Annotated in this window: 47 protein-coding genes and 1 CRISPR repeat array; of the genes, 19 read left to right on the top strand and 28 right to left on the bottom strand. The window is 64.3% G+C overall.

Annotated elements, in window-relative coordinates; translation table 11 throughout:
* The coding region (locus ACWD38_RS11045) for a hypothetical protein (protein ID WP_450123988.1) at positions 1-350 on the bottom strand (350 nt) is incomplete at its 3' end.
* A 524-nt stretch (positions 351-874) separates the two neighbouring features.
* On the opposite strand from ACWD38_RS11045, the gene ACWD38_RS11040 reads away from it, so the two are divergent.
* The 6 genes from ACWD38_RS11040 to ACWD38_RS11015 all read left to right on the top strand — a co-directional run bounded on the left by ACWD38_RS11040 (position 875) and on the right by ACWD38_RS11015 (position 6,168).
* Positions 875-1,714 (top strand): helix-turn-helix domain-containing protein, encoded by an 840-nt coding sequence (locus ACWD38_RS11040; protein WP_450123987.1) that lies wholly within the window; start codon positions 875-877, stop codon positions 1,712-1,714.
* Positions 1,711-1,965 carry a DUF397 domain-containing protein gene (locus ACWD38_RS11035; RefSeq protein WP_450123986.1) on the top strand — a complete coding sequence of 85 codons (255 nt, stop codon included), beginning with the start codon at positions 1,711-1,713 and terminating at the stop codon, positions 1,963-1,965. The genes ACWD38_RS11040 and ACWD38_RS11035 overlap by 4 nt, the downstream gene beginning before the upstream one ends.
* A gap of 89 nt (positions 1,966-2,054) precedes the next feature.
* Positions 2,055-2,903, top strand: a complete 849-nt coding sequence (locus ACWD38_RS11030; RefSeq protein WP_450123985.1) for a copper chaperone PCu(A)C — start codon at positions 2,055-2,057, stop codon at positions 2,901-2,903.
* Positions 2,904-3,213: 310 nt separating this feature from the next.
* Positions 3,214-4,266 (top strand): competence protein CoiA family protein, encoded by a 1,053-nt coding sequence (locus tag ACWD38_RS11025; RefSeq protein WP_450123984.1) that lies wholly within the window; start codon positions 3,214-3,216, stop codon positions 4,264-4,266.
* Between the two features lie 424 nt (positions 4,267-4,690).
* On the top strand, positions 4,691-5,065 hold the full coding sequence (locus ACWD38_RS11020; protein WP_450123983.1) for a DUF4267 domain-containing protein: 375 nt from the start codon (positions 4,691-4,693) through the stop codon (positions 5,063-5,065).
* Between the two features lie 425 nt (positions 5,066-5,490).
* Positions 5,491-6,168, top strand: a complete 678-nt coding sequence (locus tag ACWD38_RS11015) for an SDR family NAD(P)-dependent oxidoreductase (protein ID WP_450123982.1) — start codon at positions 5,491-5,493, stop codon at positions 6,166-6,168.
* Between the two features lie 34 nt (positions 6,169-6,202).
* Here the strand turns inward: ACWD38_RS11015 and ACWD38_RS11010 are convergent, their stop codons facing one another.
* A complete protein-coding gene (locus ACWD38_RS11010) occupies positions 6,203-7,453 on the bottom strand; it encodes an NAD(P)/FAD-dependent oxidoreductase (RefSeq protein WP_450123981.1) in 1,251 nt (416 codons plus the stop codon).
* 291 nt (positions 7,454-7,744) lie between these two features.
* On the opposite strand from ACWD38_RS11010, the gene ACWD38_RS11005 reads away from it, so the two are divergent.
* The 4 genes from ACWD38_RS11005 to ACWD38_RS10990 all read left to right on the top strand — a co-directional run bounded on the left by ACWD38_RS11005 (position 7,745) and on the right by ACWD38_RS10990 (position 10,412).
* Positions 7,745-8,395: a DUF4383 domain-containing protein gene (locus tag ACWD38_RS11005; protein ID WP_450123980.1), complete on the top strand. Its 651-nt coding sequence runs from the start codon at positions 7,745-7,747 to the stop codon at positions 8,393-8,395.
* A complete protein-coding gene (locus tag ACWD38_RS11000) occupies positions 8,392-9,480 on the top strand; it encodes a polyprenyl synthetase family protein (RefSeq protein WP_450123979.1) in 1,089 nt (362 codons plus the stop codon). The genes ACWD38_RS11005 and ACWD38_RS11000 overlap by 4 nt, the downstream gene beginning before the upstream one ends.
* Before the next feature lie 235 nt (positions 9,481-9,715).
* Positions 9,716-10,159 (top strand): SRPBCC family protein, encoded by a 444-nt coding sequence (locus ACWD38_RS10995; protein ID WP_450123978.1) that lies wholly within the window; start codon positions 9,716-9,718, stop codon positions 10,157-10,159.
* On the top strand, positions 10,113-10,412 hold the full coding sequence (locus ACWD38_RS10990) for a hypothetical protein (protein WP_450123977.1): 300 nt from the start codon (positions 10,113-10,115) through the stop codon (positions 10,410-10,412). The genes ACWD38_RS10995 and ACWD38_RS10990 overlap by 47 nt, the downstream gene beginning before the upstream one ends.
* 1,690 nt (positions 10,413-12,102) lie before the next feature.
* Here the strand turns inward: ACWD38_RS10990 and ACWD38_RS10985 are convergent.
* The 3 genes from ACWD38_RS10985 to ACWD38_RS10975 form a co-directional block, all read right to left on the bottom strand.
* Positions 12,103-12,822, bottom strand: coding sequence for an MBL fold metallo-hydrolase (locus ACWD38_RS10985; protein WP_450123976.1), 720 nt, complete (start codon positions 12,820-12,822; stop codon positions 12,103-12,105).
* Positions 12,823-13,060: 238 nt separating this feature from the next.
* Entirely contained in the window at positions 13,061-13,411 is a 351-nt protein-coding gene (locus ACWD38_RS10980; protein ID WP_450123975.1) for a hypothetical protein, read from the bottom strand.
* A 54-nt stretch (positions 13,412-13,465) separates the two neighbouring features.
* Complete coding sequence (locus ACWD38_RS10975; RefSeq protein WP_450123974.1) at positions 13,466-14,257, bottom strand: FAD-dependent monooxygenase; 792 nt, start codon at positions 14,255-14,257, stop codon at positions 13,466-13,468.
* Between the two features lie 59 nt (positions 14,258-14,316).
* On the opposite strand from ACWD38_RS10975, the gene ACWD38_RS10970 reads away from it, so the two are divergent.
* Positions 14,317-14,829 (top strand): MarR family winged helix-turn-helix transcriptional regulator, encoded by a 513-nt coding sequence (locus ACWD38_RS10970; RefSeq protein WP_450123973.1) that lies wholly within the window; start codon positions 14,317-14,319, stop codon positions 14,827-14,829.
* 810 nt (positions 14,830-15,639) lie between these two features.
* Here ACWD38_RS10970 and ACWD38_RS10965 read toward each other — a convergent pair.
* The 8 genes from ACWD38_RS10965 to ACWD38_RS10930 all read right to left on the bottom strand — a co-directional run bounded on the left by ACWD38_RS10965 (position 15,640) and on the right by ACWD38_RS10930 (position 24,575).
* Positions 15,640-16,020 carry a DUF2267 domain-containing protein gene (locus ACWD38_RS10965; protein WP_450123972.1) on the bottom strand — a complete coding sequence of 127 codons (381 nt, stop codon included), beginning with the start codon at positions 16,018-16,020 and terminating at the stop codon, positions 15,640-15,642.
* A 76-nt stretch (positions 16,021-16,096) separates the two neighbouring features.
* Positions 16,097-16,999 carry an ectoine hydroxylase gene (thpD, locus tag ACWD38_RS10960; protein WP_450123971.1) on the bottom strand — a complete coding sequence of 301 codons (903 nt, stop codon included), beginning with the start codon at positions 16,997-16,999 and terminating at the stop codon, positions 16,097-16,099.
* A gap of 753 nt (positions 17,000-17,752) precedes the next feature.
* Entirely contained in the window at positions 17,753-19,321 is a 1,569-nt protein-coding gene (locus ACWD38_RS10955) for a phospholipase D-like domain-containing protein (RefSeq protein ID WP_450123970.1), read from the bottom strand.
* Positions 19,322-19,449: 128 nt separating this feature from the next.
* Positions 19,450-19,914, bottom strand: a complete 465-nt coding sequence (locus ACWD38_RS10950) for a hypothetical protein (RefSeq protein ID WP_450123969.1) — start codon at positions 19,912-19,914, stop codon at positions 19,450-19,452.
* A 376-nt stretch (positions 19,915-20,290) separates the two neighbouring features.
* Entirely contained in the window at positions 20,291-21,427 is a 1,137-nt protein-coding gene (locus ACWD38_RS10945; RefSeq protein ID WP_450123968.1) for a 5,10-methylene-tetrahydrofolate dehydrogenase, read from the bottom strand.
* A 145-nt stretch (positions 21,428-21,572) separates the two neighbouring features.
* The gene (locus tag ACWD38_RS10940) at positions 21,573-22,319 is read right to left on the bottom strand and encodes a GAF and ANTAR domain-containing protein (protein WP_450123967.1); all 747 of its coding nucleotides are present in this window, start codon (positions 22,317-22,319) and stop codon (positions 21,573-21,575) included.
* A gap of 770 nt (positions 22,320-23,089) precedes the next feature.
* Complete coding sequence (locus ACWD38_RS10935; protein ID WP_450123966.1) at positions 23,090-23,548, bottom strand: SRPBCC family protein; 459 nt, start codon at positions 23,546-23,548, stop codon at positions 23,090-23,092.
* Positions 23,549-23,624: 76 nt separating this feature from the next.
* Positions 23,625-24,575: a manganese catalase family protein gene (locus ACWD38_RS10930; RefSeq protein WP_450123993.1), complete on the bottom strand. Its 951-nt coding sequence runs from the start codon at positions 24,573-24,575 to the stop codon at positions 23,625-23,627.
* Between the two features lie 538 nt (positions 24,576-25,113).
* Here ACWD38_RS10930 and ACWD38_RS10925 point away from each other — a divergent pair.
* A complete protein-coding gene (locus tag ACWD38_RS10925) occupies positions 25,114-25,584 on the top strand; it encodes an STAS domain-containing protein (protein ID WP_450123965.1) in 471 nt (156 codons plus the stop codon).
* A 1,157-nt stretch (positions 25,585-26,741) separates the two neighbouring features.
* Here the strand turns inward: ACWD38_RS10925 and ACWD38_RS10920 are convergent.
* Complete coding sequence (locus ACWD38_RS10920) at positions 26,742-28,220, bottom strand: SDR family oxidoreductase (protein WP_450123964.1); 1,479 nt, start codon at positions 28,218-28,220, stop codon at positions 26,742-26,744.
* 559 nt (positions 28,221-28,779) lie between these two features.
* Between ACWD38_RS10920 and ACWD38_RS10915 the strand changes: the two genes are divergently transcribed.
* Positions 28,780-29,280, top strand: coding sequence for a TspO/MBR family protein (locus ACWD38_RS10915; protein WP_450123963.1), 501 nt, complete (start codon positions 28,780-28,782; stop codon positions 29,278-29,280).
* 396 nt (positions 29,281-29,676) lie between these two features.
* On the opposite strand, the gene ACWD38_RS10910 is transcribed toward ACWD38_RS10915, so the two are convergent.
* From ACWD38_RS10910 to ACWD38_RS10860, 11 genes are all read right to left on the bottom strand, one after another.
* Positions 29,677-30,840, bottom strand: coding sequence for an FUSC family protein (locus tag ACWD38_RS10910; protein WP_450123962.1), 1,164 nt, complete (start codon positions 30,838-30,840; stop codon positions 29,677-29,679).
* Positions 30,841-31,159: 319 nt separating this feature from the next.
* A CRISPR array of direct repeats spans positions 31,160-31,493; the repeat unit is 28 nt; unit sequence GTCGGCCCCGCGCACGCGGGGATGCTTC.
* A 509-nt stretch (positions 31,494-32,002) separates the two neighbouring features.
* Positions 32,003-34,153, bottom strand: coding sequence for an NACHT domain-containing protein (locus ACWD38_RS10905; RefSeq protein ID WP_450123961.1), 2,151 nt, complete (start codon positions 34,151-34,153; stop codon positions 32,003-32,005).
* A 952-nt stretch (positions 34,154-35,105) separates the two neighbouring features.
* Positions 35,106-35,915 carry a DUF2637 domain-containing protein gene (locus ACWD38_RS10900; RefSeq protein ID WP_450123960.1) on the bottom strand — a complete coding sequence of 270 codons (810 nt, stop codon included), beginning with the start codon at positions 35,913-35,915 and terminating at the stop codon, positions 35,106-35,108.
* A 668-nt stretch (positions 35,916-36,583) separates the two neighbouring features.
* Positions 36,584-37,579, bottom strand: a complete 996-nt coding sequence (locus ACWD38_RS10895) for a tyrosine-type recombinase/integrase (RefSeq protein ID WP_450123992.1) — start codon at positions 37,577-37,579, stop codon at positions 36,584-36,586.
* A 65-nt stretch (positions 37,580-37,644) separates the two neighbouring features.
* Positions 37,645-38,184 (bottom strand): hypothetical protein, encoded by a 540-nt coding sequence (locus ACWD38_RS10890; RefSeq protein WP_450123959.1) that lies wholly within the window; start codon positions 38,182-38,184, stop codon positions 37,645-37,647.
* Positions 38,185-38,723: 539 nt separating this feature from the next.
* Positions 38,724-39,794, bottom strand: coding sequence for a hypothetical protein (locus tag ACWD38_RS10885; protein ID WP_450123958.1), 1,071 nt, complete (start codon positions 39,792-39,794; stop codon positions 38,724-38,726).
* Between the two features lie 312 nt (positions 39,795-40,106).
* A complete protein-coding gene (locus ACWD38_RS10880; RefSeq protein ID WP_450123957.1) occupies positions 40,107-40,703 on the bottom strand; it encodes a hypothetical protein in 597 nt (198 codons plus the stop codon).
* Positions 40,704-40,739: 36 nt separating this feature from the next.
* The gene (locus ACWD38_RS10875; protein ID WP_450123956.1) at positions 40,740-41,879 is read right to left on the bottom strand and encodes a WXG100 family type VII secretion target; all 1,140 of its coding nucleotides are present in this window, start codon (positions 41,877-41,879) and stop codon (positions 40,740-40,742) included.
* Between the two features lie 24 nt (positions 41,880-41,903).
* Positions 41,904-42,200: a hypothetical protein gene (locus ACWD38_RS10870; protein ID WP_450123955.1), complete on the bottom strand. Its 297-nt coding sequence runs from the start codon at positions 42,198-42,200 to the stop codon at positions 41,904-41,906.
* On the bottom strand, positions 42,197-42,550 hold the full coding sequence (locus ACWD38_RS10865; protein WP_184479584.1) for an SAV_915 family protein: 354 nt from the start codon (positions 42,548-42,550) through the stop codon (positions 42,197-42,199). The genes ACWD38_RS10870 and ACWD38_RS10865 overlap by 4 nt, the downstream gene beginning before the upstream one ends.
* A 184-nt stretch (positions 42,551-42,734) precedes the next feature.
* A complete protein-coding gene (locus ACWD38_RS10860; RefSeq protein ID WP_450123954.1) occupies positions 42,735-42,866 on the bottom strand; it encodes a hypothetical protein in 132 nt (43 codons plus the stop codon).
* A 986-nt stretch (positions 42,867-43,852) separates the two neighbouring features.
* Between ACWD38_RS10860 and ACWD38_RS10855 the strand changes: the two genes are divergently transcribed.
* A complete protein-coding gene (locus tag ACWD38_RS10855) occupies positions 43,853-45,616 on the top strand; it encodes a transcriptional regulator (protein ID WP_450123953.1) in 1,764 nt (587 codons plus the stop codon).
* Here ACWD38_RS10855 and ACWD38_RS10850 read toward each other — a convergent pair.
* The 3 genes from ACWD38_RS10850 to ACWD38_RS10840 all read right to left on the bottom strand — a co-directional run bounded on the left by ACWD38_RS10850 (position 45,591) and on the right by ACWD38_RS10840 (position 47,999).
* A complete protein-coding gene (locus ACWD38_RS10850; RefSeq protein ID WP_184479581.1) occupies positions 45,591-45,935 on the bottom strand; it encodes a signal peptidase I in 345 nt (114 codons plus the stop codon). The genes ACWD38_RS10855 and ACWD38_RS10850 overlap by 26 nt on opposite strands.
* Entirely contained in the window at positions 45,935-47,611 is a 1,677-nt protein-coding gene (locus tag ACWD38_RS10845; RefSeq protein WP_450123952.1) for a transcriptional regulator, read from the bottom strand. Before ACWD38_RS10845 ends, ACWD38_RS10850 begins: the two co-directional genes overlap by 1 nt.
* A gap of 139 nt (positions 47,612-47,750) precedes the next feature.
* Positions 47,751-47,999, bottom strand: a complete 249-nt coding sequence (locus ACWD38_RS10840; RefSeq protein WP_425503553.1) for a hypothetical protein — start codon at positions 47,997-47,999, stop codon at positions 47,751-47,753.
* 291 nt (positions 48,000-48,290) lie between these two features.
* On the opposite strand from ACWD38_RS10840, the gene ACWD38_RS10835 reads away from it, so the two are divergent.
* The 5 genes from ACWD38_RS10835 to ACWD38_RS10815 are packed head-to-tail and all read left to right on the top strand — an operon-like array spanning position 48,291 to position 51,991.
* Entirely contained in the window at positions 48,291-48,506 is a 216-nt protein-coding gene (locus tag ACWD38_RS10835) for a helix-turn-helix domain-containing protein (RefSeq protein ID WP_184479578.1), read from the top strand.
* Positions 48,503-48,844, top strand: a complete 342-nt coding sequence (locus tag ACWD38_RS10830; protein ID WP_184479577.1) for a WhiB family transcriptional regulator — start codon at positions 48,503-48,505, stop codon at positions 48,842-48,844. Before ACWD38_RS10835 ends, ACWD38_RS10830 begins: the two co-directional genes overlap by 4 nt.
* A gap of 2 nt (positions 48,845-48,846) precedes the next feature.
* Positions 48,847-49,173, top strand: a complete 327-nt coding sequence (locus tag ACWD38_RS10825) for a hypothetical protein (protein WP_450123951.1) — start codon at positions 48,847-48,849, stop codon at positions 49,171-49,173.
* On the top strand, positions 49,170-49,853 hold the full coding sequence (locus ACWD38_RS10820) for a hypothetical protein (protein ID WP_246456824.1): 684 nt from the start codon (positions 49,170-49,172) through the stop codon (positions 49,851-49,853). The genes ACWD38_RS10825 and ACWD38_RS10820 overlap by 4 nt, the downstream gene beginning before the upstream one ends.
* Positions 49,850-51,991, top strand: coding sequence for an FtsK/SpoIIIE domain-containing protein (locus tag ACWD38_RS10815; RefSeq protein ID WP_184479575.1), 2,142 nt, complete (start codon positions 49,850-49,852; stop codon positions 51,989-51,991). Before ACWD38_RS10820 ends, ACWD38_RS10815 begins: the two co-directional genes overlap by 4 nt.
* Positions 51,992-51,993: the final 2 nt, after the last annotated feature.

Here is a 51,993-nt window from a genome sequence, read left to right as displayed (position 1 = left end):
GGCGTGGACGTCCCCGGCAGGTTCCGACTGCCGGGGGCTTCCACGCCCACATTGCTGTGAGGCCAAGACGGACTCGTTCGAGCGTGCGCAGGCACCCGGGGAATCTCGCGGGTCGGCCCGTCGGCGCGATGCCGACCCGGCGCGACCGAGGCCCACGACCCCGCCACCACCGCCGCCGCACCCAAGTCCGCGAACTCCTCCGGCACCACAGGGATTTCGGTCGTGCGCTCGGCAGGCTGCTCCGGCACATAGGTCGCCGCCTGCTCGGCGATACCGGACACATAGGCGCAGTCGAGGCAGATCACATATCCGCCCGCACGCGGCGGACACACACCGGAAAATTCCGTCACCGCACCCGACCGCGGACCACACTCGCCCCCGCCCGGTGCCACTGCGAACCCCGTACCAACCGCACCCACACCGGCCCGGGAAGCGCAGCTAGCCGGACATCGTCAACGTCGGCGCCACGACCAACAGGAACATCACCAATGCCGACACGCCGCCACCTCTCCCTTCTCGCTGTCGCACATCAATGTGCGAAACCTGCTGATCTGGACTGGCGCCATCAACGGCTCCACGCATGCGTCATCGATTTCTCCCCTCCTTCACGGAACTCAACGCGATGTGGTGTCCGGGGCGGCGCCGTGTTCGGGGTCGCGACGCCGCCCCGGAGTTCGCGATGCCGAATAGCGGAGTGGCAGACTCCAAACCATCAGGCAACTATCCTGAATCATGCATGAAAGTTTCACGATCTTGTAGTACGCCGATCGGGTGGTAGTCGAGCTGATCATCGATGCGGTAGTGACAACGGCAGCCGAGTGACAAGGAGGAGAGCACGCTGATGGTCGTGCGAAAGACGGTCCACAGTAGGCAGTTGGGCAAGTCGATCCGCAGGTTGCGGACGGACGCGCAACTCAGTCAAGAAGCACTGCTGGCGCGTTTCAACGACGAGATGCCGAATGAACGTCGTATGTCGGCCAGCCACCTGTCTCGACTGGAAAGTGGTTCTGCTCGGATGACGCCGGATCACCTCGGTCGACTGGCCACTGTTCTTGATGCCGAGAACCGACTGGCCGAACTTGAAGATCTACGTCGCCGCGCGGATGAGCAGGGATGGTGGCATGACTACGCTGACCTGCTGTCCGAACCAGTGGAGATGCTGATCGAACTCGGAGAGGACGCTACTACGGCCCGTTCCTACGACCTGGCGTTCGTGCAGGGCCTTTTGCAGACGAAGGCGTACGCGGAGGCTGTGGTCTCGACCGCCCGCGCGTTCGTGTCGCCTATCGACGTCGACCGAATGGTCGAGACGCGGATGCGGCGCCAGCAGCGCCTCTTCGACGCAGACTTCGAGGGGCTTACCGCAGTGTTGACTGAGGGGGTCATCCGCACCGTGGTCGGCGGGCCGCAGGTGATGCGCCGCCAACTCGAGCACCTACTGGACATCAGTCGGCAGGCTCCGGTGACAATCCACGTACTGCCGTTCTCCGCCGGCGCACTCCCTGGATCGGACAACGTCGTGATCTTTGGGTTCGCCGACGAGGACGATGGTGACGTGGTGTACGTGGACAGCGACACGGCGCAGCGGGTCTACGAGGCCCGCAACCCGGTTCGCCAGTGCATGTACACATTCGACGCGGCTCTGGCCCAAGCCCTCGCCCCGCGCGAGTCCTCGGACCTGATCCGTGAAGTGATCAAGGAGCTAACGACATGAACAACCCCTACGGCGACCTGCTCACCGACGAGCAGTACACCCAGCTCATCGCAGCCCCCCACGCCAAAGCCACAGCCTCCAACGGCAACGCCGGATGCGTGGCGGTGGCAAGCCAGGACGGCTTCGTCAGCATCCAAGACGACAAGCTGGCGGCTGACGTGCGTGCCGACCGCACCCAGGTCTTCACCCACTACGAGTTCGCGTGCTTCGTCCGCGGTATCAAGGATGGCGAATTTGATCACCTGATCTGAACCGAGGTGTACCGCGCCCCGACCTCCACTTCAGATCGGGGCACGGTCCCCTCCCCACGAACTGCAACGTCGCAGCCGCACACCTTGAGGTGCCGGGTTTCTCCCGGTTCGTCACCGGGTACGTCGGCGGCGTGCTGGGGTTGACGACAACGCGCAACGGTGCAGGATGGTGCTTAGCGCTGCTTGGGGTCTTCGTGCTCGCGGGTTGCGACGCCCAGCAGGTTTTGCAGAGCGGCACGGTCGGTTCGAACATCGACGTGGGCCAGATGCAGATCCGCAACCTGCACTTGGCCGGGACCGAAGCCGCGTATCCGCCCGGTAGCACCGCCGAAGCACGGCTGCACCTTATCAACGGAGCACCACGGCAAGACGCGCTGGTCGGTGCGCGGAGCTCGCGAGCCGAGCGGGTCGAGTTGCGCTGGGACCGGGCGTGCGACGGGCGAGCCGAGCCCGTCGGAAGAATCCCGATCACGGCAGGTGGCACGGTGCCGCTAGCACCCGGCCAGACCGAAGGGGCGGCGCCGTACCACTTGGAAATCATCGGGATCGCGCAGCCGACGCGCCCAGGCACGACTTTCCCCGTCACCCTCACCTTCGCTCAGGCGGGGGAGGTCACCGTGGACGCGAAGGTGCAGGCCACCAGAGATGGCGATGCCCCGCCGCCACGTCCGTGTGGGGAACCGGCGCCACCGGCCCCGCCCGATGCGGGGGGTGTAACCGACCGCGAGTTCACTGTGTCGGGAACCGTGGAGACCGGGCTGCGGCCGGAATGCCGACTGCTCGTCGACGGCGGCCGTCCGTATCTGCTGGTCGGCGGCGATCCCTCGGAGCTGCGACCAGGCGCGAACATCGTCGTGCGTGGCAGGCCCGATCCGAGCGTCCCCACGCCGTGCGGGCACGGGCCGGCGCTGCGCGTTCTCGACGTCATACCGAAATGACCGGTCGGCTCACTCGGCGGGGCGGCGCAGGAAGGTCTGAGCAGCTTCTGGATCTTCGGGGGCGTTCGTGCTCTCCTCCGTGACGACTGCGGAGCCGGTGTTCGTGTACGGAGCTCCGCGCTGCAAGACATCCAGCCGAAGCTGCTCTTTCCGTTGGGTCATCGCAATTAAGACCCGGGTGGGCTAGGGCGCCGCTATTTTCCCAGGCCAGCTGCTCGTAAAACTTCCAGGCAAGGGCATCCGCGCGGTGTGAACCTCTCCGAGGTGTCGGGGGCGGCTTCTACGGTGGTGCTCATCGGGAGGTTTCGCTATGTCGACCCAGGTCCGGTACACGCCAGAAGACAGAGTGTTGGATCTCGCTCGCCTGAGCACTCGTGATCACCAACTGATCCAGTCCCTCCGGGGCAGCATCGTCCGTGGTCAGGGCACGCTGCTCTGTCTGGAATCGGGAGCCGACGGCGCTGCCGCGGAAATGTTTATCCGACGCTGTTCGCGTGGCCGTTACTGGGCAGTCCACTTCGTCGAGACCACGCCGTGCGACCACGGCGACCCCATCGAATCCGACGAGCACCGGCGGCAGAAGGACTACTGGTGCCGCGCCGCCGAAGACGCGGGCTACCGGGTCTCGATGGAGTTCTCGACCGGGAGAGGAACCCGCCTCGACGTCGCGATCGAAGGTCCTCGGCTCACCGGGATCGAGGTGCAGCGGTCCTACGCCCAGGACCAGGCGGTGAAGGCACGCACCACCAAGTCCTACCGGGCCGGGTGGTTGCCAATTTGGTTTCTTGACAGTGACCGGACTCCGGACTGGGTCCACCACGTACCGGCGGTGAACTCCACGATCCCGTGGAGCGACATGCCGCCACGGCGTGCCGCGACCGCCCGCGGGCTATCCGAGTTCAGCGCCCTGAAATGCACGCCGGGCGCCTTCGCCGCCTGCCCAGACGGCCGAAAGCGCCCTTGTGGCGGTTGGCATCCCCACCGCGAGCCGTGGATAGGACTGACCATCGACGACGTCGCCGCCCTGGCCCCGGCCGAGCGGATCGTGCCGATGCGGGACACCGCGCACCGCGTCTACCTGACCTCGCCCCGGAGCCTGGAGCTGTATCGCGAGCTCACCGGCAGCACCGGGGAATACATGCCGGTACCCGGGAGCCAGCGCAAGAAGACACCGTCCGGACACAGCACCGAATGCGCTAACCCACGCCACGAACAGCGCTCCCGAACGCGGTACTGCGGGTGCGGCCAAGAGATCTTTTCGCTGACGCAGCTCGTCCGGGCGCGCGACGACGTCTGCGAAGCGTGCCGCATCAAACTCGGCCTGCCCGTCGCGTCTCTACGAGGCTCTCCGTCGCCATCTTGACCGCCACCGGTGTCGACGTTTGAAGGGATTCACAGCGAGGTCCGCATCGAACGAAGAACTCCTTCGCGGCACCGCCACGAGCTCGAAGCAAGACCTCGAACTCCGCCTACCACCTCGACCAGACCGTGCGATGCTCGACCGAGTGCACCGGGCTGGAAAAACTCATCGAACCCGACCAAGCCGAGCTCGTCATGGGAAGGCGGCTCTCGCTCCCGGACCTTTTGAGATTCTTGCCTTCTCCACCGCTACACGCGACCAGTGCACGGCAGCTGGAACTCGCGTACGGTCTCGTCCCGGTTGACGTGATCGCCTCGTTCAAGGAGCGGTTGCATGGCACGGAGTCGCTGACGCCGAATCCGGCTTACCGCGGTCGTGCCGGTGATCGGCGTGCTCGCGCTGATCGATTATCTTTCGGGAGCGAACCATGAGCAACTTGTTGTCACGCGTGCTCGGCGTAGCGACCGCCGCTTACGGCGCGGCCGTCGTCGTGTCCCCGGCACTTCTCGCCCGCCCGGCCGGGCTGATCCCCCAGCGGGAGCAGACTCCTCCGAGCGTCGCGGCGCTGTGCCGCACGGTCGGGGTGCGTGACGTTGCGTCCGGTGTGGCGATGGCGACCGCCCGCTCGACTACGGCGCTTCGCGTCGCTGTGGCGGTGCGTGTCGCTTCAGATCTGGGCGATGCCGTCGTCCTGGCGACGTCGGTTTCGGATCGGGAGGTGCGGGCGAAGGCGGTGGCCGTGGCGCTCACCTGGGGTGTGTTGTGCGGTGCGAGCGCGTTGGCCAATCGCGGTGAGGCGTAATTCAACCCCTTTGCGGCGAGCTGCTGAAGGTCGTGCTGAGGGGACAGTCGAATCGCGCCGTCAGCAGAGCTAGACCTCGCGACTAAGAAAATCCGTCCACAGTGGACTTTTTGTGGTTTGTGCTCAGGATCGGTGGGTTAGTGCACTCGCGAGGGCCGGTTTCCCGGTGGTCTTCTTTGCGCCCGCTTGCGCGAGGCTTGGCTGCTACGAAGCGGCGATGCAGGCGGTCTCCGATGCCGTCGCAGTATTCCGGTCCACGGGTTGCCGGACGAACGCCGCATGCATACCAACGGTAGTCGTATCGCCGAGGCCGACGGTGTCGAAGCTGCGATCAGCCTTGCGGGTGGCCATGCTGGCGACGAGTCGCGTAGTCGATGCCGACAGCTGCACGTGGGGGTGGGATGGAACTGAGCGGAGCTCGGATCATGGTCACTGGGGCGACCGGCGTGCTCGGTGGCCAGCTCGCCACCCGGCTTGCGCACGCTGGGGCCCGGCTGGCGGTGGCAGGCAGGAACGACGACCGCTTGCAGCAGGTGAGCCGTGCTTGCGGGGCGGCCACCGCGATTACTTTTGATGCAGGGGATTCGGACAGTTGCGTCCGGGCTGTCGAGGACGCCGCCGCGGCCCTCGACGAACTCGACGGGCTGGTCGTCGCGCACGGCGTCGCCGCGTTCGGTGCGGCCTCCGACGTGAGCAACGCCGTCGCGAGTGAACTCTTCGCCGTCAACGCGCTCGCACCGATGGCCTTGGCCCGCGCCGCACTGCCTCATCTCGGGCCTGGTGGTGTGATCGCCGTGGTGTCGGCGGTTCTCGCCGATTACCCGACTGCGGGCATGAGCGACTACTCGGCCAGCAAGGGGGCCGTGTCGGCGTGGCTGTCCGCGCTGCGGCGTGAAATTCGGCGTTCGCACATCACCGTGTGCGATCTGCGACCTCCGCACATGGACACCGGTCTGGCTGATCGAGCACTCGCGGGCGCGGCTCCAGATCTGCCTCCCGCGCATGATTCGGAGGACATCGCGGACCGGATCGTCGATGCGCTCAAGAACGGGGAGACGGAGCTCTACTACGATCCGTCGTCCCGTGGGGTGCACAGCCGATAGCACCTGGAGCACGGCATGCGAAGGTGCCGAATGATCAACTTGAGAGGTCGGCCGACACGGCATTGGCCGCGCGGGCGCCGGAGCTGAGCGCGCCTTGGATGGAGCTGGTGTCGAGGTGGTCGCCGCAAACGTACAGTCCTGGTGCGAAGCGCACTGGCGCGCGCAGTCGGTGCGGCGCGGTCATGGCCGGCAGTGCTTGCGGGATCGGGTAGTGCGCGATGAAGTCCCAGTCGCTCGTGCTGGTCCGGTACAGCTCGGCAAGCTGGGACAGCACCGCTTCCTGGGTGTGAGCGTCGTCTTCGATGTCGTTGTGGAGTGTGGTGGCGCTGATCAACGCTTGCCCGGTAGGGGCGTAGCTGTCGGACACGGCGGAGGGGACGGTCGTGTTGACGATCGGACCGCGACGGGAGTCGACGGTGATGACCGGTTCGGCGAGCGGCGCCCTCGGCGCCCGGTAGTAGAACGTGTGGAGCCCTTTCCAGCCGGGAACCGGCAGACCGGGTAGCAGGCGTGCGGCCGAGGTGGCGTCGGTGGCGACGAGGACGGCGCGCGTGGTGTGCCGCTTACCGCCGACTCGGACCTCGCCGGCGTCAACGGACTCCACCGAAGCGTTGAGCCGCACCGTCCCAGCGGGCAGGCGGTCGGCGAGCTGGCGGGCCAAGGCACCCATGCCGTCGGCGGGCAATACCGGTGCCGCTCGGAGGAAGCTGCGCCAGACCAGGTGGAAGAATCGTGCTGAGGTGTTCAGCTCGGCCTCAGCGAACACGCCGGTCAAAAACGGCTTCAAGACATCGTTGACGAACGGTGCTGACAATCCCCACCGGTCGAGTTCGCGCGCGGTGGCCCTGTCGGCGGCGCCGGTGAGCAACCGGGCGGGAGCTCCGGCGTCTCGCAGCGAGAGCGCGGACAGCACCGCCAGATCCCGGAGACCCACCGGGCTCGGCGGCTTGAGGCCGACCATGCCTTGGAGGGTGTCGAAAGGGCTGCCCAGATACCGGATTCGATCAGTGCCAACGATGCGAAGAACGCGCCAGAACCGCCCTGGGCGCAACGCCCGAAGGTCGATCAGCCTCCGCACAGCGGGATAGGCCGGGTTGAGCAGCTGGAATCCGCGGTCGAGTCGAAAGCCGTCGACGAGGTCGGTCCGTACTCGGCCGCCGACATCGTCAGAGGCTTCGAAGACTTGCACCCGATGGCCTGCTTTTAGCAGGCGCACAGCTGCGGACAGACCGGCCAGCCCCGCGCCGACCACGACCACGTCGGTGTCTGTCGCCGATGAGGTCATGGTTTCTCCCTGTGGTGCGTCAGGTTCCGGAAAGCCCCAGCGTGCCGCAGAACCGGGTAGCGCGGCACGTCCGCCGAGCGCGCCGTCTGAATCTGCGATTGCCAAGCAGTGGCTCTTGGGTTTCCGGTACTGGACGCGCTGGTGAAGTGCCGTCAAGAGCCAACGCGTTGCAACGAACCCTAGCTCCGGTTCTGCACGGAGCGGAGTGAACGAGTTGCTCTGCTTGTGCATCGTTCTTACTGTGAGCCGAGTCGGTGGAGCGAAAGCTGACTTCGGCGGAAGGCGGACGCCATGGCGGCTACTGGCACGCGACAGCGCGTTCATCCTGTCCACGTCGTGCACCGCGTCGGTGCCGGTGCATTGGGCCTGGGACTATGGGTCTTCGCGGGTCTGGGTTTCGCTCACGGGCTGTCGTACTTCTCGACTTCCGGGCAGCCTGTGCTCGGACTGTCGAGCAACGGACTGCTTTCGACGATCTCGCTGGTTGCTGGATGTTTGTTGATCTCAGCTGCGTTGTGGAAGGGGCCTGCGGCCTCCACCGCGACAGCAGTGCTCGGTTGCGTGTTCGTGCTGTCTGGCCTCGCGCATCTGGCGATCTTGAACACTCCGTTCAACTACCTCGCGTTCGGGATGCCGAACGTGGTCTTCAGCTTGATCGCCGGCCTGGTACTGCTGATTCTGGGGTCGTATGGCCGGGTGACCGGTGACTTGCCGCTCGGGAACCCTTACCGGGTCGATCGTGGTGCGGTTGTTTCCCTGGATGTATCGAGCACTCCCGGTGCACGGGAGCAGGAAATGGTCGATGCTGAGCTGGCGATGGCCGAAGGAAATCCCACCCGCGACCAGGAGGCGCTGGTTCGCTCCGAGCAAACCAGGCTGCGCGCCATCGAGCGAGCACGGTTGAACGATCGCGCCCGCCGGGACGAGCCGGAGGAGAAGTGATCACCTACACGGAACCGGACCGAGCGGATTTCGCCACCGAGTACGAAGCCGTGCCTCGGCGAATCGCTGGCCATGTCCACGAGTTCGTGCGGGAACGATGCATCCGCGATCTCTCCGACCTGCCCGACGCCAAGTTTGTCGCCGACCTCTTTTCGGACTTCCTTGCCGGTGGCAAGTACCTGCGGTCGACGTTCAATTACCTCGGCTGGCGAAGTAGTGCTCCCGAAAGCGAGAGCGCACTGCGCGCTGCGGGCAGCTTGGAGCTGCTGCACGCGTTCGCGTTGATGCAAGACGACGTCATGGATGACTCGATCGAGCGACGGGGTACGCCGTCCCTCCACGTGCGATTTGCCGCGTGGCACCGCGGACAAGGGCTGTCCGGGTCATCCGAGCGGTTTGGCGCTTCGGCGGCGATTGTGCTGGGAGACCTGTCACTGGTGTGGGCCGAGCACATGCTGCGAACCAGCGGCCTGGACACGATCGCTCTCGACAGGGCCTGGCCTTGCTACGACCACATGCGAAGTGAGCTCGCGGTCGGACAGCTCGCCGATTTGGTCAACGATGCTCGCCGCGTTCCGCGTTTCGAGGAAGTGCTGGCCATCGCCCGGCGTAAGTCGGGAAACTACACGGTGCGGAACCCGCTTGTCCTCGGTGCTCTCCTGGGCGGCGCGCGTCCTGCGGTGCTCGACGTCTTTCGCAGCTACGGGAGTCTGATCGGCGAGGCGTTTCAACTCCGCGACGATCTGTTCGGAATTTTCGGCAATCCTGCGGTCACGGGTAAGACCACCGGCGACGACCTGCGGAACCGGAAGGCCACCAGCGTCGTCGTTCTCGCTCACGAAATCGCTCCGAAGCGCATACGCTCACAGATGGATGAATTGTTCGCTGCTACTGAACTCGACGCTAGCGATATCGAGCGATGGCAGGAACTAATTCGCGCTACGCCTGTCCGAGAGCGCATAGAAGAACTTATCGTGTATCGCGCCACGGAAGCACTTCGTGTCCTAGCCGCTGCTGAGATCAGTGAACCAATCCGGAATACCCTTTCGAACATGGCGATTCGATGCACCGCGCGCGACCGATAACTAGACAGCTGGCTCTGGAGAGTCAGTGGTTTGATTGCGCTGGCTGCTCGAATCGGAGTTACACGGCTCTGGTCAACGGCGAAACCGTTGCGAATAGTTGAACGGAAGCTATCTTCTTCTCGGGAAGATCGCTATGATGCTGGATTAATCTCAAACGATCGGGCTTGATCGCGCAGTAGTCTTCGCTGACGTGCGAGCCCGTTTGTTTGATAGTAGAATGAGCTAGGAACACGACGTGCGCGAAAGTACGGCTGGGGGTATCGTGGATTATCAGCACAGTTCTATTGTCCGGGTAAACGCCGATGTGCTCTTCGACTACCTAGCCGAGGTGGCAAACCTGCCAGAGTACTTCGCCGCGATGCAGTCGGCTGAATACACCGGTCCGAATTCAGTGTACGTCGTTGCCAAAGTCGAAGGTGTGCGCCGTGCGGGTGAAGCGTGGTTCGATGTCGATCATCAAGCTCGTGCCATGAGTTGGAGATCTGAGGGAGAGAGTAGCTACTCGGGTCGGCTTGTGGTTTCCGAAGCTGGCAGTGACGACGCGGAAGTATTGGTGACGCTTAGCACGGAACGCGCCGACGGGCCAGGGATTCGGGCTGGGCTCGAGCAGACCCTGGCCAATATCAAGCGCCTTGTTGAAGGCAGTAGCACCGAAACTGCAATTGGAAGAAATAAATAAAACCAACGAAATATTAGCAGGACTAAACGGATCGGGGTTTATCGTGACTGCGCCGTGCGACCAGCGAGACATCACTGAGTTCGGCAAAGAACTCTGGGCCTATCTGACCGGTAAAGAAGCTCAGGTCACCTATTCATTTGATGGACTAGAAATCGATGTTCCAAGTCGCACGGGTGATGAAGCGCCGCGCGCGACCTGGCGCATCAACGGGACGCTCCGAATTTCGACCGATGATCGGGATCGTCGCCGGTGAAAGCAGCCGAAGCTGCGAAATCGGTCCGAGTCGAGGGCGATCTGACCGCCACGCTAGCTCAGCGGTGGCGTCGCATCGACGTGTCCGTGCACGGCGACGCTCGGCGGTTGACCATCACGACGAGTCAACCGGCAGCGCTACTTTGTTGGTGCTATCGAGTCGGTGGGCGTAAAATTCTGCGCGAAGCGGGAAAAGATCAGATCCTTGAGGTTTTTAATGCCGACTCTCGGCTTGTTTTCCGAGTTCGGCAAAAAATGAATCACCGATTTTTGCGCCTGACACTTTATGGAGCTATGGTCGTCACGCGCGCGTCTTTGAGTCTTTGTGGCGGTGAACGTGATTCCTTTGGTATCTGGTCCAGAGGAAACGAAAAGGCGCGCTAAGCTAAGATCTTGTATCCGCTGGAGTCGTTTGAAGTAAACGCGGGCAGAGGCTGGGGAGTGGAGGTGATTTCAAATATCGGCGCGGCGTTCGTTGCGCAGGGCCAGGTGGCAAAAACTGGTGAACCAGGCCATCGAGCGTTCACGGGCCGACGCGCTGATGATGCCCGATCCTCTCCTCGGAATCGCAATCTGAAGACGTTGGCGTTTGCTGCAACAGGCACCGCTATGCCCACCGCCGCCTATGTACGGGACGGCCCCTGGGGGCGTCTTGATATCCCGTGCGGCGGTCCGCGGGCGGGGGGCCCACATGCCGCGACGCTCCACGCCCTCACCCCTCTGAGAGGTCGCCGGGGTCCCTGCGGGCGGCGAGCACCCAAGTGCAAACTAAAGTTGCAGGTCTCGGGCAAGAGCGTGGAGTGCACGTCCGACTCGCTCAGAACCCCATCGCCAAACGAGAATGTCAAATTCACGACAGGCTTGCTCGAGGTCAGTAGAAGACAGTTCCAGTAGGTCGGAGACACGGCCGGTCAGCCATGTGTGCAGCAGCGCGTTTTCGTCTATAGATGTCGGTCCAGGGGAGACCTGCCTTTGCATTGATCAACAATATTGGTACATAAGCACCATTCGCATTAGCTCTTTCGGGTGCTTTCGGTTAGCTCCCCGCAACGGAACTTGCTAGCTGTCGCGAGTGAGGCGGCCTGTGGCCGACTAGAACTCCCGTAGTATTCTTTGTTCGGAGTATCGCTGTGGCCGACGGGTTGCCGTGCCTGGGCAGCTACGTAGGCGCGAGCTGAGCGCCGCGATGTTGGAGTGCAAGGGTCGGAAAAGATTCCATTCGCGCGTCGCCCTGTTGGTAGCATACTCGGCGAGATGAGCGGGCAATCCAATCAGACGTCTCTTGCCGCAGCTTCGGATCCTTCGTCTTCAGTGGAGGTTCGGGTGGGAGCAAGGGCCGCCGCGCTTGCGCCCGCAGGTGCCGCCACCGTGTAGCCGAATTATCGGTCGCTGTGGCTGAACAGGCGGCCGCAGTGGCGGCGAATCCATCCGCCGACTCGGACGGCGTCCGACCGCACGACTCCGCCCGCATGCTCGTCGTAGCAGGCGGCGAGGTGCTGGTCCCGGAGCGGGACTACAGCGCACATAGCCGAGCGCGCGCCCGGGCACGCGGGTCAAGGTCTACCGTATCTAAGGCGGGCGGCTCACGACCAGCACCACGGCCGAAACCAGCGCCGAGGCCGGCCGGTAGCGCTCGACCCCGTTCGTGCCAGGTGGTGTGCTTTACCAGGCGTTATGTGTCCGTTTTTGGTTCACGCGGAGAACGGGCCGAGGTCGGCCAGTTCGCGTAGCCGTTGTCCGGCGTTTGTGGCGAGGGGGTCGCCGTGGCCGAGGCAGGCGATGTCGGTGTCGAGGTCGGCCAGCGCCAGGAAAGAGGCTGCGGCAGTGGCGCGGTCGACGTTGAACGGCCCCAGGATCGGGGTGCCGGTGAGGTTGGCGATGGTGTCGCCGGTGAACAGCACACGCTGACGGGGAAGGTGCAGCGCAATACTGCCGGGAGTGTGTCCGGGGCCGTGCAGCACGACGGCGCCGTCGCCCATGGGGACGGTGTCGCCGTGGCGGAGCTGTTGATCCACGGGGCAGGGCGGCGCTGTCGTGTCGTGCGGGATCTGCGCCCACATCGGTTCCTCCGCCGGGAGCAGTGGTGGTGGCGGTTCGGCGGTGTCGCCTTGGATGACCGGAGCGTCGGCGGGGTGGGCCAAGACCTGCGCACTCCACGCCCGGATCTCGGCAGCGGAACCGATGTGGTCGAGGTGGTAGTGGGTCAGGACCAGGCGTGCGACGGTATCGGTCCCCAGACCCAGCTGGGTTAGCGCGGCGGCGATGGTCGGGGCGGAACCGGGCGGGCCGCAGTCGACGAGGGTGACCTCGTCGGTGGCCTCCTTCGTATCGCGCCACAACCAGCACTGCCCGAATGCCAGGTTGATGCGGAAGAGCTGGTCGGTGAGGGGCGTCAGGATCGGGGTGCTCACAAGCTGGTCCGGCGGTGGTACACGGGGATCTGCATGGTTTCTCCTGCGATGTCTGCGACGGATGCCAACGGAGTCGTCAGATGGGTGTGGCGGCCGGCTGCGGTGGGGCGTAAGGACGGTTCGCCGGGTGGCGGCGATGGGAGGCTGCGAAGACCGGCCGGGCCACGGCGAGCGTGCGGCCGTTTTCAGTCGCTCCCGAGCTGCAATCGTGGTCCTGGGCTCGATGACGGACTGGTGGTCATGCTCGTGTGCCTGCCGGTGCGGGGTAGTCGGGCAACGTGATGAGGCCGAGCGGTGGGGCGGTGGAGCGGAACCGCTTGAGCGCGGTGCCTAGCGGTTCAGCGAGGGCGCGCACACCGGCGTGCAGCAGTGCGTGCTCCCACCGGGCGCGCGGGTGAAAGATGGGGGGCATGACGGAGGTCTGGGCGCGGTCGGTCTGCGGGCGCAGGATGGCCTCGTAGCGGGCGAAGGCTGCGGGGATGTCGTGGGGCGCGACGCCCAGCTCGCCGGCCAGCAGGTAGGCGCCGGCTAGTGCGTTGGTGGTGCCGGTGCCGAACGGGCCCGCGCACCAGGCTGCGTCGCCGAGCAACGCGATGCGGCCGCGGTGCCAGGTGGGCAGGCGGACCTGGGTGATCTGGTCGAGTTAGAGCGGAGCGTCGTCGAGAGCGGCAAGGATGCGCGGAGCCTCCCAACCGGCATCGCCGAAGGTCCCCCGCAACACCGCGACGACACTGTCGTGATCGAGCCGGTCAAGGCTGCGCACGTCGGAGCGCAGGGTCAGCATTGCCCGGGTGGTGCCGACGTTGTCGGGTCGCAGGTGGACCAGACGACCGCGCCCGGCATCGTGGATACGCCACTGGCGGTCGTCGGCGGCTGTGCGCGGGATCGTGGCGAAGGCGAACAGCAGCCCCAGCTCGTGCAGGCCGGGGTCGGGGAACACGAGATCCCGGGTGCGTGACCGCGATCCCTCGGCGATCACGACCGCGTCGAACCGGCGGTCCGGACTATGAGCGAACTCGACGTCGACCCCGTGGCCGTCGTCGTGCAGAGCGGTGATCTGTTCACCGAATTGGTACTCGGCCCGGTCGGCGGAGTGGTCGTGCAAAAGGCGGGCAAGTTCCCCGCGCAGGATCTCCAGATCCGCGGTGGGGCTGGTGTCGGCGGCGTCGGCGGGAAAGCTGGCGTAGGTGTGGCCGTGGGCGTCGACGAAGGACTGGCCGGTCTCGGTGGTGTGGTGGCCCACGATGGTGTCCTCGAGGCCCATCCTGCGCAGTACCTCGCGGCCGACGCTTCGCACGTCCACGTTCTGTCCCTCGTCACGCAAGTGCTCGACGCGCTCGGCCACGGTGACGTCCCAGCCGGCCGCGGCCAGCCACCACGCGGCGGTGGGCCCGCCGATACCGGCGCCGGAGATGAGGATGCTTGGTGTGCTCATGTCTTTTGTATACCTCAATAGGTAAATAGTTTAACTAACTGGCGTGGTGAAATGTAGTCGTGACCGACGAAGCGAATCACCGGATACGCCAGCAGCCGGCCTTCGCCGCGCTCAACGACACGACGCTGGCCGTGCGCAGCTTTATCGGCGCAGCCCAAGAGCTGACCGTCCGCACCGCCCACGACATGGGGATGAACCTGTCCGACATGACCGCGATCATGGCGCTGTCCGAGCACGGGCCGATGGGCGTCGCGGAGCTCGCCGGGCGCTTGGGGGTCTCCTCGCCGGCTACAACGGTCCTGGTCAACCGCCTCGAACGGGTCGGGTACGTCGAACGCGTCCGCGACACCCGCGACCGCCGGCGGGTACGCATCACCGACACCCCCAGCGGCCGCGCGGCCACCCAGCAAACCTGGCTGCCCGCGATCCTGGAGATCGACGCGGTCTGCTGGTCGCTCTCGGAATCCGACCAGGCCCTCGCGCGGGAACTGCTGGGCCGCCTCACCACGGTGATGACCCACCGCGACCGGTCATGTGCCGCCGATACCGACACCGCAACGCGGTCCGGTTGAGGGGCCGGCCGTTCGGGGAGTACCTCTCGCAGTCACGCTCATTGGTGGTAAACGCAACGACGTCACGCAGCTCGTTCCGCTCACAGACGCCGGTTCCCGTGTCCGAGGCCGTCGAGGTCGACCGGCGCCGCCGACCAGTCGACCGGCGCCGCCGACCAAAGATCTTCTTCGCCGACCGGGCTACGACTACGACACATACTGGGACCTACTGCGGCAGCGCGGAATACGGCCTTCGATCAGCCGTCGTGGCACTCGTGACGATAACCAGGCGGTGCGCTGGGTCGTTGAGCAAACCCGGCACTACTGCACCAGTACCGGCGCCTAACCGAACGCTGGGAACGCCGCACCGACATCCACTGCGGCTTCCTCACCCTGGCTTGCGGGCTCATCACCTGGCGTTGACTTCCCAACCGAATACGTTAGGAGATTGCATTATTGCAAAGTCTGGTCTGCTAGGTCGAGATGCAATGAATCTGCATTAATGAGTGTCGCGAAACTTTTTCTATGAAGTTTCGGTGATTTATTTTGCGTTTTCGTTCGGGGCGTTGTTCTCGGGGTCGTACAGTTCCATGCGTCCCGGAGTTCCAGGGCACCAAGTTCCGTACGGTGTGTGATGGGAGTAGGGGAGACGGCTCTGCCTCGGCGTGACTTTGGATCGGCAAGCGAGGCAACGCAGCAGGCCGGATTCTTCGTTGTCCTGCACTTCGCTCATAATGTCGTGTCCAAGTGGCGTCAAGTAGGTTCCGCCCCTCGGCGGTTCGGAACCGCCGAGGGGCCTTCGTGTCCTGCTGTTTTGTCCGCCTGCTCCGGTCAGGGGAGGAGTGCGGCGTATCCGGCGGGTAGTTGTGCGCGGAGGTCGTCGATCTCGCCCTTGCTCACGAAGCCCGCGAGCGTGGCGAACACGGCTTGGGCGTGTTCGCGTGCTTGTTCCGGTGTGGTTCCGGGACTTTCGCGGTCGGCCACCCGTCGGAGGAAGTCGTCGACGTCGTCGATGACTTCTGCGTCGCCGTTGTGCTGTAGCAGCGGCTGTTTGAGTTCGGTGGGCAGCTGAGCGGCCAGATCGTGTGGTTCGTTGCCCGCCAGGCGTTGTCCGAGGGTGGCGAGCACAATTTTGATCGTGGCATCCGCCTGGTCCTCGTCCTGCGGGCCGCCATGCCTGCGCAGCTGTGCGAGAAATTCCTGGTATTGCATGATTTTTCTTCCTTTCCAAAATGGTCTGGTTTGCGTGTCGTTTTCCGTGCCTTCGTACGGGGTGCTCGCGGTCGGGTTAGCGGGTCACCGGCGTCGCGTCTCGGTCGGCGATGAACCGGGGGCGCGGGCGGGCCGCGGCGAAGGGCTCGACCAGCGCGTTGTCGACGCTGTTGAACACCACGAAGATGTTCGAGCGCGGGAAGGGCGTGATGTTGTTGCCCGAACCGTGCATCGAGTTGGAATCGAACCACAGGGCAGAACCGGCGGAACCGGTGAACTGTTCGATACCGTGCTCGTAACCGAGCCGGGTCACGTCCTGCTGGTTGGGGACGCCGACCTGCTGTTCGGTCAGGGAGGACTTGTAGTTGTCTTCCGGAGTACGCCCGGCGCAGGAGACGAAGGTGCGGTGCGCCCCAGGCATGATCATCAGCCCGCCGTTGAACGGGTAGTTATCGGTCAGCGCGATCGAGACACTCACCGCCCGCATCGCCGGCATACCGTCCTCGGCGTGCCAAGTCTCGAAATCGGAGTGCCAGTAGAACCCGTTGCCCTTGAAACCGGGCATCGAGTTGATCCGGCTCTGGTGGACGTAGACGTCTGAGCCCAGGATTTGCCGGGCGCGGTCGAGCAATCGTGGATCCCGCACCAATCGAGCGATCACGTCGCTGAGCCGGTGGACCTCGAAGATCGAACGCACCTCGTCCGTTCCTTTTTCCACGACCGTGCGCTCGTCATCGCGCACTCGCTCGTCCGCGGTGAGCTGATCCAGCTCTCGCCAGTACGTCTGTACCTCGGCAGGGCTCAGCAGTCCTTCAACGGTGTGGAACCCTTTTACCTCGTGGGTTTCGAGCTCGTCGGCGCTGGCGGGGCCGGCGCTCACTCCGGGCCACACCACGGGATCCGTGCGGTTGATCAGCGTGGACTCGCGGCGGAATCGAGTGGGGTAGCGGTCCTGGGGCAGTATTTCCGTGGCCGTCATTCGTGCGCCTCCTTCGCAAGTTTTGCGGACAGCGGCCGGATATACGTAGACAACGCCGCCTTCTACGGCCCTCAGCGGAGGTAACAGGGAAGTTTCATCCCTTGAGCGCAGGTGCGCGCGGACAGCCCTGCCGGGCCGTCCCCTCCTTCTGATAGTCGAGGGCGGCTCGCCAGCTGGCCGTGGCATTCAACTGGACGGTCTGCTCCGGGAGATACCCGGCCGACCCGTTGCTCAAACATCCCGCGTTGCGCTCTGATGCAGTCGAATATCGGTGATGCATGTGTAGCTGTCGAGCAATCGGGAAACCCGAAGACTAGGTCGGTGTTGCTTCCGGGGCAAGGTCGGCCGAGGAGGAGCTTGGTTCAGCCGGAAGCCGTGTTCCGCCGGGCGATGCGCAGGGGTGCATCTGTTCTGCCGAGTAGCAGATGCACCCCTCCCCGTAATCACGCTTTATCTACAAAATTCCATTTCCAGTATGAAGCGTCTCTGATCAGAATCAAATTCGGCAGTAGTGGCGATCATATCGACTATCACCGACGCATTCTTTCGGGGCCAGCGCCGGGGTGAAGTGCAAAATCAAGTTGCCGAGGGACTGCTTTCTTAATGATCGAATCCGCCACCATCAGATTTAGTCCAAAGGTAGCATTCGAAGGCCCCGTGCCCGTGCCCGTGCACGACAAACGAGTAGCTGCGGGTGAGCATGAGTGTCCGTGATGTGGCGAAGTCGACGCCGCGGTGTTGCTGGTGCAAACGTCATCGGCGTCGAAACCACGGAGTATAGGGGCTGCCGTCCGGGTCGAAGACGGTTCGCGCGAGTATGGGTGCCCATGCGCGAGTAATCGGCGAGACTTTCGGAACTGGATGTGAACGAAGGTGGCCCGGCGGGCGAGGGCCTTGTTGGTCACCAGCGTGCCACTCGTCGAGGCGGGCTGCGGCGTGGCGCAGAACCTCTGCGTCCGGCTCGGTCAGATCACCGTCGCCATCGCGGTCGTGACCGAGGTGCTCGCGCCACAGGCGCGTCCTTAGGTTTCGTGCGAACTCGTTGTTTCCTCCGCGGTCGCACACGGCAGCGGTGAGCTCGGAGTCGTGAGTCCAGGAACGTCGGTTAAGATTTGCCGAACCCACCGCCGCCCACGCATCGTCGATGACACAGACTTTCGCGTGCACGTAAACGGGAAAACCGTTTTCGTTCTCGAGCTCGTAAACTTGGACGCGTTCTCCTCCTGCGTCATACAGAATGCGCAATGCCCGCTGATGAGCGAAATCGCTGGCGCCCACTTGTACCTTGCCGTCACCGTCCGGCGCGTGTGGCACTACTGCGACCAACCGTAGTCGAGGGTTCCGCCTGAGCGCTTCTGCGAACACTTTGGCGACCATCGGTGACCAGAAAAACTGGTCCTCGACGTAGACGAGTCGACGCGCTCGACGAAGAGCTTTCGCGTAACCGTGGGCCACACTGCGTTCTCCTCGTGGAGCGAACGGGTAGCGTGGCGTCTTCTTGGGGTAGGTGCGCAACAACTGGACGAGATGTTCACCTTGTTTCGGCGGCACCGGCAGCACGGATGGAAGTGGTGTGGTCGCGCCTCGGCGTAGTTTGTCGTAAAGCCACAACCAAGGCAAATGCTGCAGTGCGGTCGGATCGTTCCAGCGCTCCCGGAAACAATGCTCCACGTCGGACACGGCAGGGCCGCGGATTTCCAAGTGGATGTCGTGCCAAGCAGGACGCGGGCCGTATGCTGCCGCCATGTGATGTTGCGGTTGAGGGTCACCGCGATGGGCTCGATCATCCCGTCGGCTGTGGCTGAGATCGATGCCGCCCACGAATGCGACATCGGTATCGGGCCGTTCGGGACGGCGAATCACGATGAATTTCTGGTGGTGGGAGCCTGCGGCGCGTACTCGCTGATCGAGCACCACCGCGCCACCCAGCACCTGCAGCATCTTGACGAAATCACGGTTTTCCCGTGCGTGCCTGTTGATCCAGTCAAGGTGGGAGCGCCAGACGAGACCGTGTACGGAGGCTCCCGAGCTCACCGCGCGGGCTAACTCCACTGAGATCGCCGTTCCAGGCTCGGCGAGGTGTTCCGCAGGATCACCACGCCACGAAACGAAATATACTTGATCGCCAGCGCGGCAGTCGCGCAATTCGTCTCGTAATCGGGCGAAGTACTCTGCACCGTCTACCAGTGGGCGTACCAGGTTGCCAGTACTCCAGGCACGGCCATCCGCGTGCCGCTCATCAATCTCACTGGCAGTGTTGCCCCGTTCCGCCGCTGTGAGCAGCCACTCAGTAATGTCTTCGGCTTCTCCGACCAAGTTCATCCGCACCCCTGTATGCACTGCACTAGCCTCTCACCCGTCGAGGCGAACAGTGCCACTCTGTCACCACGAACTTGGCTTCTCGCCGTGGCGCGCTGTGGCCTGTGTGGCTCGGGACCGGCGAAACATTTTCACGCGGGGTCCGGCTCGGCGTGCCCTGGAAGTTCACTTCGCGAGCGGCCTTTGCTGGCCGGGGCTTGATCCGCCAAGCGGACCTCTGCGGTCACGCCTGCCTCTTCCGCGAGCACGGTGCAGAACGCTGTGGCGTAGGCGTGGTGGACGAGTAGCGAGCGGGCTTTCGCCGCTGCTTGCCGGGCGGGGCGCAAGTCTCCTTCGGTGATCGTGACCGGGACGAGTGCTCCGGTATCAGTGAAGTCCGCGCGGCCGCGGCTACCTAGCCAGAGTGCTGCGGGTGATTCGGCTGGTTCGACGTGGACCGTGACGTTGCCCTCGCGGGCCAGGTGTTCGGTGGAACACTTCACGGCCAGTTGTCGGGCCGCCCGCCGCCCGGCGCACTCTGCGGCAGTGATCAACTGTTGCCACTCATCGCAAGGTTGGAGCATGTCGGTGGCGATCTCATCGTGCTGGTAGTCCATTCACTCTCGCTTCAGTGCTGCGACCCGCTTTCAGTACCTGGTGCGGCGGTCAAGCGTCCGCAGGTTCGACGAGGGCTTTGGCTCAACCCACGCACTGGGACTGTGTTCCCTGATCAGGAGAAGTCGAAACCCAGCGCCTTCGCCACGTTTCGGTCCCGAACTTGGTCAGCTTCTGACTGGTGTGAAGTTGTCAACCACGCGCGTACCTCTTCTGTGTGCGGCGGCCAGGGGCTCCCATCGTTCCGCCTTGAGCTTCTGCACGAGCCTGGCCCGCACGTCCGGTCACAATCGAGCCGACACATCGCCACACCGGCCGCGTAGGTAAAGGTGACTCCGGCCGGTGTGACGGATGCCGCGCGAATTTGTGTGAAACCGCTCAGCGACGGTCGTCCTCAGTCGCTTCTCGTGCACGGCGTTGTTCTTCGCGGTAGCCGTATGCGGCTTGGCGCACGGCCGCGTCGGATTCCAGGCTGGAGCCCAAAGCTCCGGCGATCAGGGCCATCGACGACACCATCCAGGCCAGTTGGGCGTACGTGGTCCAGCCGGTGGCGTGACCGAGCATGCTCGCGACCACGCTGGAGTCGAGGATGAACACGGCGGCGATCAGGTTGGTCACGTAGACGACGAGGTACAGGCATGCCACGCCGATCACGAGTGTGGTGACTGTGGAGGCGTTGTAGAGCACTGCCAGGCGCCGGTCGCGGTCGGCTCGGCGGCCGACGCGTTCCCAAAGTTTATGGGACGCGATCAACCAGACAGTCATCAGTCCGAGCGAGAACACGGTCGCACCGATCGAACGCAGGGGCCCCAGCACATCTCCGACCTGCCAGACCGTCGAGGTGAACAGCCCGAAACCCGCTGCTGCCAGCGCTGCTGCCAGTGCACTCGACAGGCCCCAGATGAGCTGCCAGGGGCGGTTGGCGCGCACCATGCCCGAGACCAAGCGGATCCATCCGCGTATCCGCGAAGCCTGGTAGCGCACGTCGATGTTCTCGGTGGGTGGGCTGCTGCGTCGGATCGGGGCGAGCTTATCGGTCCACCAACTGGCCATGTGGTGATCGCTGGAGGCCTGTCCGCTGCCGTCGTTCCCGCTGATCAGATCGTTGAGCAGTTGAGTGATCACTTGGCGGACGCGCCGGTACGGTTGCAGTCCGCCAAGTGCAGGCAGCGACACCAGCGCGACCTTGCGCTGGCTGCTGGCGTCGGCCAGCAGTGGGCTCTGTTCAAGCAGTAGCGGCAGGTCTGTCAAGCAGATCGCGTAAGACCAGTCTCGCTCGGAGAGATAGGCCTGCACAGCCTGAAGAATTTCCTCACTGTCGGCTTCGCCGGCGGTCACGGGGTCTGACACCACCTCGACCGTCCACGCCTCGCCGGTGCGTTCACCGAGCCAATCGGTGATTCGTTGAGCCAGTCGCGATCCGATTTCGGTGGGCATGTCGGGGTCGGTCACTAGACCGAGCACTCGATCGCCGTGGCCTTCACGGGTTTCGGTCTGTTCGTCTCCAGCGGTCACTTCGGGAGTTCCTTCTCAACGAGGTTGTACGAGCAAAGATCAACCTAGGTCACACAGGCCTGCTGCCTTCCACCCCGCCACCTTCGACCGGACCACGGCTCCACCCAAGCCGACGCGCGGACCTAACAGGCGCTCTGACGCTGAGCTAGGACTTCGCGCCGCCGGACGCCTGATCCACTACTTGTTTGGCGATGTCGCGCAGTTTCACGTTGCGGTTTTGGCTCGCTTGCCGCAGCAGGTCGAACGCTTCGTCACCGCTGCAACCTTGCTGGGCGATGAGGATGCCTTTGGCCTGGTCAATGTCGGCACGGGAGGTCAACGCCTGCTGTAGCTGGTCGCTCATCTGCTGCTTGTCGGCATGCTTGAGCATGCACCACAAGCCGGTCGAGGCCAGGTCCGCGATCAATTGCTCGAGCAGGAACTCATCCGGGATGGAGCGCGGGGCGTTCGAGTAATAGGTGATCGCACCCAGGACTTGTTCACCTGCGATCAGCGGCAGCGACAATGACGAACCCACTCCCACTGCGGAAGCCTGCTGCGAGTAGTCGCCCCACCGGGTGTCCTCGGCCATGTCCGGCACCGAGACCGCCTGTCGGGAGCGCATCGCCTCCATGGCCGGGCCGTCGTCGCTGGCGTACTGGCGCTCTTCCAGCTCCGCGTAGGGCGCGGCCGCGGGAAGTAGCGAGACGGCCTTGCCTTCACGCAACACGGTCACACCGCAGGCATCGATGTCCTCGCTGGCACGCACGGCCAACATCGCCGTCTCCCAGACCACCTCGTCGATGGCGTCAGTAGCCATCAGCAGCGACGGCAACTCGCCAAGACCTGCCACCAACGCCGGCACCGACGACGTGTTCACCAGGTTGCTCTGACCCTTCTGTTGCTCGCTCACCACGCACTCCTCACTTACCTGCTCGCAGAGCAGAACGCTTCAACTCAAAGTCGCTGAACTGCCGTTTCCCTCGCGCTACGCTACCTGGCACCGTGCTCACGCTCATGTGCCACCTCGCAGGGAGCTTTCCGCCCGAACAAGTAAGGCTGGAATCCCGATGGTGAATTCTCGAAACCCAGAACGCACTGTTAAGCGCCTTGAAGACAACTAGCCAGTGAGGACACTTTTCGCGGGCCGCGACCGGAGGCTTCACGAGAACGATCGAGCTGGGAGTAGAGGTGCGAGCTATTCGTGCATCGCTCGATTTTCCACGAACGAGGTCTGATCTGTATTTCTAAGTAATTTCACGCGCCCGCGAGAAAATCGACTGCGGCGCTGGTGGCCGTCCATTTCGACGAGTGCGGCGGGCGAGAAAAGGCGAGGGCGTCCACGCGAAGCTTTTCACGGGACTTTCGGGCGCCATCGAACTGGACTGCGGCTACCGGCACTATCGCTACTGAGGGCCAATTCCGGCGGCGTCGCAGCTCGCGATCGTAAACTGGATGTCGATATCCGACCTGCTCCAGCGCTCGCGCGGTGCGCTGAGCTGCGGCTTAACGCCGCCGAGATCAGCGCTGGGCTCAGCGCACCGCGGTTGTCGAACGCGTTGGAGCGATCCTGTACTCGGACATGGCGTCTTTCGCCCGAGCACAAATTGGCCGGGCGCGCGCAGGTGGTGCGCTACGGCCTTTTGGTGAACTGGAGAGTGTGAGTTGCGAACACCGCGAACCTCAACGGGTCAGGCTCGGACTCTCCATGAGTTCTTTGAAAGAAGCGAGAGCGCGTTCTACCTTCTGCTGCGGGTCGGCGAAGAGCGTGGCTACTGCTTCGGCCAGGCCCCCACCGGGGGCGTGATACTGCAAACTGACTTCCACCCCGGTCGAATCGCCGTGGTCGTCGAACCGAACGGCTCCCGCATGCGACACGGTGTTGGAGCGTTCCGTGCCTGCCTCCACTGACTTCCACGCCACCTTGCGGCCTGGTTCGTCGTCGACTACCCGCGCGTCCCACTCGACGGTTTTGCCAGCGGGACCCGAGACCACCCAGTGCGTGAGGTTCGCGTCACCGCTGTGTGGCGCCACCCGTTGCACGTCAGGAAATATTTCCGGCACATGGGTCAACGGACGCCACCAGTCATAGCAAAGCTGCGCTGGAGCTTGAACCTCAATGTAATGTGCTACCGAACCCATTTGAATCCCGTTTCGTCACGTGTTGCGGTCATACGACTACTACCCGCTCGAGCAAGAGATCACACGTGACTACAGGTCAGCTGGTGGGTCCATACCGAATCGGCTCCTCGGCTTCGGCGAGCTCGATCTCGGCGGTCGCCTGGACGAGCTCTAGTAGTTCGGCGTCGAGCCCTGGTGAGAACTCCTCAGGGCGTGGTTCGGCAATATCGCCAGGCACTCCCTCGGGTGCTTGTGCGGTGCGCAGCGTCTGGCTGCGATCCGATGGGGAAGCGCCACGGAAGATCTTGCCTGCCTCGGAGAGGTGGTCGAGGTCGAAGGTGTACTGCTTGTTCGCCAAGCCTTGCTCGAGCAACGTGGCGACCTCGGGGTATTTCTCGGCGGAGGTCTTCGGGATCGGCAAAGTCTTAGACCAGTTGACCCCGAGACTTTCCAATGCCTTGGCATAGGCGTGCTCGTGCGCTTGGTCGCGCACGATCAGATAGGCCACTGTGGAGCGCAGGGTGCGGTTGGCGCTCATCTCATAGATGCGGCACTTCTGCAGTCGTCCGGTTGACTCCAGCATCAGGTTGTACAGCAGATCGAGCACCAAGTTTCCGCTGTTGTAGACGTACGAGCCGGACCACGGGTTGCCGACGGCGTCCACGGGCAGCGCGCCTTGAGCACCGACCAGGAAGTGATGGATGTTCCCGTCGGACAACGCGTTCGACAGCGGGGTGGCACCGCCCGACGCGGGTTCGTCGAGATCAGTCGGAGTGCCGTTGTAGCGGGCAGATCCGTCACTGAGGCGTGCGATCGTGGTGGCGATCAGCTCGACGTGGCTGATCTCTTCGGTGCCGATCCCGTGCAGTAGGTCCCGAAAAGGTCTCGCTTGCGAACCCCGGAAATTGAAGCTCTGGAAGAGGTACTGCATCATCGTGCGCATTTCACCGAACTGCCCGCCCAGCCCTTCTTGCAACGCGTTCGCGGCCCCGGGGTCTGGCTCGTCCGGCACTATCTCGTTGATCATTTTCTGCACGTGGAAGAACATGGTCACTCCAGCAGTGGTAGACAATGCTTGCGATGTGAATCGATCGTTCGTCGAGGCGCGTTGGCGTGACTTCTCTGCAGTTGGGCCAAGAACTCCGCGCGAGAAGGTCGGCCCTGTACGACAGTGTGGGCATATTGAGCTTCAGGTGCACGTCGATCGGCCCCTACACGGGCGAAGCTAGGGGTGACTTGAGCAAGCAATGCACCGAAGGATCAAGTGCGTACCAGTAACCACCTCTAGGGCCGAGCACTGGGAACCTGCCCGAGCTGGTGTGGGCATTCTTCTATGCGGAAGTAGTGGTAGACCCGCGGTGCGCGGCGAGCGTGACATGGGCCATGGCCAGGAGGTGCACCGTCCTGTATCGTCTGCGGTCCGGTTGAGAGCACAGCTGGTTTGAACAGCACAACCCAATGACGCGGTGCCTCCCGGACGTTTCACCTTCCCACCGAGAGTTCGCAGCCCGGTTCCACGAGAGCCCTGAGCTGACGAACCTCGAGAGTCCAAGGGGCCCTCGCAGGGTGTTGAACAGGAGAGGGCCGTGACCGTGACCACCGACCGCAGCAGCAATCCAGCCGAGCACCTACGCGCTACTGGTCCGGACGCTTCCTTCCCGGACACGATCGGACCTGCCGATCGCGCGACGACGACATCTAAACCAGGCGAACCGCGCCTGCGGCTGAGCCGCGAAGTGCGCAACGTCATCGTCGTCCACGCGAACGGAGATCTAGACGATGTGGGGACGGCTCGCTTGCGCGGCCTGCTGCTGCCTCGCTTGTCCGCTACCTCGACCGTCCTCGTGTTGGACCTCTCCCAGATCACCTTCGTGGGCTCTGCCGCCCTGGAACTGCTCATCAACGTTGAGCACCGCACTCGAACAAGTGGACGACACCTGCGTCTGGCCGGCAAACCGCGCTGCCTGAACCGGGCACTGCGTGCAGGCGGCCTCACCGAGCACTTCGATTGGTATGCCGAACTGGCCGAAGCGATCTCCGCTCCGATCAGCTCTTGATGCTGACTTCAGCGGAGACCGGCGAGCCGGTGAACACGATGTCCCGCGACCGCGCGATGGGATCGGTACCGGGGGAGGCGCCCACGAAAGGCTCAAACGTGAGCAACGGACACACTCACTTTGGCTGAGCACGATCGATACGGGTTCGGGTGCTGACTGTGGCAGCGCGGCACGGGGGGGGGGCATCGAGCGCGAAGGCCATGCGCTGTGTTGCGACACCGGGCTCGCGCACGGAGGGCGTTGGGTGCGGGGACCGACGAGCGCAGTAGCGACTACTACGTTCGCCGACCCCTTTTCCCACAGCGGCCTGTGCGACGAGACCACTGAACGAGGAAAACACAGAACCGGAAGTTCAGCGAGCCCTGCTGCGCGGAAGGAGCGCTGCCCCTAACCACGTGGCCCGGGCGAGCGGCTGGCGATAGCGTGAACCCTTCGCATCGCGAATCACGATCTCCGCGGGTGCGATTTTCAATGCAAGCGGAGTTACTGGAGACGATTTCGCGGTTTTGCTCGACAAAACCGATAAGAAGTGTGAATTATTTTGGGGAGTGTGGTCGAATTTTAAGCCACTAAGTTGGCCGTTGCTGGGAGCGTCATCTTGCGCTGGCATCTTAATAGGCCACCCGTGTGCTTGAGCGGCGAGAGAGCTGGGAATCAGTGTGAAATATTGACGTGATGCGTGAGAGTATTCTTTGGTTTCGGCAACGGCGTGCGATACTTGTGAGAGCACAGTTATTGCTATTGCTTCCGCAGGCAACTATATGATCTCGGCGCTTATCGCAGTTGGTTAGGTCGTCATCGCAGCAGAGATAAGGCGTAGTCGAGCGCAACGGACTCAGGAAAAAGGCAGAGCATTACTCTGATCGGGCGTAAGTGATGAGAAAGTTGGCGTAACGCAAGCGATGGGCGGTAGGGTCGCTTCTGCGAGTGACGCCGTGCATGATCGGTCGCGCAAGCGGTCCCCCACAGCTGGTCTTGCGCTCCTCGCGCGGGTGCCGGGCTAGATTTCCTCCCATCGAATCAGCCCGGCACCCTCCCGAAATCGAGATCGAAGTAATCTTCGGTTGCCATTTTCCCGCTATCAGCGTGGTACCGATACGGGAAAATTTCATGAAGCTGCGCGATTCGCATCTCGTTCACTGTCGGAATCACGTGACTCACTCTTGTACGCGAGCCCGCTCGTGCGCGAGCTGCGCCGAACGAAGCACATTCCGCGCCATGCCTCCGAAGACGATGCCGTGGAACGGCGCCACTGACCACCAGTAGACCTGCCCGGCCAGTCCGCTCGGTACAAAAATAGCGCGCTGGTGGTAACACGAACCCCCGCCACTAGTGGACGTAACGGACAGCTCCAGCCATGCCTGCCCCGGCACTTTCATTTCGGCGCGCAACCGAAGCAGCTGCCCGTCGCGGATCTCCTCTACCCGCCACCAGTCCAGGGCATCACCCGTGCGCAACGTATCGGGATCCCGCCTGCCGCGGCGCAGTCCGACGCCGCCGAGCAAGCGGTCCGCCCACCCCCGCGCCGCCCAGGCCAGCGGGAACGAGTACCAACCGCGAGCGCCTCCGATACCCTCGATCACTCGCCACACCTCGCTTGCGGGCACACCGCTGCGGCGCTCCCGCTCGTCGGTATAGGCGCTACCGCCTGCCCACGCCGGATCCGAGGGCAGCGGGTCCGCGGGCGCTTCGGCAGGGGAAGCATCCGACCAACGCGTCTCTACCTGGGCGTGCCGAATCTTGTGCAGCGCGAGTTCTACCGCGCGCTCGTATCCGGTTAGCTCGTTCCTCGATAGTGCGAGGTGTTCATCGATATCCTGTTCGGAGCACACTGCCTCGTGCACCAGCGACTCGATCAGTGGTCTGCCAATGCTCTTAGGCACCGGCGTTACGATGTTGATCCAGTGCGAGCTCAACCGCGGAGACAACACCTGCACTGGGACCATGATCCGTTTGGGCAGCCCGGCCACGGCGGCGTAGCGTCGCATCATCTCCGCGTAGGTCAGCACCTCAGGGCCGCCGATGTCGAAGGTCCGGTTGATTTCAGCAGGCAGCCCGATCACTCCGACCAGGTAGTGCAGCACGTCCCGCACCGCGATCGGCTGCACCCGGTTTCGGACCCAGGACGGTGTCACCATCACCGGTAGCCGCTCGGTGAGATAGCGCAGCATCTCGAAACTCGCCGACCCAGATCCGATGATCACCGCTGCCTGCAAGGCCACTGTCGGCACCCCGCTGCGCAGAAGAATGCGCGCTACCTCGGCGCGCGAGCCCAGATGCTCGGAAAGATCTTTTTCGTCGGGGTGCACGCCGCCCAGGTACACGATTCGGCTCACCTCGGCCTTTGCCGCGGCCTCCGAAGTGATCAGTGCCGCCCGCCGATCGGTCGCAGCGAAGTCCTCCCCGGATAGCGAGTGCACGAGGTAGTACAGGACGTCCACCCCATGGCAGGCCTCCAGCATCGACGCCTCGTCGAGCACGTCGCCACGCACCACTTCGACGTCCCGGCGCCACGGCACGTCGCGCAGCTTGTCCGGGGTGCGCACGACGCACCGTACCTGGTGGCCTGCGGCCAGCAGGCGGGGCACGAGCCGCCCGCCGATGTAACCGCTCGCACCGGTCACGAGGCACAACATGACACCACCACCTATATCTTGCTCCTGCCTCCACGCCTCGGATGACGTACAGGGACCAGTTTGACCCGGCGCCGTTCGGCGGTACCCCGACTCGTATCGTCCGAACCGCGGAACTCGTTCGGCGCACCGTCGCCCAGCCCGGACCTGACGCGCCGATCTCAACCAGACCTGCTGCGCCGTTCTGGCGACACGCATCTCGACAGGGACAGGGCGCAGCGGCCCTTAGTATCGGTTGAGCGTGCCAGAGCCCTTCTGATCGCTACTGTAGCCGCGTGCTGCACCGCCGGGAATTCGGTTCTGCGCCGGCTGATGTCGATGACGAGCCGTCCTCGAGGTCGACGTCCTCGCCGCCGTATCCGGGACTGGTGCAGGTTCGGCGTCGTTGTGCTGCAACGGAACGCTACCGCCTCGGTTGGGGACCGTGTCTTGCCACCTCTTTGTCCATGGCCCCGGACGATCTCGGATCTCGGTCCTCGCCCTAGTGCAAGCCGAAGCAAAACCAGTGCGATCAGCGTTAGCCTGGCGGGCGAAACGATGACCAACGACCGTAGAGGCGAGCATGGGTATTTTAAGTGTGCACGGTGTTCGCGTCGGACGGGCACTCTCCGCTGCTGCGGGGTTCGTGCTCGCTGTCGCCGCGGTCGCGGTGGCGGGCTCGTTCGCAGCAGGGGCGGCCGCCCAGAGTTACGCTGCGCTGACGCAGCCGTCTTGGGCGCCCCCTAGCTGGGTTTTCGGCCCCGTGTGGACTACCTTGTACGTCCTCATTGCATTCGCGGGCTGGCGGATTTGGCTAGTAGCAGGTTCGATCGGAAACGCCCGATTGGATTTGTCGCTGTACCTGGTGGGATTGGTTCTCAACGCACTCTGGACGCCTCTGTTCTTCGCTCTCGAACTCCCAGTCGCCGCCATGGTCGATATTCTAGCGCTTGACGTGGTGATCATTGTCACGGTAAGCGTTTTTCGGCGTCGAGATTCTTTGGCCGGCTGGGTTTTGCTTCCCTATCTGGTGTGGACGCTCTTTGCTACGGCCCTGAACGGTTCCATAATCGCGCTGAACTAATAGCCGACGTTCTGATTGACAAATTAAATAACTTGAGCCTAAAAGATTGTCTCATGCAATTTGGCTCGCCATAGGTCTCGCCGACGTGCCGCTTCGCCTGTGTGTGCTGGCGAGTCCCGCGGCGGGATGGGACTTGACCGCCGGGGGCGCAACGGCGAGAAGTTTCAGTGCAGAAAAGTCGTTGATACTGGCCGCAGCTTCGAGCACAGAGACCTCGACGAAAACTACGGGCACGGGTGAGGTCACCCTCATGCTCCTCAAATTTGAGGAGACGATGATCAAAATTCGCGAGTGTTCTTGCCTCCAAGCACTTCGACCTCGGCCAGCTGCTGCCTCGGCAGCAGGCATCGGTACCAGCATCCTGGGAAGAAGGCCACGCGACTATCAGTACTAGCCCTACGCGGGAGTGGACACCGCCTTCTCGGTTGGATCGTCCTCGGTGGTGTCCATGAGCTGGTCCAGGTTCTGCTTGGCTTGGATGAACTCACCGACCAGCCGGTGCGCGTCGGTCTGCAGCGCGCCGTAGACGGGCCACTGCTGGGGGCTGTCGAGCTCCTGGTCTTTGGATTGTTCGACGAGTGCCTGGTAGGCCTGGCGTGCCCGGTTGGTTGCGTCGTCGAGCTGCTCGGCGTGTTCGGTGTCTTCGGCGCTGTGCAAGTCGCCGAGACAGCGCGCGGCTTCGGCTGCTGCGGAGAGCACCTGACCGTAGGCGGTCAGGAATTGGTCGTGCTCGACCTCTCGGGGGTGGTCGGTACTGGTGGTGTAGGTGAGTCCTCGCGTGGCCGAGCGTAGTTGTTCGGTGGCGCGTTCGAGGGCGTTGATGATGGTGCGATGCCCCTCGAACGAGGTCGAGTTGCGCAGGAGCAGGCGACGCGGATTGAACCGCATGGTTTCCGCTGCGTGTTCGACAGCGGAGCGCGCCTGGGCCACGGTGTCCGGGAACTGGTTGGCCCGGTGCTGCCACGCCTCCGCATGGTTGCGCTTCGGCACTCCCTCTTCGATGCCCTGCGCGACGTCTGTGAGCAGGTCACGCATCGAGCGAGCCAGCGAGTTGAGGCCGTACTCGGCGCTGCGGTACCGCAGGGGCGGCACGATCAGCAGGTTCGTGATGATTCCCAGCGCGCAGCCCAGCAGGACCAGGCCTGCGATGCTGGCCAGCTGCAGGAAACTTGCTGGTGAGCCGCCGGATTGGGTGAACGAGGAGTAGGCGAACAGCGCCGCCACACCCACCTGAGGTCCCTGCTGTCCGAGCTTGCGCCAGCGACCCAGCAGCAACGCGATCATGATGAGCATCGCGAAAGTCACCGTCGCCGCCCCCAACAGTGGCGTCAGGAACCCGGCCAGCACGACTCCGGCGACCATCGCAGCAGCGTACCGAGCGGCCTGGTCCAACGACTGCGATAAAGTGGCCTGCACCATGAGCAGGGCCGTGAACGGCGCGAACGTAGCCGAGGGTGCTCCGAGCAGGTCGTTTGCGATCACCCAGCCTGCGGTGGCTGCGATCACGCTTTTAAGGATCAGCAGGAAGGCGTCCCGGTCCGGCCCGGCGTGCCCGATCACCCGATGTGCGAGAGCTGTTACGCGCTCCCAGCACGTCTTCGTAGGTTTCCGGTCGGTCGCTGATCGGGGCGGCTCGTCTTGCTCATCGTGATCAAAAGTGTTTTGAGCGTCCATAGCGATCGATACGATCACGGACGCGCTACCGACGGGGCGTCGGGTCAGTGAAGTCACTATCCATTGGATGTGTGCTTCCTCTACGCTTCCGGCTGTGCGAGCGATCTTTGTGTGTAACCCGGAATCGACCACATCCACCTCCGCAGCGGTCCGTGAGGTGCTGATCAATGCGTTGAGAAATGTGGTCACACTCGATGTCGTCGAGACCGGCCCCGCGCACGCGGGGATGCTTCGAGTCAGGTCGCAGTCCGACTTGTAGACGACGCGTCGGCCCCGCGCACGCGGGGATGCTTCGAGGTGCTCGGGTTCCAGCCGTCGTACCGCCATAGTCGGCCCCGCGCACGCGGGGATGCTTCCGGGAACCAGCCTGCGTCGGCGGCATCGTCTCCGTCGGCCCCGCGCACGCGGGGATGCTTCTCGCGCCGGCGGGGCTGAACCCTGCACCGGAGCGTCGGCCCCGCGCACGCGGGGATGCTTCCCGAACCCACGGCCCTGAGATCGGGTCGATGATGTCGGCCCCGCGCACGCGGGGATGCTTCGCTTGCAAAGCGGAATGTGGCATGGCTCAACGTGAGCCTCCGTTCTCACGTAGGCCGTTCTCGGGGGGCGCCGTCTCTGGCTCGTAGTCGGTGATCTGGACTTGCGGGTCTGCTCGACGTGTCGGCTCGGTATGCTCGAGTCGATCCGCGTGGTTGCCGAGCATCGCGGGCGCGGGGTCGGTTTCCGAACGGTGCGCGAGGTACTCGCTGCGTTTCCGGGCTATGAGTGGTTGTTGTCCTCGGTCGCCGCTGAGGTCGTGCTGTTCTGGCGCTCGTTGAACTTCGCCATCGAGCAGCCTGTTCGGTACTGCGAGCACATGTTGGAGGCCGACCGCTGGACGCCGTGGTGGCCGACTCCGGCGGTTGCAAGGGGAACTACCCCCCCGGGTGGGGTTTGCTCTCGCGTGCTCACGCGACGTATTCCCGGTGAGCTCGTCCGGCTGTGTGTTGAGGCCACCGTGTGCGCTTGGCGACGGCAAATCGATGTCGGGCAGGCCTTGGCGGAGGTGCTAGGGCGTGTGTCCGAAGTGGACGTGGCTGGCGTGGTCTGGCTGGTCGGTTCGGCTGTTGCGGCGTGGCGTTCGGTGGTGTTCGGCGAGGTGGTCTCGGAGTCGGGCGTGGCGGAATTGGTAGGCCGCACCTGTTGTGCGTAATACGCCTCGGTCGTAGGCGTCTTCGAGGAAGCGTTTCGTGCGCCAGGGCAAGCGGCCGGTCAGCGGCAGCCACAGGCGTGCGAACAACAGCCAACTGCCCCACGCCGAGAACGCCAGACGGACAAGTCCGGCCATGATCCCGACTGAGAACGCGGCCTGGAGTGCGTTCTCGAGATGGGCATCGTGATATCCGGACCCGCCTATCAGAATCGCGACCACGACCACGAGCCCAGCAGTGAGCACAGACGCGATCGTTCGGACGAGCGCGACCTTTCGGTCACGGGTCAGGAGTGTCCACGGGTCGGTGGCGTGTGGATCATGGCTGTCTGCGAGAGTGGACACAGCGATGTTCACGTGTCCGTATATGAGCCCGATCAACAGCCCGACCATGAGCCCACCCTCAAGTCCGAACACGAGTTGACGGGCGAACCCGAACTCCGGGCCGAACACGAGTCCGTTCGTGAGCCCGCCTACGAGGCCGCCTACGAGCCCGACCACGAGCCCGTTGGTGAACTCGGAGACGGACTTCTCGATGTATGCCAACGGGGTGCGCTTCACACCGCTTCGATGCCGCAAACCCAGGCGCAGTCGTTCCGGTTCCTGTCCAGGATGCCTGCGAGAGATTCCCACTTCGTTGACGAACGCGACCGCGAGCCCGGCCGCCAACCCGATCGACAGCCCGAACGGGAGTCCGATCGAGAGCAACCAATCGAGCCCGAACACGTACCCGAGCGCGGGTCCGAGTAGGAGCGCGAACCCGAGTCCGACAGTAGCTGCGGTGAGGAGGATGCGGGTGTGGCGGTGGAGTGTGGTGGGCAGGTGCCACCAGATGAGGTCGTGGGTGTGGCGTCGTTGGAGGTGGTCGGCGAGGTGGCCGAGCCAGTGGCGGGATCGGTCGGGGTTCCACTGCGTATGGCGTGGTCTGCGCGGGCCGGTGTCGCGGCTGCTGGGGTAGATGGTGCCCAGGTAGGCGTGCAGGAGGTGGTCTTCTAGGGCCGTGGTGGTGGGGAAGCGTTCGGTGTCGAGGAGTTCGCTGGGGTGGTGATGTGCGGTGTCGTTGTAGTTATTGCGGGTGAGCGTGACCATCAGCGGTGTTCTGAGTACGTGGGTGAGGCTCTGGCTGGCGGTCTGGTCGGGGTGGGTGTGGAGCTGGCCGAATACGGTGTCCCAGTCCCGGCTGCGGGATTTGCCGGCGCTCAGACGTAAGTACCGGTGGGCTTCTGCGGGGGTGATGTCCTGGAGTTCGATGGCCGCGGCGCGGCCGACTGCTCTGACCGTGTGCGCGGCGTCGCGGTATTCCTCCTGGCGGCTGGTGATGACCAGGGGTGAGTCGAGGTCGCTGATTTTGCGGATCGCGGCAGGGTGGTGCTGGTGGGGGATCTCGTCGAATCCGTCGAGGACCGGGAGGATCAGATTCTCCTGGACGAGGACTTGTCCCTGGATCTCGCCGGTGGCGGAGTTGCTGCCGTTCAGGAATCCGAAATCGCGGAGGAGTTGCTGTATCAGCCAGGGCTGGAGATCGGTGGAGGCAGGGTTCCAGCCGCCGAGGCTGAACAGCACCGGGACCGGGCCGGTGTCGAGCAGGTCGAGAATCAGGCGGTGTGCCAGCACGGTCTTCCCCGCACCGGCCTGCCCCACGATGACCAGTCGCTTCGAGCGAACGGCTTGGTAGGTATCGCGGACGGCCGTGAACTGCCCTTCCAGCGATACGGGATCCACGTTGCCGTGGATGTTCTCCGGGTGATCGCCCAGTTCGTCGGTGGCGGTGCGCCAGCGCACCGCTAGCGCACCGGAACTGCTGATTCCCCACGTCCGCACTGCCTCTGCGCTGGCTTCACGGACCTCGCGCCGGAGACGCCAGAGCGGCTCGCGCAGCGACTCATCCACATGCCGCGCATCGGGCGGTTGCTGCCACACCAGGAGGTCGCCGTGCACGTTGCCGGTCTGGAGAACGTTCCCGCGCACAGGGCCGGTGATCTGGTTGTGGATCTCGTCGCGGTTCGCCACGCCGTCCAGTGTCTCGCACAGGCCTGGACACCACGTGTGATCACTCCGGATCACCGATACCGATTTGGAGGGCAGGCCCTAGGCCCGCGGTCCTACGACGTCGGCGATGCGCTGGAGACCGTCGCCCAGGTGCTGGAGCGCTACGCGGGCACCCTGCGGTACGTGCAACGCGAAGCCGAAGCGATCTCGCTGTGGAACCGGGCCCAGCAGGAAACCCGTCACGCGTGGACGGCCCATGACGCAGTGGCGGCGAAGGAGGCCCTCGGCGTAGCGGCCGGAGATCCGGGAGCAGGCCGAGTCCGAGGGCAAGTTCTCGCAGCTCGCGCACGGCGCGCTTTACCTGGCGGGCTTCGTGCCCGGCATCGGCGAGGCCGCTGGCCTGACCAACGCCGCCTGGTACGCCGCGCAGGGCAAGGGCGTCGAAGCTGGCCTGTCCGCGGCAGCCGCGGTGCCGTTACTGGCTGGGGCGCCGGTGCCACCAATGTCACCAAGGCCGCCGACGCGGCCAAGGCCGCCGGCCACGTTCCCGCCCAGCTCGGCCAGGCGGTCCGCAAGAACTACCGCAAAACCTTCCCTTCGAGAACTATCCCGAACTCGAAGGGAAGATCGTGGTTCACCACGCCGTGGAACAGGCATCAGCCAGGCGCTACCCCGACGCCGACCTGAGCATGGTCGAGATGCATTCCTGCGAAAATCTTCGCGGTATCCCCAAGAACGGAGCAACACAGTCCGGGGCTCGGGTGAGGGTGGGTCATGCACGTTGCTCCTCTTTTAAGGTCAGATGGCGACAGAAGTGCGGTTCAACGCGAGATAACCCGTCGGAACGAGGAAAAACTAGGGTCGCTGAACTGCACTGACACGCGAAACTGCTGGTGGGATCCAGCTGATAACTACCTTGGCGCGGTAGAGTTCGTCCTCTCCTTAAGTAGCCGCCTATATGGGCTCACAGTATTCATTCGACAATCACCAGCGTTTCCATTGGTCGACGGTGTTGTCGGATGTGACTGGTGAGGGAGCGGGCTCGTTTTGATCCGATGCTGAGCTTCCGACGGAGAGTGTCCGCGGAGATCGGACGCTGGCGCAGGTTCCAGTGCTCGGCGTCGAGACGGTATGCCTCATGGCGCAGGGGATCGTCAGCCGCTGCCGGCAGTGTCCTCGGGTTCGCTTGCGCGTTGTTGGTACTGCGATGAGATGCCGTGTTCGCCAGGGTGCGCAGCGCTGATACCCCTGGAACCTGCCTGGGAGCCTCTGATGGCTCACTGTCATCGCCTGGTCCGGTCGAGTGTGGCTGCGCTGATTCGGTCTCGCTGGTCTCCCGGACGATCTCGTTCGTCACGTCCACGCGTCGGCGCTTGAGTGCTTGGCTGAGCAGTTCGACCGAGAGTAGGAGCGCTAGGGGCGGGCAGGCGGCCACGGCGATGGAGAAGATGTTGAGTTCAGGTGCAGAGGCGATGTTGGCGCAGAGTGAGAGCCCGATGCCGAGGAAGAACGACAGCCATGCCTTCCACTGGCCAGTGGGGCCAGGAATTTGACCGGCCTTCCAGAGTTCGATGGTCGCCATCGTCAACAGTCCATCGACAATGAGCGGCCAGAGTGTGGCGGTGGTGTCGTCGGCGCCGTACCGCAGGGCGAACTCGCGGCCATGGCGATACGAGACGTAGGCCGCGCCCATTGCGACCAGAAGGGTGCAGGCGCACTGCAGACGCAGCGATCGATCGTAAACGCCGCATGATCTGACGGTTCCACGGTTGACTGCGCTCATCGGGCCACTCCCCGCTTCGCGCGGCGCTCCATGGCCAGGTCTACCTCGACCCGGATTTGCAGGTCACCTGACCCGATGAGTGGTGTGATTGCTGGTGGTGCCCCCGGCCTGAGTCGAACGGACAGAGAACGTGTTGCGGCGGTGGTTAAGAGCCTGCGGAAATTGGGGAGCGCCGATCTTTCCGGGGCGGCTGGTCGTCAAACGTCTAATCGAGTCGATCATGTTCCGTATGAAGTCAGCCAGCAATGAAAAGTAAGTCTGCGCGCTGTGGCGGACCCACGCTTGTGCGGCGTGTAGATGACGTGATCGAGGGTGGTTGTGAAAGGGGTAGGTGTTTCGGCTAACATCTTCCGTATGGAGATGCATCCCCGTTTCGGGGATCACTCCCACTGGCGGGAGTTCAAGTCTCCCATGCGACTCGGCCTCGTACGCGGACGGGTTCGTGTCCGCTTGTTGATGACTTCGGACATTGCGAACTCGTATGACTGATCCAGGCCGGTACGTGGTCCACTGGCGCAGTTCGGTCGGGGATGTGTTCCTCGGTCGCGATCGTGGCGAGTGTGCGGTTCGAACGAAGTGTTCCCTAGGTGGTTGGTTTCCGTATCGATGAGGAGGAAGGCATCCGCCTACGCCTTCGCCCAAGGCGTAGGCGGATGCGTGGGTGGAGTTCAGTCGTGCTGCTGTTTTTGTCGTGGTGTGTCGGGGGCGAGTGGGTGGGGTTCGTCGGTGATTGCTGCTAGAGCGGTGGCGACTTCGTCGAGGTTGGCGCGGACGTAGGTTGTGGTGGTGCTCGTGTCGCCGCTGGTGCTGGTGTGCCCGGCGAATGCTCTGGCGACGGCGTAGTCGAAGTGTCGTTCGACCCAGGTCAACGTGGTGTGGCGGAGCCAGTGGGTGCTGATCTGCTGGGTGGCCACCCACGGCAGGTGGGTGCCGATCCGTTTCCACAGATGGTCGTAGCGGCGAGAGGTGATCGGCGCACGGGAGCGGTATCGCAGCAACTGTCCACCGTCGACGGACGCGCCACGTTCTTCGGCGTGGGCCATCAGATGGCGCATCAGGGTCGGCGACACCGGTTGCCAGCGGACCGTGCCTCCCTTCTCGTGCAACAAGATCAGGCACTGGTCCGCATCGAGATCGTGCGGGCGCAGGGCGAGCGCGCCGCCCCGCCGGCATGCTGTCTCGGTGTGCAGCCGCGGCAGCAGCGTGTCCAACGCGGGGTCGTTGCCTGTGGTGGCCGCGACCCGCTGAACGTCTTCGAGGCCGGTCGCTGGTAGTCCTCGCCGGGTGCTGGGGAGCCGGCGTGGCTTCGGCACCCGTTTCGCAGGGTTCTCGGCATCGCCGATCAGCTTGTCAGCGACCGCGTGCCGGTACAGGCACCGCAGCGCTGCGATGAGGTGCTCGGCGGCGCTGCGCCCACCGCGGGCGTTGCGCCGCGACACCACGTGCTCCCGAATGTGCTCGGCCAGCTGTTTGATCTCCAGCGGTGTGGGCTCGTCCAGGTGTCGATCGCCCCATTGCTGCTCGATCCGCTTCCAGTAGGAGGCGTACACCCGGCGCGTGCCCTGGGAGACCGCGGCCGAGACCTTCGGGATGTAGTCGGCGAACGTCGGCAGCGGAGCACGCTGCGCGGAAGCGCCGAGCAGGTCCTCCGGCGAGACTCCCATCCGCTCCAGCACGACCCGCGCCGCTTCCAACTCCGCAGCGCCCGCTGTCTTCTCCGAACCGGTACTCACGACTGCTCACCCCCGTCAGCCGGGAGGGGGAACTCGTTGATCATGGATTCCAGAGCGGCCATCGTGTACACGGCCAGCAGGCCGCGTTGCACGCTGGCGGCCAGCAGCACCCGATCGCCTGCCTGCACGCCGCACCACCGCCGCACCGGGACGGGCAGGGGGATGTGGCCTCGCCGGGTGAGACCGAACAACCCGGCCGCTTCCGGCCGGACCAACAGCGCCGTAGCCGAGAGCAGATCGAACCGCACCCGCTGCCCAGCGCTCCATCCCAACGCCTGGACCACTGCACGATCGGCGATGCGCCCTCGCTCATCGACCGCGGCGATCCGATACACACCGCTCGACCCGCTGCGCACCGCAGCCAGCTCAGGCACGGGCAGAACCGGGGCTGACACCCGCTCGACGTGATCGCTGCCCGCCCACCGCCGCGGCACGACAGCGGGCACATTCGTCTCAGCCACAGTCATCACCCCCGCGGACGCGAGGGTGATGACCCAATGCGACATGGCGGCGGGCGCATTGCGCCACACCGCCATGTCGACTGCTGAACTGCTTCGTAATGTGTGGGAGGGATCCCACCCACTGGTGTCCGAGGTCGTTCTTGCGCGCTAACTACACGGCTTGCGCTTCCCGTGCCTTCGTAAACGTGGGACGAGCGGTGTTCCTTTTGGCCGAACGGGTTCCGTCAAGGTTGCTGGAGGCGCGAGCCCTGTGAGAGCACCAAGACGACGCAGGTCCGTTAGACGGCTCTAGGAGCGGGGCGGCAGTACTGCGGCTAGGTGACGTGTCGAATGTTTAGGAAATTACCGTGATGAGGAGAATCGCATCTTTAGTCGTGCCAGGATGAAGCCAGTAATGGCGATCAGTGTTCCGGTCGCGCCAAGCGCTCTTGAGGTGCCCAAGGCAAAAGCAAGAGCAAATAGCACGCCAGTGCTTGCAATTAGGAAAGCGGCACAGGCAGAGGCAGCCAGCATTAGTGATCTCGCTCGCCGCGTTCGGCTATCGCAGCCCAGTACTTTGTCAATGAGTTCGGTCAAGGTTAATGAATTATTGGTCGACCGAGGTGCGCGTGAGGTCATTTCCAAACCTCCGGTGCCGTAATAGCTGGAACCGTTCCGCTTTCCCGCGGCGCCGTCGTAGTATCAGGCAGAGTTCGCAACAGTAATGCGGGATGTCGCCCTGTGGTAGGAAGAATTCGAGCATCTCCGGCGAATCTACTTGGCGTAGGTTTGTAGTCAACTATCCGTGCGTGGCCCATACCCGTATCGATCTGAGTTCCGTTAGCGAGTACGAATGCGTCGTCGATAATTCCAAAAATAGGATGGGCTAGACTGTCGAGAATGGAATATACGGATGGGCCGTCGTGAATCTCGACATTGATGACTGTGCCGCCGTTTCCTTCCCAAGTGTCGACGGCGAATGAATCTTTCAGGAGGCCTATGCGGCGCAGCATCATGCTTCCCAATGCGACGGGGCCGCATTGTGACCTGTGGAAGTCGAAATCTTCTCGTTCTCCGGGGCTTAGGCGTTGTGTGTTGCCCAGGATCGGATCAATGCAATCTTCCCCTGAGAAAGAGCGCCTGATTTCAGGCCAGATTTGTTTCCATGTGCTAGCGTTGACATTGCGAATAATCACACACGCATCAGTAAGTTCATTTTTTTGATTGAGGAGATGCATGCGTAGATGACGACGTGTGGGGACGAAACGTAGCCCTGGGACTCCAGGGCTACTCGGCCACGGTGTTAGTGGCGGAAGCAAGGCCCGCAAAAAGCGTTCGAGGACCTCCTCGGCTAGGTCCACCATGAGAACATCACGCCGAGGACTGACCGCGCTGAACACCTTGTGGCCTCGATAAGGTTCGCGCAAAATGCTTCCCTGGCAGTCGTGAACTGCTAGGAGTAGTGAAGTTTCCAATAAGCGCTGCGAAAGAGAAGCTGCGTCTGGGAGGAGACACGTACGCAGGTTTGAGTCAGTCACACTGCGATCTGCTGAAATCCTATGCGCGACTGACTGGCGGTGGCGGTGCGCTGCCAACGCCGCCCTCATTTGCTGAGGTGTGGTGTTTCGCCGAATGATTTGACGCGCTTGCTCCCAGCTTTCGCCGGTGAATATATGACGCAGCTCGATCAGATCTTCGAGACTCACGACTGCACTCCTCCTTCACCACCGCCCGGCTCGGCAGGAAGAAATCAGCCATGATCGACTTATTGGCGCCCGCAAAAGGCGCCAATCCAAGCGGTTTCTCCCGTAGTGGGCCAGTGGAGTCGGCTCTTCAGCGGCTTGGGTCGCCCAAGTGCCGGGTGAGCGACGCCGTCAGTGCCTCTACGGAGACGTAGAAAGGCTAGCAGGCGACGGTTTTGAGGGAGCGTGGGGGCTAGGTTCCTCACGTGTTCGACGATCGTGCTGGTCGCTGCACCGCTAGCTGTCCCGGTTGAGGCCTTGCTGGATCAGCAAGGCCTACCGAAGACTCAGCTTATCCAAGGCGTGCGGGTTGGTTTTGGCGCTGCCTCGCTGCACCGAGTGGACAATTCCGTTGTAGACGAGATCCCAGAGGTTACGGTTAGTCTGGATCTCTCGTAGGTTGATCGAGAGCTCGTTTCCGCTTTTGTCCTTGAGCTCCAGGTCCCATGCGAGGCCGCCGCTGGTGCCGACTACCTTGACCTTGGCCAGTTCGTAAGTGTCGACGTAGCCGTTTTTGACTGCGAACCAGTCGGATCCTGCGGATATACCGACGCTTCTGCCGATGAAGTAGAAGACGAATGGTGGCCAGATGACGAAGAGCCACAGCCACCATGTGCTCATCCAGCCGATTCCCCAGTCTCGCAACGTTCCGAAGGCGATGAGGATCACCGACATCAGGAGGCCCGACAAGATCGATGTCGATACGCGGCCTTGGTGCCACTCAAGCACTGGCCCGCGTCCCTCGGGGGCTGACGGGTATCGGGCTCGTCCTGGGGCGTTCTTCACATCACCGCTGTAATCAGCTGAGACCGGCGCGCGCGGTGGGCGAGGTTCGCCGGTGCGCGGGTCTGGTTTTGGTGCGATCTCAGGCAACTTCAACCTCTCGACATGGAATGGCGCTGCGTCAGCCTAGTCCGGCCATATTTCGTCGACGACGAAACCGACGCCAATTCCGACAACGCCGCCGACGACAACGCCGACAGGACCACCGATTGCAGCGCCGACGACGGCACCAGAAACGAACGAGGAGCCGCCACTGACCGCGGCTTGGGTGGGGTCTTTTCCGTTATTAATATCTAGACCCACTCCGAAAGTGGTGATCCCCAGTCCGAGCCACGGTAGTTTCGACGCTATTTTTCCAGCGCCTTTGAGTACGGGGCTTCCGGACTTCGGTGCTTTCGGAACCAGTTTCGCGTCCATCCCGCGGATGGCCGATTGGACCTTCGGCGGGAACCGGTCGATGACGCGTGCCGCGCGCGAAGCCATCGCGTTGTCCATCGCGTCTTTCGCGGCGAGTTCGTTGGTGATCTGAATTCGCGCTGCTTGTGTGCGGTTGGAGAGGCTGAGGTTTTGGCTTGTGGTGAGGTGCGCTGCGCGTTCGGCTTTGGTGATGGCTTCCTCGGCAAAGGCGCGGAACTTGGTGGTGCGCACCGCGACCGCACCGGCCATGCCCGTTGACATGTCGGCCAGGGTCAGCGAGAGCTTCGCCGGATCCAGGGCGCCGGACAGGAAGCGGATCAAGACGTGTTGGGAGTCGGATTCCGTCTTGCGGGCATCCTTCACGATCTGCGAAGCCTGAGCGTAAGCCTGCGCCTTCTTCTCGAAAGCTCCCTGAGCTTGGACCGCCGCGCCGTGGTCCTGCTTCTGCTGCGGGGTTGCTGGCTTGTCCGTCGGCAGCGGAGTCGGATTCGCAGGAGCAGGACCAGGTTCTTGGATCTCGTAGCCCTTGATCTCCAGACCGCCTGCCGCGGCTACGTCGCGAGCCTGCTGCATCTTGGTTCGGACGGTCCGTAAGTCGTCGCTGTGCGTCTCCAGCGCTCCGCACGTGTCGTTCAGTGCGCCGGTGACGTCGTCGGTCATGCGCCCGAATTGGGTCATGAGGTTGCGGAACGCTTCTCCGGCGGACTCACCCCACCCGGCTTCGGACTCACCGCGGACCGAGTGCACCTGGTCCGCGGTCGCGGAACTTCCTTCGGCTTGCTCACGTAGCCAGTCGCACGTGGCCGTCAGGCTTTCAGGATCGCCCTCGACCTTGGTATCCAGTCCCACTGCGGTGTTCCCCCTCGAAGATTCTCAGCGCGGCTGCTCAGCCTGGAGCTCCTGCGCGTGGAAGGCAGCCGCCTGCTCATAGTCGGTGTCCACGTACACGACGCGGCTATCTGCGACGGAGTCTCCTGCTGCGCCTGCGCCGGTGGTGACATTGCCCAGCGCCTCGGTCAGCTGGGCCAGCGCGCCCATGATCGCGCCTGTGACCACACCAGCCTGAGGTTCCGGCGGCGCCGTCGCCGCGCCTTCCATGTCTGCGCTGGCGTTGCGCAGCTTGCTGGCGAGCCCGTCCAGGACTGCGGGGTCGACTTCGCTGCCGCTCACCGGTTGCCCTCCTGGAACCTCGCCTGGCGCTCCTCGATCGGTAGCGCCGCATCCCACAGGATCACATCGGCCCCGGACTTCTCCCGCAAGCCCTCGACCTGCCAGCCGCGGACCGCGACCCACGCCTGTCCGTCACCGCATCCTTCGACCAACTCTTTGAGCGACGTGAACGCCAGCAACGCGCGATCTCCCGAAGCGGTCTGCCGTAGTTCCAAGGTCACCTCAGCGTCCCGCTTGGTCACTCGCGCGGCCGGGACGTACGCAGTCTCGGGCACATCGTCGTCACCATCCAGCGTCGCCATGTGCTCGGCTCCGATCACCGACGGCGCGGCGTCTTCATGCACTCGCATGAAGTCTCGGTCTCCATAAACCAAGCGGGCATCCCTCCAGATGTCGATCCAGGTCGGGACCATACCCACGAGATCATTAGCGTGGGTGGCGGACCTGCGAGGTAACCCGATTGGATCAATCACTCCGGCTTGGCGTTGTGGAGCACAGCTGCGATGGCGAGTAGTCAGATGCGTCTGGGCCGAGTCAGTCCTCCGTTGAGCCGTCGGTCGTCTCGGTCGTTTCGTTGCCGACACCGGCCGCAACGGAGTCCGCCTGGACTCTGACCGGGATCGGGGGGCCAACGATCGCTGGCTGCTCTTCGTCGATCTCGTCCACGGTTCTGCTCCCTTTCCGTCGGATGAGTGGGCGTCAACGCCTGTGCCGGTGCGTGTTGCCGACGGTCCCGGCTTCAGCGGTTTGTGAGGTGTCCTTCGGCCGTCCCAGTGGTGTCCCGCGAACGGCTCGGGCTTCAAAGCCTGGGACAGCTGCCTCATGTGGCTGAACTGCTGTTTTGAGGTTTGGGACAGCGTGCGTTGGTCGTCCTTGCTGTCCCGTGGATGCCGTCAGCGGCTTGTGGCGAGACAGCATTGGTGGGACAGGACAGCGTCCCGGCCACTTCCCGGGTGCTGCGCGGACGCGGTTGCGCTTCGCCTCCGAACAACCTGCGTGCTGACAGGCATCGCAGAGCGTGCGCGCGAGACGTCCGAGTCCGAGCGGTGGTGTCTCGGCCAGCCGCCGGTGAACGGGGGTGTGCAGGCGGTGCCCGCACGCGGCGGCGGGAGTCGGCCCGCCGCGTGACATCGGGACCAGGTGCCAGCGGGATTCGCGGACGCTGGTCATCCACGCGTATCGGCAGCACATGGCTAGTTATGGATGCTCGACTGCGAGCGCGACGCGGGCGGGTGGCTGGGGCGGGGATTGCTCGGTTGCAGCAGTAGCGAGCAGTAGACACGGAACGCACGGTCCGCATGGCGCGACTTGGCCGGGGCCTAGCTCTGCGCCGGGCTCTGCCGCCTCTTCGACGGCGGAGACGTCGAACTCACGGCGGCACCAAGAGCGGATTCGGTCTCCGATGGTGTGGCGGGTGCAGTGGGTAACGCGTTGGGTTTCGCCGACGAGGCCGGGCTTGTACTGGAACCACTGGATCGTCTCGGACACGCGGCTTCTCCTCGAAGTTGGGCCGCGGGCGGAACCGGGGATCGGGGGTTTGCCGGCTCCGCCCGCGGTGGGTCCGGCGGCGGCGTAAGAGAGGCGGAGCGCTCGCCGCCGGACGACTCGGTGGACCGTGGGTGTTCGGCCCGTGTCAGACTGAAATCAGCTTGTTGCTGCTGAAATCGTGGCGGAACGACTTCGGGGCGACTTGCGGACGACACGAGGCGACCTCTTCGGGGAGGGGATCGACGGTGTGGAGCTACCGGACGGTGCTCGAACAGCGGATACGCGAGCGGCGGCAGACGTTGGAGGAGTTCGCCGAGTACGCCGAGGCGTTCGCGCGCGAGCACGGCGAGGTGGGCACGCTCGGGGTGCGGCACCTGCAACGGCTCGTCGCCGGGCGCGGGGCTCGCGGGAAGCCGCTGGGGAGGGTGCGGCCAGCGACGGCGAGGTTGTTGGAGCGAATCTTCGGCGACAGCATTGAGACGCTGCTCGGCGAGCCCGAAACGCGCTCGGTCGCCTCGGAAGTCCCTACAGCGGCACCCCGCAGCGACGACCGATCGACCCCGCAGCCGACAAGCGCCGAGCCAAGCACGGGGGCCGGGATCGAGTCGCCGACCGCGGACGGAGTCGAGGCGTCCGGTGACCTTCTCTCCGCCTTCGATTGGCTCGATCAGCACACTGGGTGGGCGCCCGGGACCGCCAAGCGGAAGGTTCGATCCCGTCTGTCCCGGCTGAGCGCGGGTGACCTGCTCGACCGGAACGCCCGGCGGTCTCGCATCGGGCGGGACGCAGTCGCCGAAGCTCTTTCCGAGTACTACGGGCGGAGCCTCGCCAACGGATACTCGATCCACCGCGCCCGAGTGGATGACTGCGAGGTCGGAACCAGCCTTCTCACACGACCGGACTGGATCGACCTCGCGTCACCGCTCACACCGGAAGGTGATGCGCTAGCACTGACTGAGCAGCACTCAAGCCCAGCGACGAACCCGATCGACCCCCGGAGAGCGGTTCACCGACTCGCCGAAGCCACGGCGCTCGGCGTGCGGATGATCAACGCGCCGCTCTACCGTCTCCACGATGTCGACTTCACCGGTGACACGGTGAACGGCTCGCTCAACCTCGCGCCTTTCGTCGAGTACGCGCTCACCTCGGATCTCCTCGAAGGCGAGCTGCTGGACGCCATCAGCCAGGGGCAATCGATTCGGCCGGGAGAGTTACCGCTCCGGGACGCATACCTACCGGATCTCCCTGGTGTTCTTGACCTATCCGCACGGAAGTGCGTCGGCGGAGTCTTGGCCCTCTGCGCGGTCGCGCGACCGGCCGACCCGTACCGAGGTCCGGCGGACTTCGCGCTCCTCGTCCAGGAGCGTTCGGGGAACGTGCTCAACGCGACTGGACGACTCGCGGTCATCCCGAAGGGGTTCCACCAGCCGTTGAAGGAAGCTCGTGCGGAAGCGCGGATCGGCTCGACGCTACTTCGAGAGCTCGAAGAGGAGCTGTTCGGCCGGGCCGAGGTCGATGGGACGTCGGGGGAGCCGCGCGTGGCCGCTCCGATGCACCGGAGTCGGCTCTCGGACCCGATGCGCTGGCTGCTCGACGAGCCCGGCCGACTGCGTCGGGAGTGCACCGGGTTCGGGTTCAACTTGGTGAGCGGGAACTACGAGTTCGCGAGTCTCGTCGTCATCGACGATGAGGAGTTCTGGAGGCGGTACGGCGGCGACATCGAGGCGAACTGGGAGGCGTCCGGGCTGCGGCTCTACTCCACACTGGACCGCGAGCTGTTGAACCAACTGATCGCTGACGAAGCGTGGAGCAACGAAGGTCTTTTCGCGCTGCTTCAGGGAATTCGCAGGCTCGGCGAGAGCAATGATCCGCGCCTGGATCTGCCCACAGTGGACGCCGAGTTCACGACGTCGGCCAGCGGAAGGTGATCACGACCGCGTCAGTCAGCGCTTCCCACTTGTGTTCGTGGCCCGGTCCCCAAACCGCGTAGTCGCCCTGGTTCTCCAGCGTGATGCTGGTTTCGGCGAGATCGAGTCGGAACCGCCCCTGGACGAGAAGCAGCATCGTCGTGCGGTCGGCGTCAGATGCCCACTCCGTACGCGCCTCGCCGGGCTCGTGGATGCCCCACTTCACTTCGGCGTCAGTCGAGTGACGCACGTCCTCTTCGGGCCTGAAGTGGCCGAGCAGCCAGCCGCGGGTTTCCTTGCCGTCTTCGGCGGCGTTCCCGCTGTACCAGTTGTCGCCCACTACCGAAGCTCCCATCCGATTTCCGGCAGGTCCACCCGCTCGCCGCCAAGGTTCGCGAGCCGCCGAAGTCCTTGCAGCAGCGCGAACAATCCTTCGTTGCTCCACGCTACATCGCGCACCAGGTCGGCCAGCGCTTCGCCGTCGAGGCTGGAGTACTGCCGTAGGTTCGCCGTCTCCCAGTTGGCTTCGATCTGCCCGCCGAAGCGGTTCCAGAACTCCTCGTCTTCGACGACGATCAGCCCGGCGAACTCGAAGTTCCCGCTGACCAGGTTCAGGCCGAAACCGGTGCACTCCGTCCGCAGTCGGCCGGGCTCATCGAGCAGCCAGCGCATCGGCTCGGAGAGACGACTCGGGTGCATCGGGTCGGCCTTGCGTTGGTCGCCCACGGTGTTGTCGATCTCGTCGCGGCCGAACAGCTCCTCTTCCATCTCGCGCCGCAGCGTCGCGCCGACCTGCGCATCGGCGCGCACGTCGGTCAACGGTTGGTGGAAGCCCTTCGGCGTGACGGCCAGGCGTCGGGAGGCGTTCACGACGTGGCCCGAACGCTCCTGAACGAGCAACAGGTAGTCGGCTTCACCGCGGAGTGGGCTCGCCGGGCGCGCGAAGGCGCACAAGGCCAGCGTGCCGCCGGAACAGAGCCGCCCGGACATGTCCAACACCGATGCCACGTCGGGCAGGTGGCGGTCCCGTAGCGAGAGCGCCCCCGGTTCCGGCACTTGGCCCGAGGTGAGCGCGTCGACCAGCTCGGCTTCGAGTAGATCCATCGTCAGCGCGTACTCGACGAACCGCGTCATCCCGAGTGACCCGCCGACCCGCCCACCTTCGAAGTCGACGCCAAGCAGCCGGTATAGCGGCATGTCGACCATGCGGATTCCGAGCGTCAGCGTCTCCGCCAGCCGATCGATGGCACGCGAGGCGGCTTCCTCGTCCAACGACAGTTCGGCGTCAGCCGCAGTCGAAGCTCGAAGCCGGTCATGCGATGCGATGAGAGGCGCGTTCAGATCGAGCCAATCCGAGCTGGTGAGGATGCTCGTCGCCGACTCGTGGTCGCCGTACCGCGCGCTGTAGAGCCCGTGAGTGTCCGGACGGTCCCGGTAGTACTCGGCAAGTGCGTGCGCGATGTCGCGCTGATTCACTCGCCCGCGGCGTTTTCCTCGGTCCTGTAAAGAGCTCGCGTCGAGCTCCGCTAACCGTGCCGCAGTCTTCCTGCGCGCGGTGCCAGGTTCCCATCCAGCCCTGTTGTCGACCCAGTCCAGCGCCGCACCGATGTTCGGGTCTGCGCTTAACCGGCGCTCAGCTTCGGTGACCGCAGAGACCCGCTCCGCCGAGCCCGTATCCGAGGAGAAGTGCTGGTGCACATGGGTGTCGCCGACGTGCTGCCCTACCTGAAAGACCAAGCCAGAGACGCTGCCTGACAGTTCGTTGCGGACATCCTGTTCCGTCGAGTTTGCGGTGAGCGCGGCGAAGCAGTCCTTCGCCTGAGCCGAAGCCTGCTCCAACGCGGTGTCGAGGAGCTGTTGCATCTCGGATTTCGGACGTAGGTCCGGTTTCTGATGCCACCCGGCCACGGTGCGCACACCGATTCCGAGGTGCTCGGCGAATCCCTCATTGCTGAGCCTTAACGCCGCTTGTAATGCGCACGCGGTCTCGCCCGTCCAGCCGCTGGTCAGGTCCATCGTTCAGCGCCTCGCAAAGCCGTTGTGCACTGGTTCCGCACTGCTCATGCACTGGAAGTGCGTCGAATCCGCATGGGGATCGGCGGCGATTCCAGATGAAATCAATGGCATGGAAAACACCACGGCGGCGAATTTCCCGCTACCGGTTCGGGCGGACATTCTCGGCCACCGTTCTCAGGTCGGTCTTCAAGTCGTCCAAGCGCTCGGTGATCTCGGCCAGGCGGTCCTCGACGGCGTCCAACCTGGACGCCAGCGAGTCGCCGCGGCCGGTGTCTTCGGACTGCTCAGGTGGTGTGCGCCCGTTCAGCACGGCGTCGAGGTGCTGCGGGTGCCACCCGAGGGTGGTGGACAGGGACTCCAGCGTTCGCGCGCTCCGCCGGCGCTCCACCGTGTGGTGCTGGATCTCCCTGACGATCGCTTGCGAGACGCGCGATCGGTCCGCGAGTTCCCGTTGGCGCCATCCGAGCGCGTTGACGCGCTCGTTTATGGCCTTGGCGACTGACGCCCAATCTTCCGACACCTATTCCTCCGCGCTCCGCCTCGGCGCCGAGGTTAACCGTTCTCGCTCTTCCTTCCACCCGTGACACCGCGCTTTTCGCGGCACGGCGAACGAACACGTCCATTCATGCGCTGATTTCATCAACATAATGATGAAATCAGTAATCCAAGGGGATTTTTGATGCGATCTGCTATTCGTCCCGCCGACCGTTCGACCTTCTACACGGTTCGGCAAGCCGCTTCGATCCTCGGCGTCGAGACGGCGACCGCCTCCCGCGCCGTTCGCGTCGGGCACCTTCGCGCCGTCCTGCGGCGCGGTCGGCTCGTCGTTCCGGCCAGCGCCCTCACGCGGCTGCTCGGCGAGCCCACCGAGATTCGTTCCGGGGGTGGCCGATGAGCACGCCGTTCAACGACCTCCGGCTGATCGGGATCGCGTGGCGGCTGGATCGGCTGCGCTGGGTGCCGACCGCCTCGCTCACCGAGATCGTCGGCCGCAACGGCAGCTGCATGACCAGCGACCCGCACGACGAGCCGCCCGAGGAACCGTTCTCGGATCGGGAGCTTGCCGCCCGGCTCTGCGAGGGCTGCCCGGTTCAGGACGAGTGCCTGGAACTGGAACTCCGCACCGCTGGCGAGAACACCGTTGGGGTCTTCGGCGCACTGCCCGAGGACGACCGGCGCGACCTGCTCATGCACTGGCTCCAGCGCGGTGAACGCGCCGAGGGAGGTGACTGACCATGATGCCCCAACTCACCCCGGTAGAGATCCTGATCGGCGTCGCCGTGCTCGTCGCCCTGGTCGCGCTACGCCGGGCCAGCGCGCGGGCCGCACGGAAAGCGCACGACGCTGCGCAGGTCGGCACACGGCTGATGTCGCTCGCGAGCCGCGTGCTGCTCGGCGCGGCTGTGATCGTCGGCGTGCAGTGGATCGTGATCAGCCACGCCGAGAACCGGGCGCTCCTCTGGACGGTGCTCGCGGTCCCCGCGCTGTTCGCCGCCTACACCGTGACCAAGGCGTTGACCGTCACCGTCGAGACACCGCGCCGGAAGGGCGGCCGACGATGAACCGGCGGGATGCCGAGAGCGGGCGGCACGAGCCGCCCGCCTCACCCGAAGTCGAGACAATCGAGCGGACCCGGTCGCAAGTGGACCGGTTGTGCTGGACGGGAATCCTGCTCGGGCTCGCGTTCACCATGACCAACGTTCAGAGCTTCGCCGCTGCCGGTGCCGCGGTGTGGTCGCTGCCTTGGTGGGCCGCGTGGCTGCTCGATCCGATGGTGTCGCTAGTGCTGCTCGCGGTACTCCGGGCCGAGCAGGTCACCGCCCGGTACGGCATCCGCACCGGTGGGTGGGTTCGCGGCGCGAAGTGGTTCACGCTCGCGGCCACCTATGTCATGAACACCTGGCAGGCGTTCGCGGACGCTTCTGCGGCCCTGGCGGTGCTGCACTCGGTCCCGCCGCTGGTGGTATTCGTCGCCGCCGAGGCCGTGACCGACCTCCGGGACAAGCTCGGCGAAGCCGCACGCGGGATGGCTGTGAACGTCGATGAACACCCAGCTCCGGCCGTGGACGAGGAGGCCGGTCCGAAGCGGCGGGTGAGCTTCGACGAGTACTTGGACCGCGCCCGGTCGGCGTGGACTCCTGGAACGGTCGTCACGCCTGCCTGGGTTCGGGAGGTCGCCGGTTGCTCGCGTGGGCTGTCGTCCCGGCTCGCCGCGACGCTCGCCGAGGAGGTGCGCGGATGAGTACGGAGGAAGGTTCGGGCTCTTTCGGGCACGTCGAACGGCACGTGTTCGAGGCGGATCTCGTCGATGACGTCTCGCCGGTGCCGAAGCCGAGCCGTTGGCGACGCTTCGCGAGGTGGTGGCGAAGCTCCACGCACATTCCGGCGGGGCTGCGTTCACGGGAAGCCGCCAAGAACGCCGCGGTGGATGTCGCGCTGTTCCTGCTCGGCTCGCCGAAGTCGTTCGTCGGTGCGGTGTGGCGCGGCCTGGTGCTGGCCGTGCGGACGTGGCGCCGGTGGGTGCGCGTCGTGGACTACCGGGAAGCGGCCGAGCAGTCCGAGAAGTTGGCGGACAAGTTCATTGAGATCCGTGAACTCACCTTGTTCCGGTGGAAGCTCACGGGTGCCGTCGCGCTGTTCACGGCTTCGGTGCTCCTCGTCGCAGACCTGTGCTTCGGGACGGTGGCGCTGTGGGGATCGGGTGGCGTTGTGGCGGTCGCTCTCGCCGTCACCGGTCGCCGGAAGGAAGGCGCTCCGGGCCGCAAAGCGGTGCTGTCCGGTCCGCGTTCGTTCGCGTGGGCGATGGAACCTCAAGTTCTCGTGGACGCTTTCCGGGACGCGAAGCTGGTCGGCAAGGACGAGTCACTGCGTCTGGTCGAGCGCGCGTCGCGTGCGGGCGACGGCTGGGCGATCACAGTGGACCTTCCGGCCACTCGCAAGGCGGCCGACGTCGTGAAGAACCGGGAAGCGCTCGCCTCCGCGTTGGCGGTCGACGAGGTTCAGCTTGTCGTCGAGCGGGTGCGCGGTCGCGGTGGGCACGCCGGTCGGGTCTTCCTGTGGGTGGCTGACGAGGACCCGTACGCCGGTCCGCCGGTTCGGTTCCCGCTGCTCGAAGCGGAGTGGTGGGACGCATGGCGACCGATCCCGTTCGGAGTGGACGCGCGCAATCGGAAGGTCGACCTGCCGTTGGTGTGGACCTCGCTACTCGTCGGCGCTATCCCTCGGCAGGGCAAGACTTCGGCGGTTCGAGTTCCGGCGGCCGGACTGGTCCTCGATCCGCACACCCGGCTCTACGTCTTCGATGGGAAGGGCGGGAAGGACTGGGAGGCTGCCGAGGCTGTGGCGCACCGGTTCGTCTGCGGAGACGAGATCGAGCACGCGACGGCTGTTCGGGATCACCTCGCCGAGTTGGTCGCCGAGGTGCAGAGCCGCTACTCCCGTATGTCCAAGTTGGACGATGACGTTTGCCCCGAGTCGAAGATTACCCCTGCCATATCTAGAGATTCAGCGCTTGCGATGCCGATCACCGCTGTGATCATCGATGAGGTTCAGGTGTTCTTGGAGAACCCGGAACGCGAGGACGTAGGCGGGCGGAAGACGACGCTCGGCGGGTACATCGCGGACCTGCTGACCTACCTCGCACGAAAGGGGCCGGCGGTCGGCGTGGTGGTCGTGCTCGCCACGCAACGGCCGGACTCGAACACGATCCCGTCCCGTCTGCGGGCCGTGCTCGGATCGCGGTTCGCGTTGCGGGTGATGGATTGGCGGGACTCCAACATCGTGCTCGGCGAGCAGATGAACACCCGAGGTTTCGACGCCTCGACGCTGCTCACCAATCACAAGGGAGTTGGCATCCTCCGCCCGGACGGCGACACCGATGCGGGCGAGGAGACGTTGGCGCTGATCGTGCGGACCTACTACATGCTCAACGCCGAGTGGCGGAACATCTGCCAGCGCGGCCGAGCATTGCGGGAAGCCACGGGGACGCTCACAGGACATGCCAACGGCGACGACGCTCACCGGGCGATCGACGAAACCGCAGTGGTGAAGGCACTCGGTGCGGGGACCGCCCGCGCGCCGATCCCGGAGAACCTGCCCGAACCCCTGGCGTCCGTGTGCCACTACCTCGGCTCGGAACTCGACGAAAGGGACTTCGTGCCGTCCGGCGAACTGACCGCTGCGCTCGACGTGGTTCCCGGCATCTTCGCTCAGCAGATGGGCGACCTCGGATGCCGCCCGACCCGCAACCGGGTTCCCGCCGACGACGGCGAGACCAAGCGGGTTCGCGGCTACTTCACCGCCGAGATACGCGCGGCCATCCAGCGCTTTGCGGCTGATGAAATCGGCTCCGATGAGGAGACGGAGGACGACGGGGCGTGAGC

The organism is Saccharopolyspora sp. NPDC002578 (assembly GCF_053592695.1).
Note: the sequence above shows the minus strand (reverse complement) of the source record. Positions and strands in the feature narration are given on the sequence as shown.

Excerpts from the sequence above, each read along its gene's own strand:
- ACWD38_RS11010 (WP_450123981.1), bottom strand. The coding sequence starts at position 7,453 with ATGACCTCATCGGCGACAGACACCGACGTGGTCGTGGTCGGCGCGGGG.
- ACWD38_RS10950 (WP_450123969.1), bottom strand. The coding sequence starts at position 19,914 with ATGGACTACCAGCACGATGAGATCGCCACCGACATGCTCCAACCTTGC.
- ACWD38_RS10955 (WP_450123970.1), bottom strand. The coding sequence starts at position 19,321 with ATGAACTTGGTCGGAGAAGCCGAAGACATTACTGAGTGGCTGCTCACA.
- ACWD38_RS10965 (WP_450123972.1), bottom strand. The coding sequence starts at position 16,020 with ATGCAATACCAGGAATTTCTCGCACAGCTGCGCAGGCATGGCGGCCCG.
- ACWD38_RS10890 (WP_450123959.1), bottom strand. The coding sequence starts at position 38,184 with ATGGCGGTGTGGCGCAATGCGCCCGCCGCCATGTCGCATTGGGTCATC.
- ACWD38_RS10825 (WP_450123951.1), top strand. The coding sequence starts at position 48,847 with ATGATGCCCCAACTCACCCCGGTAGAGATCCTGATCGGCGTCGCCGTG.
- ACWD38_RS10815 (WP_184479575.1), top strand. The coding sequence starts at position 49,850 with ATGAGTACGGAGGAAGGTTCGGGCTCTTTCGGGCACGTCGAACGGCAC.
- ACWD38_RS10845 (WP_450123952.1), bottom strand. The coding sequence starts at position 47,611 with ATGGACCTGACCAGCGGCTGGACGGGCGAGACCGCGTGCGCATTACAA.
- ACWD38_RS10835 (WP_184479578.1), top strand. The coding sequence starts at position 48,291 with ATGCGATCTGCTATTCGTCCCGCCGACCGTTCGACCTTCTACACGGTT.
- ACWD38_RS10915 (WP_450123963.1), top strand. The coding sequence starts at position 28,780 with ATGGGTATTTTAAGTGTGCACGGTGTTCGCGTCGGACGGGCACTCTCC.
- ACWD38_RS11005 (WP_450123980.1), top strand. The coding sequence starts at position 7,745 with ATGGCGGCTACTGGCACGCGACAGCGCGTTCATCCTGTCCACGTCGTG.
- ACWD38_RS10930 (WP_450123993.1), bottom strand. The coding sequence starts at position 24,575 with ATGTTCTTCCACGTGCAGAAAATGATCAACGAGATAGTGCCGGACGAG.
- ACWD38_RS10820 (WP_246456824.1), top strand. The coding sequence starts at position 49,170 with ATGAACCGGCGGGATGCCGAGAGCGGGCGGCACGAGCCGCCCGCCTCA.
- ACWD38_RS10900 (WP_450123960.1), bottom strand. The coding sequence starts at position 35,915 with ATGAGCGCAGTCAACCGTGGAACCGTCAGATCATGCGGCGTTTACGAT.
- ACWD38_RS10935 (WP_450123966.1), bottom strand. The coding sequence starts at position 23,548 with ATGGGTTCGGTAGCACATTACATTGAGGTTCAAGCTCCAGCGCAGCTT.
- ACWD38_RS10920 (WP_450123964.1), bottom strand. The coding sequence starts at position 28,220 with ATGTTGTGCCTCGTGACCGGTGCGAGCGGTTACATCGGCGGGCGGCTC.
- ACWD38_RS10975 (WP_450123974.1), bottom strand. The coding sequence starts at position 14,257 with ATGAGCACACCAAGCATCCTCATCTCCGGCGCCGGTATCGGCGGGCCC.
- ACWD38_RS10830 (WP_184479577.1), top strand. The coding sequence starts at position 48,503 with ATGAGCACGCCGTTCAACGACCTCCGGCTGATCGGGATCGCGTGGCGG.
- ACWD38_RS10895 (WP_450123992.1), bottom strand. The coding sequence starts at position 37,579 with ATGGGAGTCTCGCCGGAGGACCTGCTCGGCGCTTCCGCGCAGCGTGCT.
- ACWD38_RS11015 (WP_450123982.1), top strand. The coding sequence starts at position 5,491 with ATGGTCACTGGGGCGACCGGCGTGCTCGGTGGCCAGCTCGCCACCCGG.
- ACWD38_RS11035 (WP_450123986.1), top strand. The coding sequence starts at position 1,711 with ATGAACAACCCCTACGGCGACCTGCTCACCGACGAGCAGTACACCCAG.
- ACWD38_RS11025 (WP_450123984.1), top strand. The coding sequence starts at position 3,214 with ATGTCGACCCAGGTCCGGTACACGCCAGAAGACAGAGTGTTGGATCTC.
- ACWD38_RS10865 (WP_184479584.1), bottom strand. The coding sequence starts at position 42,550 with ATGCGAGTGCATGAAGACGCCGCGCCGTCGGTGATCGGAGCCGAGCAC.
- thpD (WP_450123971.1), bottom strand. The coding sequence starts at position 16,999 with ATGACGGCCACGGAAATACTGCCCCAGGACCGCTACCCCACTCGATTC.
- ACWD38_RS11020 (WP_450123983.1), top strand. The coding sequence starts at position 4,691 with ATGAGCAACTTGTTGTCACGCGTGCTCGGCGTAGCGACCGCCGCTTAC.